Annotated in this window: 55 protein-coding genes, 1 tRNA gene and 1 riboswitch (2 of these 57 running past the window's edge); of the genes, 3 read left to right on the forward strand and 53 right to left on the reverse strand. The window is 53.9% G+C overall.

Annotated elements, in window-relative coordinates; translation table 11 throughout:
* Window positions 1-367 carry the final stretch of a cysteine--tRNA ligase gene (gene cysS, locus DPEP_RS11295; RefSeq protein ID WP_005662163.1) on the forward strand. The gene continues 1,043 nt to the left of window position 1, outside the view, so 367 of the gene's 1,410 nt are visible here — the last part of the coding sequence; its start codon lies beyond the left edge, outside the window; its stop codon occupies window positions 365-367.
* 112 nt (window positions 368-479) lie between these two features.
* Window positions 480-3,077, forward strand: coding sequence for an ATP-dependent chaperone ClpB (gene clpB / locus DPEP_RS11300; protein WP_005662164.1), 2,598 nt, complete (start codon window positions 480-482; stop codon window positions 3,075-3,077).
* Here the strand turns inward: clpB and ribB are convergent.
* From ribB to DPEP_RS11530, 47 genes are all read right to left on the reverse strand, one after another.
* Entirely contained in the window at window positions 3,074-3,712 is a 639-nt protein-coding gene (gene ribB / locus DPEP_RS11305; RefSeq protein WP_005662165.1) for a 3,4-dihydroxy-2-butanone-4-phosphate synthase, read from the reverse strand. The genes clpB and ribB overlap by 4 nt on opposite strands.
* A gap of 81 nt (window positions 3,713-3,793) precedes the next feature.
* Window positions 3,794-3,928: riboswitch (FMN riboswitch) on the reverse strand.
* A gap of 69 nt (window positions 3,929-3,997) precedes the next feature.
* Window positions 3,998-4,096: transfer RNA gene (locus tag DPEP_RS13335), tRNA-Sec, on the reverse strand.
* A 62-nt stretch (window positions 4,097-4,158) separates the two neighbouring features.
* On the reverse strand, window positions 4,159-4,563 hold the full coding sequence (locus tag DPEP_RS11310; protein WP_005662166.1) for a J domain-containing protein: 405 nt from the start codon (window positions 4,561-4,563) through the stop codon (window positions 4,159-4,161).
* A complete protein-coding gene (locus DPEP_RS11315) occupies window positions 4,564-5,874 on the reverse strand; it encodes a thymidine phosphorylase (protein WP_005662167.1) in 1,311 nt (436 codons plus the stop codon).
* A gap of 2 nt (window positions 5,875-5,876) precedes the next feature.
* A complete protein-coding gene (locus DPEP_RS11320) occupies window positions 5,877-6,695 on the reverse strand; it encodes a purine-nucleoside phosphorylase (protein ID WP_005662168.1) in 819 nt (272 codons plus the stop codon).
* 20 nt (window positions 6,696-6,715) lie between these two features.
* Window positions 6,716-7,609 carry a tyrosine-type recombinase/integrase gene (locus DPEP_RS11325; RefSeq protein ID WP_005662171.1) on the reverse strand — a complete coding sequence of 298 codons (894 nt, stop codon included), beginning with the start codon at window positions 7,607-7,609 and terminating at the stop codon, window positions 6,716-6,718.
* Between the two features lie 50 nt (window positions 7,610-7,659).
* On the reverse strand, window positions 7,660-8,202 hold the full coding sequence (locus DPEP_RS11330) for an NUDIX hydrolase (RefSeq protein WP_005662173.1): 543 nt from the start codon (window positions 8,200-8,202) through the stop codon (window positions 7,660-7,662).
* A 3-nt stretch (window positions 8,203-8,205) separates the two neighbouring features.
* The gene (locus tag DPEP_RS11335; protein ID WP_005662175.1) at window positions 8,206-8,772 is read right to left on the reverse strand and encodes a 2-oxoacid:acceptor oxidoreductase family protein; all 567 of its coding nucleotides are present in this window, start codon (window positions 8,770-8,772) and stop codon (window positions 8,206-8,208) included.
* A gap of 13 nt (window positions 8,773-8,785) precedes the next feature.
* A complete protein-coding gene (locus tag DPEP_RS11340) occupies window positions 8,786-9,532 on the reverse strand; it encodes a thiamine pyrophosphate-dependent enzyme (RefSeq protein ID WP_005662177.1) in 747 nt (248 codons plus the stop codon).
* A 12-nt stretch (window positions 9,533-9,544) separates the two neighbouring features.
* Window positions 9,545-10,603: a 3-methyl-2-oxobutanoate dehydrogenase subunit VorB gene (gene vorB, locus DPEP_RS11345; protein ID WP_005662179.1), complete on the reverse strand. Its 1,059-nt coding sequence runs from the start codon at window positions 10,601-10,603 to the stop codon at window positions 9,545-9,547.
* A gap of 11 nt (window positions 10,604-10,614) precedes the next feature.
* Entirely contained in the window at window positions 10,615-10,830 is a 216-nt protein-coding gene (locus tag DPEP_RS11350; protein WP_040383460.1) for a 4Fe-4S dicluster domain-containing protein, read from the reverse strand.
* A gap of 41 nt (window positions 10,831-10,871) precedes the next feature.
* Window positions 10,872-11,669 (reverse strand): DEAD/DEAH box helicase family protein, encoded by a 798-nt coding sequence (locus DPEP_RS11355; RefSeq protein ID WP_005662182.1) that lies wholly within the window; start codon window positions 11,667-11,669, stop codon window positions 10,872-10,874.
* Window positions 11,666-12,601 (reverse strand): methionyl-tRNA formyltransferase, encoded by a 936-nt coding sequence (gene fmt, locus DPEP_RS11360; protein ID WP_005662184.1) that lies wholly within the window; start codon window positions 12,599-12,601, stop codon window positions 11,666-11,668. Before fmt ends, DPEP_RS11355 begins: the two co-directional genes overlap by 4 nt.
* Entirely contained in the window at window positions 12,598-13,092 is a 495-nt protein-coding gene (gene def, locus DPEP_RS11365) for a peptide deformylase (RefSeq protein ID WP_005662186.1), read from the reverse strand. Before def ends, fmt begins: the two co-directional genes overlap by 4 nt.
* Before the next feature lie 80 nt (window positions 13,093-13,172).
* Entirely contained in the window at window positions 13,173-14,711 is a 1,539-nt protein-coding gene (locus DPEP_RS11370; RefSeq protein ID WP_005662188.1) for a S1 RNA-binding domain-containing protein, read from the reverse strand.
* 32 nt (window positions 14,712-14,743) lie between these two features.
* Window positions 14,744-15,571: a 4-hydroxy-3-methylbut-2-enyl diphosphate reductase gene (gene ispH / locus DPEP_RS11375; RefSeq protein WP_005662190.1), complete on the reverse strand. Its 828-nt coding sequence runs from the start codon at window positions 15,569-15,571 to the stop codon at window positions 14,744-14,746.
* Window positions 15,568-16,524: a tRNA (adenosine(37)-N6)-dimethylallyltransferase MiaA gene (gene miaA / locus DPEP_RS11380; protein WP_005662193.1), complete on the reverse strand. Its 957-nt coding sequence runs from the start codon at window positions 16,522-16,524 to the stop codon at window positions 15,568-15,570. The genes ispH and miaA overlap by 4 nt, the downstream gene beginning before the upstream one ends.
* A gap of 4 nt (window positions 16,525-16,528) precedes the next feature.
* Window positions 16,529-18,286, reverse strand: a complete 1,758-nt coding sequence (gene mutL / locus DPEP_RS13660; RefSeq protein ID WP_005662195.1) for a DNA mismatch repair endonuclease MutL — start codon at window positions 18,284-18,286, stop codon at window positions 16,529-16,531.
* Window positions 18,283-20,862: a DNA mismatch repair protein MutS gene (gene mutS / locus DPEP_RS11390; protein ID WP_005662197.1), complete on the reverse strand. Its 2,580-nt coding sequence runs from the start codon at window positions 20,860-20,862 to the stop codon at window positions 18,283-18,285. Before mutS ends, mutL begins: the two co-directional genes overlap by 4 nt.
* Window position 20,863: 1 nt before the next feature.
* Window positions 20,864-21,280, reverse strand: coding sequence for a Holliday junction resolvase RuvX (gene ruvX, locus DPEP_RS11395; protein ID WP_005662199.1), 417 nt, complete (start codon window positions 21,278-21,280; stop codon window positions 20,864-20,866).
* A complete protein-coding gene (alaS, locus tag DPEP_RS11400) occupies window positions 21,277-23,913 on the reverse strand; it encodes an alanine--tRNA ligase (protein WP_005662201.1) in 2,637 nt (878 codons plus the stop codon). The genes ruvX and alaS overlap by 4 nt, the downstream gene beginning before the upstream one ends.
* A gap of 15 nt (window positions 23,914-23,928) precedes the next feature.
* Window positions 23,929-25,203 carry an amidohydrolase gene (locus tag DPEP_RS11405; protein ID WP_005662203.1) on the reverse strand — a complete coding sequence of 425 codons (1,275 nt, stop codon included), beginning with the start codon at window positions 25,201-25,203 and terminating at the stop codon, window positions 23,929-23,931.
* A gap of 4 nt (window positions 25,204-25,207) precedes the next feature.
* Window positions 25,208-26,458, reverse strand: a complete 1,251-nt coding sequence (locus DPEP_RS11410; RefSeq protein WP_005662207.1) for an adenosylhomocysteinase — start codon at window positions 26,456-26,458, stop codon at window positions 25,208-25,210.
* A complete protein-coding gene (gene mtnA / locus DPEP_RS11415) occupies window positions 26,455-27,477 on the reverse strand; it encodes an S-methyl-5-thioribose-1-phosphate isomerase (RefSeq protein WP_005662211.1) in 1,023 nt (340 codons plus the stop codon). Before mtnA ends, DPEP_RS11410 begins: the two co-directional genes overlap by 4 nt.
* Window positions 27,478-27,481: 4 nt before the next feature.
* Window positions 27,482-28,708, reverse strand: a complete 1,227-nt coding sequence (gene xseA / locus DPEP_RS11420) for an exodeoxyribonuclease VII large subunit (protein ID WP_005662212.1) — start codon at window positions 28,706-28,708, stop codon at window positions 27,482-27,484.
* Window positions 28,701-29,132 carry a transcription antitermination factor NusB gene (nusB, locus tag DPEP_RS11425; protein ID WP_005662214.1) on the reverse strand — a complete coding sequence of 144 codons (432 nt, stop codon included), beginning with the start codon at window positions 29,130-29,132 and terminating at the stop codon, window positions 28,701-28,703. The genes xseA and nusB overlap by 8 nt, the downstream gene beginning before the upstream one ends.
* Complete coding sequence (locus tag DPEP_RS11430; RefSeq protein ID WP_005662216.1) at window positions 29,129-29,611, reverse strand: hypothetical protein; 483 nt, start codon at window positions 29,609-29,611, stop codon at window positions 29,129-29,131. The genes nusB and DPEP_RS11430 overlap by 4 nt, the downstream gene beginning before the upstream one ends.
* Before the next feature lie 52 nt (window positions 29,612-29,663).
* Window positions 29,664-30,215, reverse strand: coding sequence for an Asp23/Gls24 family envelope stress response protein (locus tag DPEP_RS11435; RefSeq protein ID WP_005662217.1), 552 nt, complete (start codon window positions 30,213-30,215; stop codon window positions 29,664-29,666).
* Between the two features lie 7 nt (window positions 30,216-30,222).
* Window positions 30,223-30,663: a CD1247 N-terminal domain-containing protein gene (locus tag DPEP_RS11440; protein ID WP_005662219.1), complete on the reverse strand. Its 441-nt coding sequence runs from the start codon at window positions 30,661-30,663 to the stop codon at window positions 30,223-30,225.
* Window positions 30,664-30,693: 30 nt separating this feature from the next.
* Window positions 30,694-31,266, reverse strand: coding sequence for an elongation factor P (gene efp / locus DPEP_RS11445; protein ID WP_005662220.1), 573 nt, complete (start codon window positions 31,264-31,266; stop codon window positions 30,694-30,696).
* A 96-nt stretch (window positions 31,267-31,362) separates the two neighbouring features.
* Window positions 31,363-33,075, reverse strand: coding sequence for a type II secretion system protein GspD (locus DPEP_RS11450; RefSeq protein WP_005662222.1), 1,713 nt, complete (start codon window positions 33,073-33,075; stop codon window positions 31,363-31,365).
* A 21-nt stretch (window positions 33,076-33,096) separates the two neighbouring features.
* Entirely contained in the window at window positions 33,097-33,696 is a 600-nt protein-coding gene (locus DPEP_RS11455) for a hypothetical protein (RefSeq protein ID WP_005662224.1), read from the reverse strand.
* 6 nt (window positions 33,697-33,702) lie between these two features.
* Entirely contained in the window at window positions 33,703-34,212 is a 510-nt protein-coding gene (locus DPEP_RS11460; RefSeq protein WP_005662226.1) for a hypothetical protein, read from the reverse strand.
* Entirely contained in the window at window positions 34,209-34,784 is a 576-nt protein-coding gene (locus DPEP_RS11465; protein WP_005662228.1) for a PilN domain-containing protein, read from the reverse strand. Before DPEP_RS11465 ends, DPEP_RS11460 begins: the two co-directional genes overlap by 4 nt.
* Window positions 34,781-35,725, reverse strand: a complete 945-nt coding sequence (gene pilM / locus DPEP_RS11470) for a type IV pilus biogenesis protein PilM (protein WP_005662229.1) — start codon at window positions 35,723-35,725, stop codon at window positions 34,781-34,783. Before pilM ends, DPEP_RS11465 begins: the two co-directional genes overlap by 4 nt.
* 77 nt (window positions 35,726-35,802) lie before the next feature.
* Window positions 35,803-38,976 (reverse strand): pilus assembly protein, encoded by a 3,174-nt coding sequence (locus tag DPEP_RS11475; RefSeq protein ID WP_005662230.1) that lies wholly within the window; start codon window positions 38,974-38,976, stop codon window positions 35,803-35,805.
* A complete protein-coding gene (locus DPEP_RS11480; protein WP_198003084.1) occupies window positions 38,973-39,536 on the reverse strand; it encodes a hypothetical protein in 564 nt (187 codons plus the stop codon). The genes DPEP_RS11475 and DPEP_RS11480 overlap by 4 nt, the downstream gene beginning before the upstream one ends.
* 23 nt (window positions 39,537-39,559) lie before the next feature.
* On the reverse strand, window positions 39,560-40,432 hold the full coding sequence (locus DPEP_RS11485) for a PilW family protein (protein WP_005662232.1): 873 nt from the start codon (window positions 40,430-40,432) through the stop codon (window positions 39,560-39,562).
* Window positions 40,429-40,806 carry a type IV pilus modification PilV family protein gene (locus DPEP_RS12910; protein ID WP_050771332.1) on the reverse strand — a complete coding sequence of 126 codons (378 nt, stop codon included), beginning with the start codon at window positions 40,804-40,806 and terminating at the stop codon, window positions 40,429-40,431. The genes DPEP_RS11485 and DPEP_RS12910 overlap by 4 nt, the downstream gene beginning before the upstream one ends.
* A 12-nt stretch (window positions 40,807-40,818) precedes the next feature.
* Entirely contained in the window at window positions 40,819-41,283 is a 465-nt protein-coding gene (locus tag DPEP_RS12915; protein WP_005662236.1) for a type II secretion system protein, read from the reverse strand.
* Between the two features lie 81 nt (window positions 41,284-41,364).
* Window positions 41,365-42,615 (reverse strand): type II secretion system F family protein, encoded by a 1,251-nt coding sequence (locus tag DPEP_RS11500; protein WP_040383477.1) that lies wholly within the window; start codon window positions 42,613-42,615, stop codon window positions 41,365-41,367.
* A 15-nt stretch (window positions 42,616-42,630) separates the two neighbouring features.
* Window positions 42,631-43,722, reverse strand: coding sequence for a type IV pilus twitching motility protein PilT (locus DPEP_RS11505; RefSeq protein ID WP_005662240.1), 1,092 nt, complete (start codon window positions 43,720-43,722; stop codon window positions 42,631-42,633).
* A gap of 11 nt (window positions 43,723-43,733) precedes the next feature.
* Entirely contained in the window at window positions 43,734-45,419 is a 1,686-nt protein-coding gene (locus DPEP_RS11510; RefSeq protein ID WP_005662242.1) for a GspE/PulE family protein, read from the reverse strand.
* A gap of 28 nt (window positions 45,420-45,447) precedes the next feature.
* Window positions 45,448-46,164 (reverse strand): endonuclease III domain-containing protein, encoded by a 717-nt coding sequence (locus DPEP_RS11515; protein WP_005662244.1) that lies wholly within the window; start codon window positions 46,162-46,164, stop codon window positions 45,448-45,450.
* On the reverse strand, window positions 46,161-48,623 hold the full coding sequence (locus DPEP_RS11520) for a Lon protease family protein (RefSeq protein WP_005662246.1): 2,463 nt from the start codon (window positions 48,621-48,623) through the stop codon (window positions 46,161-46,163). Before DPEP_RS11520 ends, DPEP_RS11515 begins: the two co-directional genes overlap by 4 nt.
* 13 nt (window positions 48,624-48,636) lie before the next feature.
* Window positions 48,637-49,686 (reverse strand): tRNA 2-thiouridine(34) synthase MnmA, encoded by a 1,050-nt coding sequence (gene mnmA / locus DPEP_RS11525; RefSeq protein WP_005662249.1) that lies wholly within the window; start codon window positions 49,684-49,686, stop codon window positions 48,637-48,639.
* Entirely contained in the window at window positions 49,670-50,191 is a 522-nt protein-coding gene (locus DPEP_RS11530; protein WP_005662251.1) for a cob(I)yrinic acid a,c-diamide adenosyltransferase, read from the reverse strand. Before DPEP_RS11530 ends, mnmA begins: the two co-directional genes overlap by 17 nt.
* Before the next feature lie 68 nt (window positions 50,192-50,259).
* Here DPEP_RS11530 and hypF point away from each other — a divergent pair, with 68 nt between their 5' ends.
* Window positions 50,260-52,521: a carbamoyltransferase HypF gene (hypF, locus tag DPEP_RS11535; protein WP_005662252.1), complete on the forward strand. Its 2,262-nt coding sequence runs from the start codon at window positions 50,260-50,262 to the stop codon at window positions 52,519-52,521.
* A 68-nt stretch (window positions 52,522-52,589) separates the two neighbouring features.
* On the opposite strand, the gene DPEP_RS11540 is transcribed toward hypF, so the two are convergent.
* The 6 genes from DPEP_RS11540 to DPEP_RS11565 form a co-directional block, all read right to left on the reverse strand.
* Complete coding sequence (locus tag DPEP_RS11540; RefSeq protein WP_005662254.1) at window positions 52,590-52,787, reverse strand: cold shock domain-containing protein; 198 nt, start codon at window positions 52,785-52,787, stop codon at window positions 52,590-52,592.
* A gap of 79 nt (window positions 52,788-52,866) precedes the next feature.
* On the reverse strand, window positions 52,867-53,880 hold the full coding sequence (glpX, locus tag DPEP_RS11545; protein ID WP_005662256.1) for a class II fructose-bisphosphatase: 1,014 nt from the start codon (window positions 53,878-53,880) through the stop codon (window positions 52,867-52,869).
* Between the two features lie 17 nt (window positions 53,881-53,897).
* Entirely contained in the window at window positions 53,898-55,199 is a 1,302-nt protein-coding gene (gene purB / locus DPEP_RS11550; RefSeq protein ID WP_005662258.1) for an adenylosuccinate lyase, read from the reverse strand.
* 5 nt (window positions 55,200-55,204) lie between these two features.
* Window positions 55,205-55,948: a hypothetical protein gene (locus DPEP_RS11555; protein ID WP_198003086.1), complete on the reverse strand. Its 744-nt coding sequence runs from the start codon at window positions 55,946-55,948 to the stop codon at window positions 55,205-55,207.
* Entirely contained in the window at window positions 55,945-56,880 is a 936-nt protein-coding gene (gene ftsY, locus DPEP_RS11560; protein WP_005662262.1) for a signal recognition particle-docking protein FtsY, read from the reverse strand. Before ftsY ends, DPEP_RS11555 begins: the two co-directional genes overlap by 4 nt.
* Window positions 56,880-57,671 carry the 3' portion of a PSP1 domain-containing protein gene (locus DPEP_RS11565; RefSeq protein ID WP_005662264.1) on the reverse strand. Its footprint extends 558 nt past the window's final position, so only the last 792 of its 1,350 coding nucleotides appear in the window; its start codon lies off the right edge, out of view; it ends in the stop codon at window positions 56,880-56,882. The genes ftsY and DPEP_RS11565 overlap by 1 nt, the downstream gene beginning before the upstream one ends.

The raw sequence follows: 57,671 nt of genomic DNA on the forward strand, positions 1-57,671 counted from the left end.
GCACAGGGACGACTTCGTGGCGGCCATGGACGACGACTTCAACACCGCCGGTGCCATAGGACATATATTCGAAGCAGTCTCCACAGTGAACGGCCACCTCAAGGGCAACGACTCTCTGTCCTCGGAGGGGATAAAGGCGATAGAGGACTTCTTCCGGGACGTCGACTCAATAATGGGCCTTATAGGCCTGGATTCGGACGGCCAAGACGACGACTCGGAAGAGATAGAGTCCCTGATCCGCAAGAGAGAGGAAGCCAGATCCGCCAAGGACTTCGCCACGTCCGACGCCATAAGAGATCAACTGGCGGCCAAAGGAGTCATACTCGAGGACACCCCACAGGGAACCAAGTGGAAGAAAAAGATATAGACCTAATAACGATCTAAAAGCGGCTTCGGCCGCTTTTTTTTTACCCCTTGACTGACCAAGACTGATCTTGTATCATACGTCAAGAAAGGTCAAACAAGAGGAGGTTTACCCCATGGACCTACAGAAAATGACTTTGAAATCCCAGGAGGCCCTCTCGGCCGCCAGGGACATCTCTATAAGAGAAGGACACCAGGAGGTCGACGTCGAGCACCTCCTATCGGCGTTGCTCTCTCAGGAGGACGGCCTGGTCCCATCCCTGTTTGACAGGATGGACGTCCCAATCGAGCCGGTGAGGACATCTCTACGAGACGCTCTGTCGAAGAAGCCCCGGATAAGCGGAGGCGGCTACGATCCAGAGAAGATCTACGTCTCCCAGAGGCTGTCGAGAATGCTGCTATCCGCCCAGGAAAGGGCGAAGGAGCTCAAGGACGAATACGTATCGGTGGAGCACATATTCGGTGCCATGGTGGACGGAGCCCCAGACCCGGTGGCGGAACTGCTCCGTTCCTCCGGCGTCGACAGAGATCGTTTCCTAAAGGCACTCACCTCCCTTCGAGGAAATCAGAGGGTCCAGAGCGCCACCCCCGAGACCACCTACGAGGCACTGAAGAAATACGGAGTAGACCTGGTCGAACAGGCCAAAAACGGTAAACTCGATCCCGTCATAGGACGAGACGAGGAGATCCTGAGGGTCATCCGTATACTGTCTAGAAAGACAAAGAACAACCCCGTCCTCATAGGCGAACCCGGTGTGGGCAAGACGGCGATAGTAGAAGGCCTGGCCCAGAGAATACTGAATGGAGATGTTCCGGACAGCATCAAGGGACACGGGGTCTTCGCGCTGGACATGGGCTCCCTGGTCGCCGGAGCGAAGTATCGAGGCGAGTTCGAGGAACGATTGAAGGCGGTCCTTAACGAGGTCAGAGAGAGCGACGGCCGGATTCTTCTCTTCATAGACGAGCTCCACACCATAGTCGGAGCCGGCAAGACCGAAGGATCCATGGACGCCGGCAACATGCTCAAGCCCATGCTCGCCAGAGGAGAGCTCCACTGCATAGGTGCCACCACTCTGGACGAATACAGGCGTTACATAGAGAAGGACGCCGCCCTGGAGAGGCGTTTCCAACCGGTCATTGTGGATCCTCCGTCTGTCGAGGACGCCATATCCATACTTAGAGGCCTCAGGGAACGCTTTCAGGTACACCATGGCGTCAGGATAACGGACAGCGCCGTGGTGGCGTCGGTGACGCTGTCGGACCGTTATATAACCGACCGTTTCCTTCCCGACAAGGCCATAGACCTCATAGACGAATCCTGTGCCATGCTCCGAACCGAGATAGACTCCATGCCCTCCGAGCTGGACGGGGTCTCCAGAAAGGTAATGAGACTGGAGATCGAGGAGGCCGCCCTAAAGAAGGAGGACGACCAGGCCAGCGCAGAGAGGCTCAAGGAACTCCAGAGGGAGCTCCAGGACCTCCGGGAGGAGGCCGCCTCCCTCAGATCCCGCTACGAGGCGGAAAAGGAACGAATCCAGTCGGTCCGTTCCGTTCGAGAGGAGATAGACCGAATCGGCCGAGAGATCGAGGAAGCCGAGAGAAACTACGACCTGAACCGGGCCGCCGAGCTCAAGCATGGAAGGCTTCCCGAACTCCGTAAAGAACTGGCCGAAAGGGAGAGGGCCATGGAGGAATCCGGAGGGACCAGGCTCCTCAGGGAAGAGGTCACTGAGGAGGAGGTCTCCGAGATCGTCAGCAAGTGGACCGGCATCCCCGTCTCACGACTGGTCGAGGGAGAGAGGGAAAAACTTCTCCGACTGGACGAGATCCTACACCGCAGGGTCATAGGTCAGGACGAGGCGGTGGACCTGGTAGTCAACGCCGTAATGAGAGCTAGAGCCGGCATAAAAGACCCCCGCCGTCCCATAGGTTCCTTCATATTCCTCGGGCCTACAGGAGTCGGCAAGACCGAGCTGGCCAAGGCCCTGGCCGAATCCCTCTTCGACACGGAGGAGAACATCGTAAGGATCGACATGAGCGAGTACATGGAACAACACTCGGTAGCCCGTCTAATAGGCTCTCCTCCGGGATACGTGGGTTACGAAGACGGAGGTCAGCTCACCGAGGCAGTCCGCAGAAAGCCCTACAGCGTGGTCCTCTTCGACGAAATAGAGAAGGCCCACAGGGAGGTATTCAACGTCCTCCTACAGATACTGGACGACGGCAGAATAACCGACAGCCACGGCAGGACGGTCGACTTCAAGAACACCGTGATAATAATGACCAGCAATATAGGCTCCGCTAGGTTGCTTCAGGGAATCATGCCTTCCGGGGAGATCCCTCAGGACATCAAGAACTCGGTTATGGGAGAGCTCAGAGGACATTTCCGCCCGGAGTTCTTGAACAGGGTCGACGACATCGTCCTGTTTACTCCTCTGAACCAGGAACAGATAGTCCTCATAGTGGACCTGCTCCTTGAGGACCTGCGCTCCCGCCTGAAGGACAGAAAAGTTATCCTGAAGGTGACCGACGAGGCGATGAGAAAGATAGGATCCGACGGATACGATCCGGTCTACGGCGCCAGACCTCTGAAGAGATTCATCAGCCATGTCCTGGAGAGCAAGATAGCCAGGGCTATTATCGCCGACCCGAGGGAGGCGATGGAGGTCTCCGTCTCCGTTGAAGACGGAGAGCTGGCGGTAAATATAGACTAGCCTCTCTCCCTGAGGAAGGAGACAATCTCCTCTACGGACAGTACGGGGTAACCATTGGCTGATCCGTATTCCTCTACTGCCTCGCCCTTGGCCATCTCTCCCGATCCGTCGGGGTCCATAAGCTCGCACAGGACCCCGACGGGTTCCAACCCCGCCAACCTCATGAGGTCGACCGTGGCCTCCGTATGTCCCCGTCGCTCCAGGAGACCTCCTGGGCGGGACACCAGAGGAAAGACATGGCCGGGGCGATGTATATCTGAAGGGGCCGCTCCCTCCGCCGACGCTGTCTTGACGGTGGTCAGTCTGTCCGAGGCGGACACGCCGGTGGTAATGCCCTCCGCCGCCTCTATAGAGACGGTGAAAGCCGTTCCGTAACGGCTGGTATTCTTCGATACCATCGGAGGAAGGTCCAGGCTTCTGGCTTTCTCCTCGGTCATGCAGAGACACACTATGCCACTGCAATCCCGGATAAGCCTGGTCATCTGTGGTTCGGTGAGGGATCGGGCGGAAAAAATCAAATCCGCCTCGTTCTCTCTGTCCCTGTCGTCGACGACAAGAACCCCATCTCCTCTTCTGAGGGATGAAAGGGCCTGTTCCACTGGGCAGCTGCATTTGGGCGTATACGTTAGTTCCATTTAAAGAGACCTCCCGAGAGAATAGAGATACCATGGCTCGGGAACTGGAATGATAAAAGGGGGGAATGTCCAATTGAGATGCGGCATCCTCTCTCTTCCGGACTATGACCGTCGGCTCTGGAGTCTCACCAGATCAACGCATTGAGCGCTCGCGGGCTTACCGGAAAAATCCGGATCACCGCCGGTGGGGAATTTCACCCCGCCCCGAGAATGGCTGTCGAAACTATAACATATATGAGACCATAAAAAAAGCCGCCCTTCCAGGCGGCTTTTCTGTCTTAATTTTGGCGGAAGCGTGTGAGAATCGAACTCACCGGAGACGGCCTATACCGCCTCCCGCGCGGGTTTGAAGCCCGGGGCGCCCACCAGGACACATTCGCTTCCGACGAAACGTGATGTATTGTACCCCATAAGGATCGATTTGAAAACCCCGAGGAAAGCCGTCGTCAGAAACCCCTCTCTTTTCTTATGGAGTCGTAGGCGGCCTGTATCTCCTGAAATTTCCTCGAAGCCAATTTCACGAAATCGTCATCCAGACTCATCCCAACGAATCTATCGGGATGATACTTGGCTATAAGCTCCCTGTATTTTTTCTTTATCTCATCGGTAGAACTGGATCTGGAACAACCCAGTACGATATAGGGATCGATCGTCGAACGGCCATCGTAGGAGAAACCCCCGCTTCCAGACCTCTCCCCGCCTGGATTTCCATAACCGGATCCGCTGGACCCACCGCCTCCCCGGCTTCTCTGATACATATAAACGGCGATGAAACTCCTCAATATCTTGCCGATCAGATAAAACAAAAACAGGGGAAGCAGAAGCCGCAACAACCGAAGGATAAGGGCCATCTACCTTCCTATCCTCTCCTGAACCAGCTTAGGCACCTCGGGAAGTTCCTCCCGAATGGAAAAAGCTTCCGTCACATAAGGGACACCTGAATCGGCCAGGGATCTATCGTTACAGTAAAGCCTCATCAAAGGCTGGCCTACCGTAACGGAATCTCCGATACCGGCCATTATCTCTATTGCAGCACCGGGATCCACCTGGTCTTCCCTGTTCATTCGTCCACCGCCTATCCTGCGGACCGCCTCTCCGACGGATTTGGTATCCACCGAGTGGATGAAGCCAGGCATTTCAGCTTTAACCTCGTGCACCATCGGGCCATGTTTAAGGTATCTTTCAGGGTGGGAGATAACCTCCTCCGTTCCACCCTGTTCTTTAACGAGATCGGCGAATTTTCTCAGTCCCGCTCCCGAATCGAGGGCATTTCGGGCCATGGCCCGACCGGAGTCGGGAGAATCGGACCGACCTCCCTGAAAGATCATCTCTCCTGCAAGATCCAGACACAGATCCACCGTATCCTCAGGTCCACCGCCTCTCAGGACCTCCATGGATTCGAAAACCTCCATGGAGTTTCCTACCCATCTTCCTAGTGGCTGTTCCATAGAGGTTATGAGGGCAGAGCTTGGAAAACCCAGTTTATCGGATACGTCCACCAGGGATTTCGCCAAAACCTCCGCGTCCTGAATACTCTCCATCAACGCCCCGGAACCGTATTTTACGTCGAAGACGAAGCCGGAGGCTCCCCCGGCGATCTTCTTGCTCACGATGCTCGAACAGATGAGAGGGACGGATTGAACGGTGGAGGTCACGTCTCTGAGCTCGTAGAAAAGGGCCTCCGCTGGCGCCAGATCGTGAGAATGACCGGCGATGGCACAACCGATCCTCTCAACCTGATCGCTAAAATCTGCCAGAGACATATCGACCCTGAACCCCGGGATCGATTCGAGCTTGTCAACAGTACCTCCGGTAAAGCCAAGCCCTCTCCCCGAGAGCTTGGCTACCGGGACGCCGCAGGAGGCCACCAAGGGGACCAGAACCATGGATGTCTTGTCTCCCACACCGCCGGTACTGTGCTTATCGATGCAGTTCAACCCTTTAGGGAAGGAAACCCTCTTTCCCGATTCGGCGAGAGCGGAGGTAAAGCTCAGGAGCTCGTCCTCCTCCATCCCGTTAAGGTAGACCGCCATCAGCCAGGCAGCGACGTGATATTCCCTCACCTGTCCGGTCAGAGCATCGGTCACGAAGGCTTCGATATCTCCTTTATCGTGTTTCCTTCGGTCCCTTTTGGTCTCTATGAACCTCAAGACGTCGAACATGACTACATTTCCAGCTTCTCTATTACCCCGCCGACAAGGGCGGTAAGCTTTCCCGCTGCCTTGCCCATCTCGTCGAGGACCTCCTGCTCGGAAAGTGCCGAGGCGGTCATACCTGCCGCATAATTGGCCACGCAGGAGACGGCGAAGACCTTCATTCCGGCCTGTCTGGCCACTATGACCTCCGGCACGGTGGACATGCCGACCACATCGGCCCCAAGGGTACGAGCCATGCGTATCTCCGCCGGGGTCTCGTAGGAAGGCCCGGTGAAGGCCACGTATACCCCCCTCCTGGTGGTTATGCCCTTGTCCCGCGACACTTCCTCGGCGATATCCAGAAGATCCCTGTCGTAGGCATAGGACATATCGGGGAACCTCTCTCCTAACTCCGAGAGGTTGGGACCTATAAGAGGGTTGGTGCCCATGAGGTTTATATGGTCGTGTATCAAGACCATATCCCCTGGCACCAGACCGTAGCCTATCCCACCGCTGGCGTTGGAGGCCACGAAATAGGGTATTCCCCATCTTCCGAATACCCTCACCGGGAAGACGACCTGATCCATTTGATAGCCCTCGTAGAAATGCAGTCTTCCCTGCATGGCTACGACGGATTTACCGCAGAAAGACCCTGCCACCAGCCTACCGGCATGGCCTGGAGCCGTCGACATAGGCCAATGGGGGATCTCCTCGTAGGGAATCACTATGGGATTCTCTATGGCATCGGCCAAGGCTCCTAGCCCGGAACCCAGTACCACCGCGATATCCGGGGTAAAGCCGACCCTGTCCTTTATGGTCCTCAACGCCTCGTCTATCTTTTTGATCATACGACCTACCTCCTGGGTATCTATGCTCTAGGATGACTACGGTCGTAGACATCCCGTAGTTCCTGATCGAAATGAAGATACTTTTCCGTAGTACCGATGGACTCGTGCCCCAGAAACTCCTGCAAGGTCCGAAGATCCATGCCTCTTCGAAGAAGATGGCTGGCCACGGTGTGTCTTATCACGTGAGGATGAAGACGACTCTGAGATATACCTGCTCTGGAGCCTCTTTTTCTTATCATCTTCCAAAGCGATTCTCGCCTCATTGGACGTCCGTTCCTGGACAGAAAAACCTGGTCGACACCTTCTTTTGCCACCGACGGCCTAGCCTCGTCTATAAAACGCTCTATCCACCGTCTAGCGCTTCCCACCAAGGGGACCATTCTCTCTTTATTACCCTTACCAAATATTATCATACTGGCCCTCTCGAATTGAAGATCCCTCAACTTGAGAGAACATAATTCGGAGGCCCTCAGACCACACCCGTAAAGGGTCTCCAATATGGCTCTATCCCTAAAGTCCAGATACCCCATTGGATCGCCGTCACAGGCCCCTAAAAGCCTGGAGACCTCCCCTTCGGTCAAAAGCTGAGGCAGTCTTTTAGGCCTATCCGGCAAGGGCGGCATAGGAACATCGTCCGAGACATAGCCCTCGACGACCAAGAAGTTAATCCATGTCCTGACCGCGGCGCACTTCCTCTGAATCGTAGCCGGAGCAAGGTCGATCGATCTCATATAGTGGACGTATTTTCCGTAAAGGTCCGAGTCGGAAGCGACGGGATCCCTGCCCGATCGGGAACAGAAATCGTTCCATTGACTTATATCGACACGGTAAGCTTTGCAGGTGTTCTGGCTCTCCCCCAGCTCAAGAGAGAGATAGCTTAAAAATTGCCCTAGGATGGAAGAAAAGGACGTCATAGACTCAGCTCCTGACGAAGGATAACGAAAAGGGAGGCACAAGGCCTCCCTTAATGATATGCTATTTTCCCCTCTAAAGCCAGTCGGGAAAGGATCGCGACGGTCTTGCCGTCTCGGATCGTCCCGTCTCGGATCATATCCCAAACCTCAGGTATAGGCACCTTGCGGACCACGATCGATTCATCGTCGTCGGCGGGAAGTTTGGAAGGGGAGAGTCCATCGGCCCAGAAGAATATCAATTCCTCCTCGCTGAACCCCGGAGAGGTGTAGAGTCTCCCGATCTCCTCCATCCGGTCGGCTCGATAGCCTATCTCCTCCTGTATCTCCCTGCAAGCGGTCTCAACGGGGGATTCCCCCTTTTCGACTATGCCTGCCGGGATCTCCAGGAGGGAGGTTCTCACCGCATATCTGAACTGTTCCACCAAAAACAGACATCCGTCCTGAACAGCCACGATTCCGACCGCGGGAGAGTGTTCAACGACCTCTCTCTTGGTCTCTCTCCCGTTGGGCATGATCACGTCGTCCACACGAAGGTTCAGTATAGCCCCTTCATAGACCGACCTGGAGGCTATCAACCTCTCCCTTTGATCCATAACCTATTTTTTATTCATCAGCTCTTCGGCTACGGACATGCCCTTGTCGAAGGCCTCGAGGTTCATCGGAAGGAACTTGGGCTTCTTGGCTCCAAGCTTCTCCTTTATGGTTTCAAGAGCGTCATTCTCGGACACCATGCCGGACGCCTTGACGATAACCCCGAGCATTATTATGTTGGCGACCCTGTCGCTTCCGAGATCGTGGGCCATAGTCTGAGCCGGAACGGGAAGGACCGTCACGTCCGTCCTGGGAGAGGAATACTCAACGAGATCACTGTTGTAGATAAGATATCCACCGGGCTTGACCCTGGGAGCGAATTTCTCCAGCGAAGGCTGGTTCATCACAACCACGACGTCGGCGGATTCCACGACGGGAGATCCGATCTCCTCGCTGCTCACAACGCAGGAACAGTTCGCGGTGCCCCCGCGCATTTCGGGACCGTAGGCGGGGATCCAGGTCACGTGACGCCCCTGGTGTATTCCCGAATAGGCTACCAACTGTCCCAACATCATTATTCCCTGTCCGCCGAAGCCGGCGGCTAGAAGATCCATGTAGAACTTATCGGACATATCACCGGCCCCCTTACTCGAAATCCTTGAAGACGCCCAGAGGATAGTAGGGGATCATCTTCTCTATCTGCCACTCGAAGGCCTCTGCCGGGTTCATACCCCAGTTGGTGGGACAGGTGGAGAGGACCTCTATGAAGCAGAACCCTCTGCCTTCCTTCTGGTAGTTGAAAGCTTTCTGGAAGGCCTTCTTGGCCTGCATTATATACTTCGGCTTAGCCAAAGAGACCCGTTCTATATAGGCGGGGGTCTCCAGTGTGGCAAGCATCTCGCACATTCTCATGGGAAATCCGGCAAGCTCGGGATCCCTTCCCTGAGGACAGGTGGTGGCCTTCTGACCTATAAGGGTCGTAGGTGCCATCTGTCCACCGGTCATGCCGTATATGGCATTGTTGATGAAGAAGGTACAGAACTTCTCCCCCCTGTTGGCGGCGTGGACGATCTCTGCCATGCCGATGGAGGCCAGGTCTCCGTCTCCCTGATAGGTAAAGACGAACTTGTCCGGAAGGACCCTTTTGATACCGGTGGCGGTTGCCGGAGCTCTGCCGTGAGCCGCCTCGACGTAATCTATGTCGATATAGTCGTACATCATAGCAGCACATCCTACCGGGGACATGCTGACGGTCTCTTCCTGTATGCCCATCTCGTCGATGACCTCGCAGATCATCCTGTGGGCTATTCCATGACCGCAACCGGGACAATAATGGGTGTGTATGCCTTTTGTCCAGGTCTCAGGACGAGAATAAACTTTGGTTTCAGCCATTATTAGGACCCCCTATCCCAGAATTTGCTTGCACTGATTCTCGATCTCTTCGACCGAGGGGGCTACTCCACCGCAACGACCGTAGAAGCTGACGGGGAAACGGCTCTTCGTAGCGATTTTGACGTCGTCTATCATCTGCCCCATGTTCATCTCGAGATCAAGGATATGCTTAACCCTGTCGGTGAGCTTCTCGAAGGGCTCGTAGGGGAAGGGGAACAGGGTTATGGGACGGATCATTCCAACCTTGTATCCCTGGTCTCTCAGGTGACTTATGGCGGACTTGGCGATACGGGCGGTAGTTCCGTAGGAGGCTATGACCAACTCGGCGTCCTCTACGTGAAGCTCCTCCCACTTGACGTCCTCTTTCTGCATTCTGTCGTACTTTTCCTGAAGCTTGCTGTTGTGGGCCTCAAGAAGCTCGGCGGTGAGGTACATGCTCTTGATAAGAGATCTCTTTTTGCCCTCTCTGGTTCCCTTGTTTCCCAGTCCCCAGCTTTTCCAGTCCCCTCTCTCCGTCTCGTGAGGGGTTATCTCCACCGGCTCCATCATCTGTCCCATGAAACCGTCGGCCAGAATCATGACCGGGTTTCTGTACTTGAAGGCATAGTCCCAGGCGGACTGTACGACCTCCACCGTCTCCTGAAGGGTGCTGGGAGCGAATACCATCAGATGATAGTCTCCGTTTCCGCCACCTTTAGTAGCCTGAAGATAGTCCGCCTGCGAAGGAAGGATACCTCCTAGACCGGGGCCTCCTCTCATGACGTTGACCACGACAGCCGGAAGCTCCGATCCGGCGATATAGCTGAGCCCCTCGGACATGAGCGATATTCCAGGACTGGAGGACGTGGTCATGACCTGGTATCCCGTGGCAGCGGCACCCAATATCATGTTGACCGAAGCAACCTCGCTCTCTCCCTGAATGTAGATCCCTCCGTGCTCGGGAAGGTGAGCAGACATGTACTCGGGGATCTCGTTCTGCGGTGTGATGGGATATCCGAAGAAATACCTGCAACCGGCCTGGATGGCAGCCTCAGCTATCGCCTCGGTTCCTTTCATTAGTACCTTAGCCATATCGATCCCCCCTACTCCGTTTCCTTGTAGACCTCGATGACCGCATCGGGACAGGAGATGGCGCACATCCCGCAACCGATACAACCTTCCTTGTACTGCTCCACTGGACGGTGACCCTTCGAGTTAAGATGATCCGAGATACGAAGCACCTTGACCGGGCAGGCGGCCACGCACAGGCCACAGCTCTTGCAGTACTCTTCGGCGACTTCTATTCGCCCTTTTGCCATGAGCAACAACACCCCTCTCGCGTTTTTTGCTGCACTTTACTTTAGCCCTTGTCAGCCTCCTGACGGAGGATTCGAGCTCCTTGGTTTTTGGAGGGTACCCCTGTAGACCACATGGCACCCTTTTCCCATGGAAGCAACATATATCGTGAAACGGGCCACGGGAACGCCTCTCTGCCGGCGAATCTCCTTACAGCCTCGTCGTCAAGTTGAGGTGGTACTCCGGTATAGAGGACAGGAAGATCCATCTCTTTTCCGGCAGCCTCCACCAGTCTCAGGCCTTCTTCTACGACATCTACGGTAGTCTCCGCCATAAGATGAGAGTTGCAGATCAGCGCTCCTACTTCAAGCTCGCCGATCTCTTCCATACGTCTTCTCATCTTGGAGATCCCCTCTACTGTCGAGGTCATTGGACGGTAGGCGTTTACCACGAGGATAAGCAGATATCCGGCGGACATCATCCTATCCTTGTATTTTTTTAACGCCAGCGCTCCTTCCGCATCTCCCCCTACGTCCATGAGCAATCTGCCGTTAGGTTCGGAAAGTGCCCAATCTACCTGAGCCGTCACCAGGGGCATGTCGGCCCATTTGGCGCTGTCCGGAGCTGTAAGTACCTTGAATCCACTATCCTCCAAGGTCTCACTGACCTGCCGGATGCAGAAATAGGGGTTTATTATGTCCACGTCCGCGATGGTCACGTCCTCACCGACGGAGCTAAACCCCAACGCCAGGTTAAGGACCCATTCGGTTTTGCCGGAACCTAAAGCTCCGGTCACAGCGATCGCCTTGGGCCAGGAATGTCTGTTTATGAGATCTACGAATCTGTTTCGGCTCTGGGTCATAGCAGAAGATCTCCTTCCGAAAGGTGAGAACCCTTGAACCAATCCTTCCCATCGATGGCCCTCCTGCCCTCAGGCTGGACTTCCATCAATTTTACGGAACCGGAAGAACAACGCACTACGGGAAAGCCTTCCTCGTCTATTCTTACCGCACCGACGACATCGTCTAGGTCTTTCTCCGTTAGAGCGGTTCTCCATATCTTGAGCCTTTTATCACGGAAAAACGTGAAGGCTCCCGGGGTGGGATTGAGGGCTCGGGTGGTGTTGTGAAAAGCAACAGCCGACATCTCCCAAGAGAGAAGAGCCTCGGCCTTGTCTATCTTGTGGGCATAGGTAGCTTTAAGGTGATCTTGATCCTGAAGGGAAATTCCCTTCTCTTTCAATAAGTGTACCCCTCTATTCAAAAGATCGCCACCTATGTATGCAAGTCGAAAGAGTAACTCTCCGCCGGTCTCTTCCGAATCTATCTCGGTAGACTGAGAAATCAGGATCGGCCCGGCGTCCATCTTTTCGACCAGACGAAAGACAGTCACGCCGGTTTCCTTGGCTCCGTCCATTATGGCCCTCTGAACCGGAGCGGCTCCTCTGTAAAGAGGCAATGCAGAAGGATGGACGTTCAGGCATCCGTATTCCGGGGTGGAGAGAAAGGGCTCTCCTACTTTCTGGCCGAAATCGATCACTAATATAACCGAGGGACCGTTCGACTCCATACGATCCAGCAGAGCTCGGTCGGAATTTACGTCTATCGATCTGTGGACGTTCAAGCTACGCTCCGTAGCCAGGACGTCCACAGGGGTAGGGGTTTCAGCCAACCCTCTTCGACCGCCTCTCCTGGGAGGCATGGTCACTACCAATTCCGGAATGAGGTTCAAGTCCACGATGCGGCTCAGGCAGAGGGAGGCGAACCTCCCGGTTCCCATGAACCAACAGCTCATAGATCCTCCTTCTTTCTCTTTTGGAGTTTCTTCTTGACCATCTCCCTTTTCATAGGAGATAGATGATCTATCATGAGTTTGCCGTTCAGGTGATCGATCTCATGACACATCGCTCTGGCGAGAAAGCCTTCCGCCTCGATTGAATAGGGCTCTCCGTTTTCGTCCTGGGCTTCCACCACTACCGAAGCTGGCCTGGCTACATCTTCGAAGATCCCAGGAAAACTGAGACAGCCTTCCTGGTCTACCTGTCGACCGTCGTAGTCGACTATCCTGGGGTTGATCAGGACGTGAAGCTTACCCTCGTAGGCGATAACCGCCACCTTGAGGGACTCCCCCACCTGAGGGGCAGCCAGCCCCACTCCGTCGTACTCGTACATAAGAGACTCCATTTCCTCGAGGAAAGACTTGAAGTTATCGTCGAACCGTTCTATCTCCTTGGTAGGCTCTCTGAGAACTGGATCGGGATATATCCTTATAGTCCTATCTGACAAGATAAAAACCTCCTGATTAACGCTAAAACGCCATCCCCTTTTCAGGAGGATGGCGTAAGCGGCAACGTACTCTGTCTAGGCTAGTCTTTGTCGAACAGGTTACCCAGAGCCTCGCCGAAGGCGTCACCTAGGGTTATGGGACCTTCCTCGGACTGGAAGTTGGTCATCGGACGGTTGCTGCCGTCGGATTTCTTCTTCCTAGCTCCGCCCTGAGGAGCCCTCTGTCTCCTGTCGCCCTCTTCGAGAGCGCTTATGCTGAGACGAATTCTACGATCGTCGGGGTTTACCTCGATCACCCGTGCTGTGACCTCCTGCCCCTCGGATAGGACGTCCCCGGGCTTCTCCACCCTTCTGGTGCTGAGCTGGGATATGTGGATCAGGCCCTCCACGCCCTTCTCGAGCTCCACGAAAGCTCCGAAGTCGGCGAGACGGACGACCTTGACGGGAATATCCTGTCCTCTGGAGTATCTGTCCTCTATGCCATCCCACGGATCGTTGAGCTGCTTGTATCCGAGGCTGAGGCGCTTCTTGACCGGATCCACGTTGAGGACGACGGTCTCGACCTCCTGGCCTTTTTTGATGACCTCTTTAGGATGCTTGATCCTGGTCCAGCTCAGATCTCCTATGTGGATAAGGCCCTCTATTCCAGGCTCGACCTCCACGAAGGCACCGAAATCGGTTACGTTCGTGACCGTTCCGGTCGCGGTATCGCCGTCCTTCCACCTCTCGGTGATGGTCTCCCACGGATCGCTCTGGGTCTGTTTAACGCTGAGAGAGATCCTGTTGTGCTCCTGATCTATGCCTATAACCTTGACCTTGACCGTGTCGCCCTTCTTGGCGATGTCCTTGGGCTTGGCGTTTCTCTGCCAGGAAAGCTCGCTGATATGGACGAGACCGTCTATAGGACCGAGGTTAACGAAAACTCCGAAGGAAGTGAGGCTGCTGACCGTCCCTTCCAGAACGGTTCCCTCCGTCACGTCCCTGTAGAAGTTTTCCCTCTGTTCCTTGAGTTCTTCGTCCAGTATGGTCCTGCGGGACAACACGAGACGACGCTTACGACGATCCTTCTCGAGAAGCTTTACGTCGAAGACCTCGTCGATGAACTTGCCTGGGTTTACCCCTCTTCCCTCCTCGGCGAGATGGGAAATCGGGATGAATCCCTCCAGCGAACAGCAGTCCACCATAAGTCCGCCCTTGACCTTGCGAAGTCCTCTGACGGAGAAAGTCTCCTGCCCGGAGATCTTCTCCTCCAGTTCCTGCCACCTGCGATCGAACTCACAGCGCCAACGGCTGACGATAAGCTGAGATTCCTCGCCCTGACGGATGTTGACCACCTGGACCTGAAGCTCCTGTCCAAGCTCGGGCTCCTCGTTGTCGTCGACCAATATATGATGGCTCCACTCTCTGGTAGGCAGGAAACCCTCGCACTTGTAGCCCACGTCCACGAGCCATCCACCGTCGACCTGGTCCACTACCTTGCCGGAAACCACCTTGCCTCTGTGGATCTCCTCAAGCCCACCGGTGCTCTCGAGAAGCTCTTCCATAGTCATAGGTGCGGACTCATCCATGGTCTCGGTCGTGTTTTCCTCGTTTGTGTAGTTCTGCATATCTTCACTCATTATCTTGACATCCCCCTGACGTCCTGCGATGGCTAAAGCATCGCTTGTTGTAATTGTTTGATAAGCCAATCCGGCGTACTTGCACCGGCGGCGATACCTATCGTACCCTTTCCCGACAACCACCTCCCGTCGAGCTGATCCGCTTGCTCAACCCAGAGCGCAGGGGTGCCGGACTCCTGCGCAATGCGGAAAAGTTTCCCCGTATTGGCACTGTTATGGCCACCTATTATCACTATACCGTCGACCTTATAGGCCAAACGGCGAACGGCCTCCTGACGCTCCACGGTCGCTCTGCATATGGTGTTGGAGACCTTTATCTCTCTGGCCGACCCGACCGCCTCGGACACCAGCTCCTTGAGGGTCGATTCCTGCTGGGTCGTCTGAGATATAATACCAATTTTATCGATTTTATCAATAGCTCGGAGATCTTTTTTCCCTGAAACCACCAGATAGGGTCCTTCCACGTAGCCGAGGATACCCTTAATCTCCGGATGGTTCTCATCGCCGAGGACCACGAGGTAATATCCCTCTCTCGATAGCCTGCCAGCCATCTCCTGAGCTTTCCTAACGAAAGGGCATGTTCCGTCTATTATACGGGCGCCTTTATCCTGAAGCCGCTGGTGCACGTCCGGAGATATTCCGTGAGCCCTAACGAAAACGGGCTCGTCAGGAGGGATCCGATCGTCGTCTTCCACTACGACCAGCCCCTTGTCCACCAATCGCTGGACCTCCTGAGGGTTGTGGATAGGACTGCCTATACAGAAGACCCTTCCCTTCTCCTCCAAGGCTTCCTCCATCGTACGGATGGCCCTCTTAACTCCGAAACAAAGCCCCGTGGGCTCTGCCACAACTACTTTCACAGGACGACACCCCAGGCTCTAAGATGGCGCACCGCCTCATCGATCATCGATGACAACACTTTATTATACTCTTTTTCCGAGATATCGTACCATATGGCAGGAGAAAATTTTTTAAACCAGGTCATCTGTCTTTTGGAAAACCGTCTGGTAGCCACGGTGTCGGACTCGATTCCCTCCTCCAGAGACATCTTACCCATGTGGTAGAGCACCAGCTCTCTGTAACCAAATCCCTTCATGGACGGGAGTTCGGGAGAAAAACCGTTGTCCAGAAGCCAGCGAACTTCTTCGGGATAGCCACCGTGAAATTGTTGATGAACCCTCTTGGCTATCGTTCGATGAAGTTCTTCTCTTGGCCTGGTCAGACCGAAATACAACGGAGCGAACCGGCTGCTCTCCTTCTTGGGACGATCGCGCCACCAGGAAGAGGGCTTGCCTGAGAGCCTGAATATCTCAATGGCCCTTATCACCCTCACTATATCGTTGACGTGAAGCCTCGAGGCGCTATCTGGGTCTACCTCCTCCAAGATGGCATGTAGCTTCGCAGGGCCGTTCTTCTCGTCTCCTACGGCTTCCAGATCCCTTCGGATCTCCGGATCTGAGGGAACGTCGATCGTAAGGACCTCGTCCAACATGGCCCTGTAGTAAAACGGCGTTCCTCCCACCAGGATGGGAACCCTACCTCTCTCCCTTATTCTATCTACGGCAGCGGATGCCTGTTCGGCGAAATCCGCAGCATTGAAGGTCTCATCGGGATCGACTACGTCTATGAGATGGTGCAGTATCTCTCTCCTGGTCGTATGATCCACTTTATCGGTGCCTACATCCATATAGCGATAGACCTGTCTGGAGTCCACCGATATAACCTCTCCGTTCAGTGCCTTGGCGAAATCCAGGCTCAAAGAGGTCTTTCCCACGGCGGTAGGGCCTATGACGGCCAATATCGGTATAGCCAAAGATTCAACTCCTCTCGAAATGGGAGGCCATCTTGTCCGAGGAAAGTCTCAACACAGCGGGCCTCCCGTGAGGACAGGCGGAAGGGGTTTCGCAACGGGTGAGATCTCTCCAGAGAGCGACGGCTTCCTCCCGAGACAGCTTCCAGGTAAGTTTCACCGAGGCCTTGCACGCCAAGGTAGCCCACTTCAGCCACATTATCTCGCCTGTATCGGTGTTTTCCGACAGTGCGGCAATGGTAGTCCTGAGCATATCGACGGGAGAGACGGAAGAACAACCGGGAACGTCGGGAATTCCCTCCAGCAGGGTTTCCCCATCGCCGACGGAAAAAACGAAACCGACTGAAGCCAGCCTTTCCTCCATGTGATCGACCTCGGAGGCCATAGTAGGCGGCAGGTGAACGGGAGTGGCCAAGTGTTGAGTTCCGTACTCGGAAGAACAGCGCTTCTTTATCCTCTCGAAGTTTATCCTCTCGTGTGCCGCATGGGGATCCATCAAGACCATGTCACCACCGTCGTCGAAAACGAGGTATCCCGAATCCAGTTGTCCCAGATATGAGATATGAGGCCCCTCGTCCACCTCCACAGGGTCGCTGATCTGCTCCCTGACTGGAAGGGGTGAGGATTCCGCTGCAGGGGCAGAGGGAATTTTAAAGGACCTGAGGCGAGTCTCGCCGCCGGATCCAGAAGATGAAGGAAAAGGATCCACCCCTCTGAAGAGAGATTCCCCTTTCGGAGCGTATTTCGGAACATAGGTCCCGGCAGGAGATCCTGTCCTCAGTAACTGACGGCTTTCCCAATCCGGCAACGACCGACCTTTCATGGAGGTCGCTCCGTCCCTGACTGCCGCGAAGAGATCGCCTCCATGTCTGAAGAGGACCTCCGTCTTAGCCGGATGTACGTTCACGTCCACCTCGTCGGGGGGGGTCTCTACCCATACGGCCCAATTCCCTCCCGGATGGGTCTCGCCGGAGGAAATCGCCGCCCTGATCGTTCCGTCCTCCACCCTCCTGCCGTTGACGAAAGCCATGACGGAGACTCGGGAAACCTTGGAGATCCTCTGCCACCACAGAGTGACCGAGTAAGGACCTCTAGCCCCCGACGAGGTCAGTATCTCCGGTTCGTCCCCCCAAAGGCTCTTCAGGACATCCACCCTGTCCCTGCCCCCCTGTGTCTCGTAGATCTTTTTACCGTCGCTGCTCAATATAAAGGCAACCGAGGGATAGGCGACGCTGAACTCCTGGACTACCTTGGTTATTCTTCTGAGCTCCGCTCTGGCACTTTTAAGAAACTTGCGCCTCGCCGGAAGATTGAAGAAAAGATCGTCCACCTGTACCCTGGTCCCTATGCGACAGTTCTGCTCGTCCACTTTGGGCGGTCCCCCGCCCTCCATCCTGAGCCAGACGCCACTATCCTCTTGATTCGTCCTGCTCCTTATGTCCAGGCGGCTCACCGCTGCTACGCTGGCAAGAGCCTCTCCTCTGTAACCCAAGGTCGCAATAGCCTCAAGATCCTCTATAGAGGATATCTTGCTGGTGGCGTGTCTTTCCACCGCCAGGGGCAGGTCCTCTCGGGGAATGCCACAGCCATCGTCCTCGACCACGATGGAAAGGCGACCGCCTTGGATCACAGATACGGAGATCCTGGAGGACCCCGCGTCGAGACTGTTCTCCATCAGCTCTTTGACGACAGAGATAGGTCTTTCTACGACCTCTCCCGCCGCTATTCTCATGGCCACTGTTTGGGGCAGTCTATGGATCGTCAAGGTTTCACCGCCTTTCGGGCTTCCTCGTGCAGTTCGTAGACCTTTTCCAGAGCCTGAATAGGAGTCAGTTCGTCCGGGGATAGAGAGGCTAGTTCCTGTATTATGGCGTCTCCCTTCAGGTCGAAAAACTCCATCTGAACGGAGGGCTCCGGAACCGACGCCCCATCGTCCGATCTTTTCTCGAAACGTTCCAAAAGCTCCTGAGCCCGACACAGAACCACCCGGGGCAATCCTGCCAGCCGAGCCACCTCGACTCCGTAGGATCTATCGGCTTGACCGGGGATCACCCTATGAAGAAAAGTCACCCCGTCCGGACGCTCCTCCACCTCCACCCTCAGGTTGAAGACGTGGGGCATCCGCCTCTCCAGAGCGGTAAGTTCGTGATAGTGGGTGGCGAAAAGAACCTTGGGACAGCGGCCACAGGCGCCCTGAAGGTACTCCAGGACGGCCCAGGCTATACTCATGCCGTCGTAGGTGGACGTTCCTCGTCCCACCTCGTCTAAAATAACCAGGCTTCTGTCCGTGACGTTGTGCAGTATGTTGGCGGTCTCGACCATCTCGACCATGAAGGTACTGTTTCCGAAGGCCAGTTCATCCCTGGCTCCCAGTCTGGTGAAAACCCTGTCGCAGAGCCCCAGCTCTGCCGATTCCGCCGGTATATAGGTCCCCATTTGAGCCATTATGACGAGAAGGGCGGTCATCCTGAGATAGGTGGACTTGCCCGCCATGTTGGGCCCGGTAACTATGGCCAACCTGTTTCCGTCCATCTTCATATCCACGTCGTTCGGGACAAAGGGGATCTCTTTCTGTACGGCCTCGACCACGGGATGGCGACCTCCTCTTATCGAGATGTCTCCACCATCGTTGAAATCAGGTCTGATATATCCTCTCTCTCTGGAGACCTCCGCAAGGGAGACCAGGACATCCAGATTACCCAACGCCCTGCCTAGAGACTGAAGCTTTTCGGTCTTCTCTAGAGTTTTCTCCAAGAGCATACCGTACAGTTCGGTCTCTCTCTTTCGAACCTCCTCTTCCGATCTCGACATTCTTTCCTCGAAATCGCGGAGCTCCGACGTGGTGTAGCGCTCCGCCGAAACCAGGGTCTGCCGCCTCCTGTAATCCTCGGGAAGCTCGAGATCGTCTCTCATAGATCCCTTCCCTATCTCCAAGTAATAACCGAAGACCCTGGAATATCCCGTCTTTAGCCTGGGGATGGAGAGCCGATCCCTCTCCCTCTGGGTAAAATCGTTCAGCCATTCCTGACCTCTCTCGGCAAAGCCCCTCCATTCGTCCAGTTTATCGTCGAAACCGTCTCTCACTATTTTCCCGTTTCCCAGAACCCTGGACGGACTATCCTCAATTCCCCTGGCTAGAAGATCCGATACGTCACGAAAATCGTCGCTACAGGGAAGAAGATGGGACAACCCCGCACCTTTCAGAGCTATCTCTATGGAGGGAAGAGCGGATAATGTATCCCTAATCGCCGCCAGGTCCCTGGGGTTTCCCGATCTCATATGCAGCCTAGCCAGAGATCTCTCTATATCCTTGCAATGCACGAGTCCCTTCTGCAGATCGTTCAATTCATCCGAGAAATTAAGTAGGGTTTCCTGAACGTCTAGACGGCGGGATATTTCCCCTGGGTCCATCAAGGGCCTCGTTATCCACTCTCTCAGACGCCTTCTTCCGCAGGCCGTCTTGCATCGGTTCAGTATGTCGTAGAGGGACGGTCCGTCACCGTCGAAAAGCTCGAGATTCCTTTGAGTGGTCACATCGAGATGTAGATATCGGGAGGAAAGCACCGGGGCTATTCCCGAGACGTGCCTGGCAGCTCCGAACTGAGTCTCCTCCAGATAACGAAGCAGCGCGGCAGCCACCCCTATTTCCGGGGCACCGTCCTGAAAACCGAAACCCTGAAGGGAGGCCAGGCCCCATCTATGTTGAAGCCATCTGGCCCCTCCGGCTGGATCGAAATCCTCTACAGGCAGCTCGACGACAGGAGAACTCTCGATAAGGGAAGCTATCTCCTCCGGGATCTTCCCCTTGGGGCGAAGTATCTCCGATCCACTGTAGGCGGACAGGAAAGCTCGAACCTCGTCCAAGGGCATCGCCCCAGCCTCCAAAAAACCGGTTCCCGGTTCTAACGATCCTACCGCCCATCTGTACCGATCCAGCTTACGAACCGCGACCAACCGTCCGTCGTTTCCGGCCTCTTCCGGGAGATAGGTCCCGGGAGTTACCAGCCTTATAACCTGACGATCCACCAGAGAACGGCCATTCGGCTCGGTCATCTGTTCGCAGATGGCCACGTGATAGCCTTTTTTTATCAATTTTCCAAGATAACTCTCCGACGCATGGTGAGGGATCCCGGCCATGGGGATCTTTTTGCCCTGGTCTCTGGCGGTCAAGGCTATATCGAGAACCTCCGATGCCACCTTGGCGTCGTCGAAAAAAAGCTCATAGAAATCTCCCATGCGAAAGAAAAGAAGAGCTTCGGGGTACTCGTTTTTCCACCGGACAAATTGCTCCAACATAGGAGTCATCTTTACTCCGTCCGGCAAGGTGAAGCTTTTCAACATATTACCTCCTCAGGGAATCCAGATATCCCTGCAATATCACCGTGGCGGCTACCTTGTCCACCTGACCCTTTCTTTTTTTTCTGGACACGTCTCCCTCGATCAACACCCTGTTGGCTATGGTGGAGGTGTATCTCTCGTCCCACATGACTATCTCCAAATCGGGAAAGGCCTCTCTTACCGCCTCGGTCTTGGCCTCCACGTTCTCGGCAGAAGGCCCCTTAGTTCCGTTCTCTCTTATGGGGAGCCCCACCACCACGGTGGATACGTCTCGAGAGGTGACGAGGTCCCTCAAATCGGAGAGCCAGTCTCCTTCGGCGTCCCATACCGCGACCCCCTGGGCGAAAGATCCCAGGGGGTCGCTCATGGCGACCCCTATTCGGACGGTCCCCATATCCAAAGCCACGATTCTTCTCGTCACTTTACGTACCCTTTCACTATGGCAACTGCCTTATCGAGGATATCCTTCATATCGTCGATTTTAGGGCCGCCAGCCTGGGCCATGGTGGGCCTACCGCCGCCTTTTCCACCGAACAATGCGGCCACTTCCTTGACTATCTTCCCTCCGTGCAGCCCCTTCTCCACGGCATCGCCACCGACCATACAGACCATCTGGGTACGATCTCCGTCGCTGGACATCAACAGGGTCACCGATCCGGTATCCTTATCCTTTATGCTGTCTCCGACCTCCCGAAGTTGATCGGGGGTAACTCCTTCTATAGAGGCCACGTAAAGGGATACTCCCTGCCCTATATCGGTCTTGACCACGCTCTCCCTGAGATCGTCCATAGCCGAACGGATTGTGTAACGCTGGAGTTTTTTCTGAAGCTCCCTGTTTTCCTCGTCCATGGACTTTATCTTCTCTATCAGCCTGGCTGGTCGGACCCCCAGATTTGAGGAAAGCTCTTTCAGGGTTCCGGTTATATTCTGGTAATTTCTGAAAGCATTCATCCCGGTCATGGCGGTAATACGCCTGATGCCCGATCCGATACTCTCGTCGTTGATGATCTTGAACAGACCTATCTCTCCGGTGGCGCAGACATGGACACCTCCGCAGAGCTCGGAGGAAAACTCAGAGATGGAGACCACTCTGACCTTGTCTCCGTACTTCTCCTCGAAAAGAGCCTTCGCCCCCAGGTTCTTGGCGGTTGCGAGATCGGTCTCGTCTACCTTGATAGTTTTGTTGTTCTGTATCTCCTGGTTCACCATGAGCTCCACCTCGTCCAGTTCGCCGGAGCTCAGAGGTTCGAAATGAGTGTAGTCGAAACGGAGGAATCGGTCGGATACCAAAGAACCGTTCTGTCTGACGTGCCCGCCAAGGACCCTTATCAAAGATTCATGGAGAAGATGGGTGGCGGTGTGGTTTTTTGTTATGGCCTCCCGTCTGTCCTTGTCCACCATGGCCCTAACCTCGCAGCCAGATTTTACGGTTCCGCTGGTGACTATTCCTCTGTGAACTATGAGATCTCCCGCCGGGTGAATTGTGTCCTCTACCTCTACAATGAAGCCGTCGCCCTTGACGAAGCCTTGGTCTCCCACCTGACCGCCTCTCTCGGCGTAGAAGGGAGTTCGTGACAACAGAAATTCAACAGAATCTCCCGTCGAGGCGCTGTCGACGACCTTCCCTTCCTTCATCAGAACTGTCAGATCTGCCTCCAGCTCGAGGGAATCGTACCCCAAGAAGGGAGTGGGTCCATGTTCAGAAAGCAACTCGGCGTAGAGATCTCCGGTCATCACGGAGTTGGCCTGTTTGCTGGAGGATCGAGCCCTCTCCCTTTGAACCTCCATCTCCCTTCGGAAGCCGTCCTCGTCGACGGAGAGCCCCTTTTCCTCGCAGATCTCCCTGGTCAGCTCCAGAGGATAACCGTAAGTATCGTAAAGCTCGAAGGCCACATCTCCGGGAAGTATGCTTCCATCTCCGGCAAATACCGAGGATATCTCCTGATGAAGGAGGTCACTGCCCTGCTCCAGGGTCCGGCCGAAACGTTTTTCCTCCACTGCCACCACCTGCTCTATGGTGAGACGGTTGTCCAGAAGCTCCCTGTAGGGATCGGCCATTATATCCATGACGTTCGGTATGAGGTCGGTCAGGAAGGCCTTCTTGAGCCCTATCAGCCTGCCGTAACGAGCGGCTCTTCTGAGCAGACGGCGCAGAACATAGCCCTGTCCGTCGTTAGAGGGAAGTATGCCGTCGGCTATCATGAAGGAGACCGCCCTTATGTGGTCCGAGATCACCTTAGCCGCCATATCCCCCTGGAGACCGTCGCCATATCCTATACCGGCCATGTCGCACACGTGGTCCATTATGGGACGGAACAGATCGGTCTCGAAATCGTTGCTGACCCCCTGGACAAGGGAAGTGAGTCTCTCCAGTCCCATTCCCGTATCGATGTTCTTCCTCGGCAGAGGAAGCAGAGAGCCATCCTCCTGGCGATCGTACTGAGTGAACACGTGATTCCATATCTCCAGATACCTGTCGCACTCGCAACCGGGTTTGCAGTCCGGCCCACAGGAAAAGGCCGGTCCCTGGTCGTAGAGGATCTCCGAGTCGGGGCCGCAGGGCCCCTGAGGTCCCATAAACCAGAAGTTCTCGTCCTCGCCGAAACGAAGTATACGGCTGTCGGGAAGTCCGACGTCCTTGTTCCAGACGTCGAAGGCCTCCTCGTCGTCCTTGTATATGGTGGCGTACATACGATCGGGATCTAGACCGATGACCTCGGTGAGAAACTCCCACCCCCATGTTATGGACTCTTTCTTGAAGTACCCTCCCCAGCTGAAGTTGCCGAGCATCTCAAAAAAGGTATGATGCCTGGCGGTACGTCCCACGTTGTCTATATCATTAGTGCGGACACACTTCTGAGAGGTTACCGCACTGTCCACATCCGGCTCGGCTATGCCGAGATAATACTTCTTGAAGGGGACCATACCTGCTATGGTGAACAACAGAGTAGGATCCTCGGGAACCAGGGAGAAGCTATCGTAGTGTTTGGCACCTTTGGAGACCCAGAAATCGACGAACAGTCGACGGATCTCCTTACCGCTTTTCCATTCCATTATTATCGGTCACCCCTAACGGCGTATCAGTTCAGCCCGTGCCTTACGGGCGTTGGAGAGGACTTCTTCCTCGTCCTGTCCGGGAAATTCCCCGTTTATGTAGATCCAGCTACCGTCCACCATGGTTCCCGCCACGTCGGAGGAGGAACCGGCATATACCAGGAATACCCCCAGGTTATCCTCGTTCACCCCTATATAGTTGGGGCCATCCAGATCGACCAGGACCAAGTCGGCTTTCCAGCCCTCTCTGATCAGTCCGGCTTTCTCGAACCCCAGAGCTCGATAGCCCTTGTAGGTGGCCCCGTCCAGTATCTCCTTAGCGGTCACGATGGACGGATCTCTCAAGACCCCCTTATGGATCAACGTCGCGGTTCTCAGCTCGCCCCACATATCGAGACGGTTGTTGCTGGCGGCTCCGTCGGTGCCCAAGGCCACCGAAACACCTTTGGAGAGCATAGAGCTGACTGGAGCCACCCCGCTGCCGAGCTTCAGATTGCTGCCAGGATTGTGTACCACCGTGGCCGGTACCCTCGAAAGATCGGAGAGCCCGTCCTCTGGAAACCAGACACAGTGAGCCAGTATGAGTCCAGAAACGTCGCACAGTCCGGTCTTCTCCAGATATTCCATGGCACCTGTTCCAAACTCGTCCTTCAGGTATCCCAGCTCCCATTCCGCCTCGAGATAGTGAAGGTGTACGGACATACCATTATCCTTGGCGGAGGAGGCTATCTTCTTCATGGCGTCTAATGGTACCGTATAGGGAGCATGGGGGCCCATCTGCACCGTTACCATGGGATCATCTTTATATCTATCGGCCAGAGCAAGCGATTCCTCTATTTTGGATTCGTCGTCTCCGACTATGCCGCGGCAGATCCCTGCCCTCATACCGCATGCCTTGGCGGCTTCTGCCACTTTGTCCATTTCGAAGTACATATCGCCGAAACAGGTGGTACCGGAAGAGGCCATCTCCATGAGGGCGGATCGGGTTCCCCAGTATATTCTCTCCGGGTTGAGGTTAGCCTCGACCGGCCAGATTTGTTCTTCCAGCCACTCTTTTAGAGGCCTCTCCTCTCCCAACCCCCTCAGAAGGCTCATGGCGGCATGGGTATGACAGTTCACGAAACCGGGTAGCACCGCCATCCGTCCCTTGCCGTCCACCACATCGTCTCCGATCAGGCTTCCTGCCTTCTCGACCGATGATATTTTTCCGTCCTCGATCAGGATATCGCCGGACCTCGCAGAATCCATCGATCCGTCGAGAAACATCACGTCCTTCAGAAGCATCGTCATGAACTCACTCCCTCCAGTCCACCATATAGGCCTTCTGAGACTCTGAAAGCTCGTCCAAAGAGACTCCCAGGGACTCCAGCTTGGTGGATACGACCAGACGGTCGATGTCCTCCGGAACCGGATAAAGTCTGGACTCCATGTCCCCGTGGCTCCTTTGAATATGGAGGGCGGACAGAAGCTGCAAGGCGAAGCTGAGATCCATTATCTCTATGGGATGTCCGTCTCCCGCCGCCAGGTTAACCAGGCGTCCCTCCCCCAGGAGGTAGATATTCCGGCCATCCTTCGTCCTATAGCAGGTAACGTTGGGTCTGACCTCGGAGACACTGGAGGCTATCGAGGTCAGATCGGACTTTGATATCTCCACATCGAAATGTCCTGCGTTGCCCAGTATGACTCCATCTTTCATCTTATCCATGTGCCTGGCGTTTATGACGTCCAGGTTGCCGGTCAAGGTGAGGAAGATATCTCCCAGGGGAGCGGCGGAATCCATGGTCATTACCTCGTGGCCGTCCATAAGGGCCTCGAACGCCCTGTGAGGGTTTATCTCGGTCACGACCACCCTGGCACCCAGGGCCTTTGCCCTCATGGCGACCCCTCTGCCACACCATCCGTAGCCTGCGACCACCACGACCTTGCCGGCTATGAGGCTGTTGGTGGTCCTCATCACCCCGTCCCACACGGACTGACCGGTGCCGTAGCGGTTGTCGAAAAGGTACTTGCTGTCCGCATCGTTGACGGAGATCATCGGAAAGGGGAGAATTCCCTGTCTCTCCATAGCCTTGAGCCTCTTGACCCCCGAGGTGGTCTCCTCCGAACCGCCTTTGACCTTTCCGATAAGGTCCTTCCTCTCGTCCAACAAGGTCGCCACTAGGTCGGCTCCGTCGTCGACTATTATCTCCGGATCGCTGCTCAACACGTCTCTCAGATAACCGAAGTAGCTGTCGTGATCCATGCCTCTGTGGCTAAACACGTGCACCCCCTCGGAGACCAGGGCGGCGCAGACATCGTCCTGAGTGGAAAGGGGGTTGCTGCCAGCGGCGAAGATCTCTGCTCCCAAACGAGCGAAGGTCCTCAACAGACAGGCGGTTTTAGCCTCTAGATGAAGACAGGCGGCCAATCGCACACCGTCGAAGGGTCTCTCGCCGGAGTAACGCCTCTCCAACGACGAAAGGACCGGCATATATTGCCAGGCCCAATCCAGTTTCTGCTTGCCTTTAGGGGCCATATCCATGTCGGCCACGGAAAAATCCCTCATCTATCAGCACATCCTCTCTCGTCTTTTGGACGGCGGTCAATCGCCTCCGCTATGGATTCGATGTAGGGAGGTCTGAGAACCCCCATCTCCGTAACTATGGCGGTCACGTTCTCGCATGGAGTGACGTCGAACCCTGGGTTCCATACCGGAACATCATCCGGTATGAGTTTCGAACTATAAGGAGATCTTATCTCCGAACCGTCTCGCTCCTCTATAGGTATGCCATCTCCGTCGGAAAGACCTTCGTCGAAGGTACTCATAGGGGCAGCTACGTAAAAAGGCACCCCGTGGGCCTTCGCGACAATGGAAAGTCCGTAGGTACCTATCTTGTTGGCGGTATCGCCGTTCATCGCTATCCGATCCGCTCCGACCAGGACGGCGCCTATTTTCTCTCTTTTCATCAGCCAGGCCGCCATTCCATCGGTCATGACCGTGACGTCTATCCCGTCCTCCCTAAGCTCCCAGGCGGTAAGACGTCCTCCCTGAAGCCTAGGACGGGTCTCGTCGGCGTATACCCGAATTCTCTTGCCGGAACGCACGCAAGATCTGAGAACGCCGAGAGCGGTTCCCCAGCCTGCTGTAGCGATGGCTCCGGCGTTGCAGTGGGTGACGACATTAGCCCCGTCCGGTATGAGGTTGGCTCCGTTTTCCCCGATGGCCTTGTTTATATTTAGATCTTCCCTGTGTATCGCCACTGCCTCATCGACGACAGCAACAGGAGAGGCTCCGACTACCCTGTCCATTCTCTCTAGGGCCCAGCGAAGGTTTACCGCCGTGGGGCGAGTTGACATCAAAAGAAATCTGGCCTCCAGCATGTCCTCTCCGGCCAGACGGGCCAAAGCCATGCCGTAGGCTGCCGCTACCCCGATGGCAGGAGCACCTCGCACTACCATGGACTTTATGGCGGAGGCGACCTCTTCGCAGGTTTTACAACGGACAAAGGAAACCTCCCAGGGAAGTTTCGTCTGGTCCAAAAGGGAGAGCTCCCCTTCGTTCCATTTCAACGTATCGGGGACCATCCAATCAGCTCCTTTTCAAAACACACGACGACTCCACTCGACAGTAGGCTCTCCCGTCCAGAAAGTCGAGGGATATCTTTTTACCGGGAGCCATGGACTTTACCGAAGAGACGGGAGTACCGGTTTCGTCTCGACAGGAAACGTAACCTTTTCCCAGAATCCTCAGGGGGGAGGCCCCGTCCAAAGCCGCCGAAAGCCCTGCAAGCCTCCCGATCTCGCTAACGACCGTCTTTTCCGTCGCGGACACGGCTCTACGAGACAGGCCATCGACGTCCTTTTTAAGACGATCGATATCTCCCGCCACCAGTCGAGTCAGGAGGGTCTCCCTGTCGACCACACGGGTGGCGAGTCTATCGATCTCCCTCTCCATCGCCTTTTTAAGACGGTTTTTGCCGTTGGAAAGAAGGCTGTAGAGATAGGTCCTGTCGGGGACGACCGCCTCTGCGGCCTCCGAGGGAGTGGCACAACGCATGTCCGCCGCCATGTCGGACAGTGTGAAGTCGACCTGATGCCCTACTCCCACTACGACCGGAACGGGACAAGAGGAGATGGACCTCACCACCGTCTCGTCGTCGAAAGGATTGAGGTCTCCTCTGCTCCCTCCACCTCTGACGAGCAACACGGCATCGGCAGGCAAAAAAGACGGCACCTTCGCAAAGGCCTCGGCGATCTCGTCCGGACCGTCGACTCCCTGTACGGTAGCGGGAATGAGGACCAATTCCACCGACGGATTTCTGGTCCCCATAACCTTTACCACGTCCCTGAAGGCCGCTCCGGTGGCGGAGGTTATACACAGTACCCTCTCCGGGTAGGGAGGGATAGGCCTTTTCCTCTCAGGAGCGAAAATCCCTTCCTTGGAGAGCTTCGCCCTGAGCTCTTCCTTCGCCCTCGAGATGGCCCCTTTACCCAAGGGGAAAAGCCTCCTGGCGTACAACTGGTATATTCCTCTCTGAGGATAGGAGGACACCCGCCCACCGACGACGACCTCGTCACCGGGACGAGGCCATTTGACGACCCCGGCGGCGTCGGACCTGAAGAGGACCCCGGCTATACGGCTCTCTCGCCCGGAGAGGGTGAAGTAGCAATGACCGCTGCTGTGTCGTTTCAAGTCTACGATCTCGCCATGGACCGCTATTTTACCCATTCCCGGGTAACTCTCTATCGCCTCTTTTATCCTAAAGGACAGGTCGTCTACCGAGAGGATCCCCTTGTTGGATACGGCCTCACTCATCGTCTTCCGGCATGGCGCGGACTATCCTGGCCAGGGCTCCGTTCACGAACCTGCCGGATTCGTCGGTACCGAAGACCTTGACCAGCTCAACTGCCTCGGATATGGCTACCGGGACAGGGACGACACGGGCTATCAGGCCTTCGTATACGGCCAACCGTATGGCCGCGCGGTCTACTGCGACCATACGGTCCCCTCTCCACCCCACGACGTTGACGTTTATGAGGTTGTCTATCTCTCCCAGATGATCCATGACCCCCAAGACGAGGGCTCTGACGCCCGTTTCGACATCGATCTCGTCCTCGAAGGAAAAATCGTTCAACGCTTTCTCGGCATCGTGTTTTTTGGTCACGTCCATGGAATAAAGAAGCTGAAGAGCCACCTCCCGGGCCCGATGTTTTTTATAATGACCTCGTCCGACCTTCAATCCATCATCTCCTTGAAAAACCTGGCGATCCGAGAGGTCCAATGCTGCCCCTTATCGGAACGAAAGAAAAAAACAAATCCGTAAAAAACGGCGCCTGCCAGAAGACATTCCAGGGTTCCCTTAAGTCCAAGCTTCAAAAGGGCCGCCATAACGGCGCCAATTATGCCCCAGAAGTAAGGCCGTTCCGTCAACCCCGGACCGTTCTCGCCCTCCACGTCGGAGACGTGCTTCCACGAGACAACTGCATCGAGCCCGAGAGCCTCGAGACGTTCCGTCAGCTCCTCCGACGTCGACAGCTTATCCAGATACAACGTGGTATCGCTCAAGACCAGGGAGAGAAAAATCTGATTTTTCTCTCCTAAAAACTCAATATCTCTACAGCTGACGCCTTCGGGAAGATAGCTCTCCACGAAAGCCTTCAACCCTAACGTAGAAAGCCAGATTCTACCTCGACCGTTGTCCATCCACTTTACGTACACGGTGGCCTCCTAAATCAAAAAAGGCCGACTCGAACTCGAGCCGACCCTCAAGCTATTCCTGGTCCTTTGATTGCGTCTCGGAACGCTCGTCTATCGCCTCGTTATCATCTCGGGGTTCCTCTTCCGTAGACTCGGTCGGTTCGACGACTTCCCCTGAGGACTCGTCGACCTTCGGTTCGTCGAAGTACACTCCTTGAACGTATATGTTGACGTAGTTGACGGCGTAACCAGTCATCCCTTCCAACTCGTTTTTCACTGTCTCCTGGACATCCCAGGCCAAGTCGGGAATTCGAAGACCGTATTTCACCATGAGAAAAGCGTCGACCGAGATGGACGGATTCTCTCCCTCGTCAACGTAGACCTTTACTCCCTCGGTCACCTTTCGTCCCAGTCCGAGCTTCGAAGCGATTCCGGAGCTTGCCGGTTGAATGCCGTTAACCTTCTGAAGAGCCTGTCTGGCAAGCTCCGTTATGACATCCTCGGATATATGGACCTTCCCGGCCACGTCTCCCGAAAGCTCGCTCTCCGCCTCGGCGACGGCGCTCTCTACATCGACGATCTCAGTTTTTTCCGTCTCGACCACAGTGTGATTCATATCATCCATGGGTCAATCATTCCTCCTCGAGCTCGACCTCGGAAGGCGCAAAGGTCCTCCTGCAGTTGGGACATTGGGCTGTATCGTTTTCATCGCATAGGTCCGGTCTGTAGTAGAACATGGTGGAACAATAGGGACAAAGTATCGGCCGATAGAGGTCGACCCCCTCCGGTTCGTCTCCCTCCGCGATGAGGACGTCCTCTTGGTCCAAGACCCGCTCGCCCAACCATCCTTCCTCGATGGCGTCCAGATCCTCACCCAGCCCATCGCAGTAATCGGAAAGATCCATCAGTTCTTCCGTTAAGGCCACCAAGGATTCATCCTGCCGATCCATGTCGTCCACTACGGCGTCGAGGGCCTCGACGATAGCACCGTACAGGGCCATTTCAAAATCGTCCCTCGGCGTTCCCGCATCGAGCAATCCCTTAATATAGGCTATCTTCTCCCTCGCACTCATCCCGAACCTCCTCAGACAACGATAGAGGACCTACTTCTTGGCGCGTTCCAGATAAGCCCCCGTCCTGGTATCTACCACTATATCCTCTCCGACCTCCACGAACATCGGCACAGTCACGGTAAGCCCCGTCTCGGTGGTCGCGGGCTTTCCTCCGCCGGAGGCGGTATCTCCCTTGAAGTTAGGAGACGTCTCTATGATCTTCAGGGTCACGCTGTTAGGCAGCTCTATTCCCATGATCCTCTCTCCGTACATCTCCAGGGTAACCTCGATATTGTCCGTCAGGTATTTGATGGCCTTGCCCAGCACCTCGGTGGAAAGATAGATCTGATCGTAGCTTACCATGTCCATAAAGACATAGCTATCTCCGTCCTGGTATAGAAACTGAGCGGGCTTCTCCTCGAAGACGATCCTGTCGAATTTCTCTCCGGAGCGGAAAGCATTCTCTATGATGGATCCGGTATCGAGGTTTCTCAACTTGGTCTTTACGACCGCTCCGCCTCTTCCCATCTTGTGGTGCTGAAACTCTACGACCTCCCACATTCCTTCCTGCCACACTATCTTGATGCCGGGGTAAAACTTGCTTGTATCCACTACCTGTGCCATCTATGAACCTCCTAGTTCGTGTCGCGTCTCGAATAGCACAATAATACGGACTTATGACCGTACCTGTCAACGTCGATTATCCCTATGGCGAAGGGATCAAAGGTCCCATCGCTCTATAGGGCCGTCTGTTACGTTCAATATATAGGGAATCACCACCATGACGACCTCAGTTCTGTCGTCCGTCTTGCTCTTGGACTTGAAGAACTCTCCCAACAGAGGGATATCCCCCAGTATAGGGATCTTGGTGGTGTTTTCCGTGTGTCTCTCGTTGAATAACCCTCCGACCACGAAAGGCTCCCCGTCCCTCACCCTTATGGAGGTAACCACCTCTCTCTCGCTGGTCTGGGGAAATTCTTCTCCCTGGTTGCCTTCCTTCCAGGCTATGACCTCTCCCGTAGCGATGGAAAGCTCCACCGAGATGACACCGTCCCTTCCGACCAGCGGAGTAAACTCCAGCTTTGGACCTACCTCCTCGTCGCTGTAGGTGGGGTTCCCGGCATCGTCTCTAGCGGATATGTACTTCAGGTTTTCGACCAACTTTATAGACGCCTTCTGACCGCTGACCGTTATGACCGAAGGGTTGGCCAACACCTTGCCCTTGTTGGCCGTGACCAGAGCCTTAAGGCCCGTGTCGAGAAGGCGAATACCCCCCGTTCCTATATCGGGTATCTCTATGCCGGGAAACTCTATGCCACCAGGTCGATCTTCTCCGGTAGGAGGATTGTAGGAGTCGGGGTCCTTCACGTAGGAATAGCCGCCCTCGGCTCCGGAGGAACTGGTGCTCAGCCACCAATGCTTGTAGACGGCGTTGAGCATCGTCTCCAGCTCGTCGGAGGCCTCGTCTTTTATCTCTATTATCCTGGCACGAAGCATGACCTGCTTGCCCGGATCGTCCACGGTCTGAAGCACCCTCTCGAAATCGGAGAGCTGATTTTCAGACCCCTTGACGAAAAGCCTTCCCAACCTCTCGTCCACCGTGATCTTTTCCTTAGGTATGGTTGTGAGCCCTCCCAGCATATCCGGAAGAGTTTTTACATCCGAATAGGCCACGTCGTAGACCCTGGTCTTCTCCTCTCCCATTACCTTGGATATACCCTCTGGGGAGCCTATCACCAAGGTTTTTCCCACCTTGGCGTAGCTGAGGCCGTAAAGCCTCATGAGATAGCCGAAGACCTCTCTAAGGGGAGCCTCGTCGAATCTCATGGTGAGAGGGGGGATCTCCGCCACCGATGGATCCAGAACGATGTTCACCTTCATCATGTCCGCCAGCATTCTGAACACGTCCTGTATATCCACGGAACGGAAATCGACGGAGATTCTCCTATTGGTCTGAAACGGATCGCTGCCGTCGACGGGTATCCTACGGGGCTCCTTCAGCTTTTTGGCACTCTCATCCCTCTTCAAAGACGAGACCGTCCTGAAATCCAACAAGATCCTGTTACATGGCGGATCTCCCTTTACGGAGTGAAGAGCTATCTTTTCTCCTGTGACGAACCTGACCCTTAGGCCGCCCTCTACGTGGTCCATCTCCACCTTGGAGAGGATAGGAAAATTGTAGAGCCTCTCCCATCGGGACGAGGGCACAGTGGTCCCCTTAAAGATCAGGTCTACAAACCCTCCGTCCTGGTTCATCACCTCTGGACGAGGAAGATTCATTCCCTGAATCGTCACGGTCATCCTGTCTGCCCCTACCTGCTGAGGCATTATTCCGGAAAGAACCGACGGCGGAAGAGGCTCCGAAAAAAGAGGTCCCGGCGCAAAGATAAAGGCGAATAGGACAACGAAAAATGCGATAGTTTTATTTCTCACGTCGACGGCCCTCCCATGTGACTAAAGATTAACCGGAACCGATACGTTAGTTCCGTTCCAACGAAAGATCAGCTTATCGGTCCCTACGGAGAGGAAACGGCCTTTTTTATCGGAGAAGGTAGTACCCTTTCTGACCACCATGCCATTACCTATCCCGTCTATATCCACCACGGCGGAGGCATCCTTTCCCATCACCATGACGGCGCGAACTATGACCAGAGGAGGCAGGTCGACCAGGTCCTCCACGGACGGCTCGGTAGAGGCCACCGGTACGTTTTTAGGAGCCTCCATACGAACCATCGGATTTCTCCCTATCCGTATGATATCGTTGGCTAGACGAAGGCTATCCTTTCTCTCTGCCTGAATTGAATTGTAGCTAAAAACCAAAGCCTCCAGGCTCTGCCTTTCCTTTGAAAGATCCATAGGAGAAAGGTATTTTTCCGCTTGCTCCTGGTTAGCCTCCTGCCAAAGCTGAACGAAACAGACACCGCTCCATCCCAGGGCCAAAAGGGTCAAGGAGAGCCATATCCAACGGCCTACGACATAAAACCTCTCCTTGCCGTCCAGAAGATCGTCGAACCATCCTTTGGCTCCGTCCAACCACATGCCTTTAACTGCCATAGGACATCACTTCCCAACCACCGTCTCCAAGACTATATCGCCTCGGACAAGCTGCTCTTTAAACCCAGCCAACGTTATATCCTTGACCCTTAACGCCACGTCGAGTCTTCTCCAGTCCGCCAGGGTTTTTATGAAAGAGGGATAGGGGCCTTCGAAGCTTATCTTTACCCCTTGATCTCCCGGACCGTCCTTTCGATACGCCTCGTCTATAACCCTGGAGAGCATTCCGTTGGCGGTAAGCTGTCTCTGGACCAACGAGAACAGATCTACCTTGTTTTGAGGTCCGTTTATGGCAGAGGCATCGGCTATTGGGCCAAGTATATCCTTGTACATGGAAATACGCCTTTCCGCCGATAAAGCCTGCCTTTGCAGAATACGGAGGTCCTGTTGAGCCGAAGTCAATCTCCCTTGGAGCTTCTCAACATGAGAGGTCATTCCCAGAACGAGCGACAAAAAGGCGATGGGCAGAACAAAAGTCGCTGCGGCAAAGATCTTTCTCCAACGGTCTTCCCTCATGGCGACACCTCTTTATCGGGGATATTTTTTGAGATAGAACAAAGCAGACGAAATTCGACCAAGCTCGTGCCCTCTCGAGAGACCCTCCTGGTATTGGGGAACCCTACCTGCTCTATCACAGGAGAATCTATCAACCCAGTTGCGAACAGGACCACATCGTTTTCGTTGTAGGAAAAACCATTTAAATGAAGACTTCCGGCCTCGGCCTTTACGGAGGAAAGCCATACCCCGTCGGGCAGAGAAAGCTCTATCTGTCTGAAGATCTCTAGCAAGGGAACATCTCCGTGCAGAAGGCTCAAGGTAGCAGACATAAGAGCCTCTCTGTCCTTCAGCCGTTTCAGCTCGGATATGAGGTTGGTCGACTGGATCGAGAGCACCTCTTTTCTGCTCTCCACCTCATCCAGTTTGACCCTCAATGTATGGGATCGCATAGTACCGCTGACCAACACACCGCCGCAGACGAGTACTACCGCTGCGGAAAAAGATGCGGCCAGAATCCTCATAAAATCTACCCTGTTGGACTTATCCACCGGGCGCAATTCCGCAGGAAGCAGGTTCAATCTAACTGTCATATCAGATTCCTCGCTGCCAAACCCACCACCACATCGGCCTCTCCAGCTTCGTCGGGAGCACCGGTTATGCCCCATCTCAACCAGGGATCGACTATATCCACGGAAAAGTCGAACTCTGTCTTGAGTCTGTCTACGATATGTTCTCTGACGGAAACGTCTCCCGCCAAAAGAACGGTACTAAGATTAATACCTCTAAAAAGAGTCCTTACGTAGTTCCCCGTAGCCTGTATCTCGCTTACCACTCGGTTGGACAGCTCTTCCATGGACATCACCGAATCGGAGGGAAAGGGAACCGAGCGAAAAAGCAGGCTGCTCTCTCTGTAGCCTATCATCATCTGTAACGATTCCGCCGCGATTATCAAGACGATATAACCGTGATCGTAGATAGACATTCCCCTACTGATGGCCCTGAAGGCCGCTACGTTGTTGGGCTCCATCGACGACAGAGGCACTCCGTCGCCTCGAAGTCTTTCCAGAAAACCCTGAATCTTGAATCTCCGCACCGCCGCCACGACCAGGTGAACTCTATCCTGTTTTCCTCCGTCAGGAAGCTCTATCACATCGGCATCGTAAAGAGCTTCAGAGGCATCGTACGGAAAGTTTTTGTCGAAATTCCAGTGCAACGCATCCTTGGCCATTTCCAGGTCCATGTCAGGAAACTCCACGTTTTTTATCATGACGTCCCTGGATGGGATCCCAAGGGCTACGTCGAAACCGAAACCTCCGATCCTGTCGGAAAGCTCACCTATTGCCCTGACGGCTTCCTCCTGATCGACGAGAGAATCCTGTTTGACCGCACCGTGAGAGTAGCTGACGAATTCATATCTGTTGACGGCAAGGTCCGTATCGGAACGAAGCAGCTCAAGGTAGTATATACCGTTGGACATTATGGCCAAACCGGCAAAACCGTCTTTGCTCTTCTTCCTATTCCATAGAGCCATAAAAAACCTCCATAGCTAGCCTCTTTAAAGAATTCCACCCACAAAAGCCTACTTTTCGTGTTCACATAACCTCAAGACTACCAAACTCTTCTCCAATAGCCAGAACGCATAATTCCATCGTCGGCAGGAGTTCCTCCTGCTCCTTCCGGTATATCCATCGAAATGACCGCACCTTCAGGATCCATCCTAGCTTTTAGATCTTCAGGAAAACCGAGATCCTCTACTTTTTTTCCCATAGGATTTAAAATCCCCATAACTACCTTGTCATTTTTTACAACCATCCCCGTTATTTTAATCCCAGGCAAGGATATATACCTAAAATCATCAGAAAAAGCTCCCAGACCGTTAAAAGCACCAAACACGTAAAGCCTAGAAATACCCTGTTCGCAGGGATTCTCGTTTGAAGAGACATACGTACTACCGAAGAAATTTCCCTTGTAGATAACAGGAGGAGTCGTTGAATACTCTCCTTCACTTAGGTTGACTATCCATCCTTCATAATCCTCTGCCTCGTCTAAACAATCCTCTTTCAATACTAGTTTTTTTAAATCCTCCCTGGTAACCTTACTATCTTTGGGCTCTTTAAACCCTAAAAGACAATTGTGAGTTGAGCTCATGCTCGTCCTAGGAATAAGATCATAAGGATCGCCCGTAGATGCAAAAATCCACCTCTGATCCCCTTTCATGGACAAATCAAGCCTATGAACTAAAGGAGGAAGAACCTCATCGCCAGAAAAATCTCCTATAGCATCTAGAGTCCAGCTATCAGGATATACTCCTTCCCAGTTAAGCCTCCAAACCTGCCCGTAGCTATCGCCAACATAAGAGCGGGATATCCGCAGATAATTGGGCCTGCCGTCGCCTTTGGCCACAGCGATATCAGCTACAATTTGCCCCATTTTTTCGTCCGTAACGGATTTAAATACCGAACCGTCGGAAACATCTAACGCATAGATAGCCCTGCCTCCAAAATCTCCATCGTGCTGAAAAGAGACGGACCCGTCAGAGGCTTTCACGGTTTTTCCGGCTCCACCACCAAATATTGCCAGCCATTTTCGATCCCATCCATCGTCTATCCATCCGATAAAGGGACGTCCTATTACCCGTCTCAGACGAGGCGCCGCCTTATCCCCTGAAGTAAAAGAGGATCCGTCAACGGAGTAACCCCAAAGAAGACCGTTATTTTCCGATACAAACAGATTGTCCGAATAAACGACGCTGTCTCTAGCCCAAAGAAAAAGAGGCTTTTCAGGATCCGTAACGTCTAAAGCATAAATGCCTGTGCCACCATATCCAAGAGCTCCTAACAATATAGTTCGATATCTTTCATCGTAGCTTCCATAAGGCGTCTTGATTTTAACGTCCTCAATCACAAGAGGTCCAGCCAATAGATATTTGGAACTGCCCATCTCCGGTTCTACGGAGTTGTCTATTAATCCGGCTATACGTGCTTTATGAAGGACATTGGGGGGGATAAACCCCAAGATCTCATCCCCCGTTTTATCGTCAAAAACCTGAAGAAGACCTCCGTTACCTTGAGAGAAAACTACTTTGTCCCTTAATCTATTATCATAGGAAAAAGATCTGAAATCAGGATCGGATCTGACTCCCGGTGGCTTTCCCATAACTAAAATATCTCCTCTGTACAGATCCAACATCGGGTTGACCCTATTGCCGGAACCTCCCCAGAGTCCCCCTCTTATCCACCGGACGAAATTATCAGACAAAGATCGTGTCACTCCGGAATGAAGGGCTACGGTCGAAGCAAGGGCTCCACTGGTGGGAAAACCTCTAAGATTGCTTCCTCTCAGGTATGGCCCGGAAAAATCGTACCACGGAGCATGATAGATATCTCTTCTGTCCCATCCATCAATTCTATCGGAACCTTCCCAAAGAGTTTTATACCCACCAGAAGAGGTGAGTTTTTTCTTATATATGTATCCGGGCCATGCTCCATCGGACTTTGGGATAAAAGAGGCAGCATATATGATGTTCCCCTCTTCGCTAAGGTTCTTCTCTATTTTCGGAGGAGCGGAGGAAGACCGGTTTTTCTGTATGGTTCTAAAGATAGTTCTAAAAGCCTCTAAAAGAGACTCAGTATCTGTAGCGTAGTAGGCGGTCTTCTTTATGCTCTCGTCCACCTCCCAGGCCCGTCCCTCGTCAGCCATCGCGTCTAGTGTATCAGACTGGGAATCGACCAAACCGATCACGAAGGTCCTGACTGGCTGAGCTTTTTTCCCATATGGTTTCGGCCAGGTGTCATCTAGGTTGGCCTCATAGAGTTTTTTGACCGCAGCAGGGGGATCAGCATCAGAGCTAGAGTCCTCACCGTCGGTGAGGACTATTAGCCAGTTATCCTGACAGGGATAGTCTATCTCCTCCTTGATGAACTCGTAAGCACAATCCCTAGCACCTTTGGAATAAATGGATTTCTCTAGAGGAGTAGCACCGACAGCCCTCAACTCGTCGTTTTTGGAGGTCTCCACTCCGTCTATCAGAGCTAAAAGATCGTACCAGTGGCTCGTCCCCAGTTTATCGTCCGGCACACCACCGGAAAAGCTCGAAGGGGCATAGAAGAAAGGATCTATTACATCCAAGCTCAGTCTCTTAACTGCCTTGTTTTCACCTGTAGGCTGCCAGGAGAGCTTTTGTCTTTTCCAGTACCACCCCAACCAGGCGTAAGAGGGGAACTCATAGGAAACATATCCACTTCCCGGAACACCATATTTCTCTCTTTGATGATAGGTACATAAACCTATCTTCAAGCCCTCCACCATGGAGGGGTCTGTGAAGATGGACCAGAGGACCTTTTTCAATATGTACATCCTGCTGTCGTTAGGATGTAGGTAGCGATGCCCCTTTCGTCCCATAAGGCCAAGAAGGGTGTCATATCGAAGATCGGACACCTCTTCGTCGGACAGATAGGTTACGGGAGGATAATAGGATAGAGAGCCATCGTCGGGATCGTTGTTACTGGAGTCGGTGTCATCTCCGTAGTAAGCTTGATTTTTAAAGGGTTTGCTTCCGTCACCATGAGTGGTATCCCCCTCGAGATCGAACAGCATTGAACCGCTTGTATCTATGAGCAAAAGAACGTTAGGAGGGACGGGGGTGGAATATTCCTCCGGAACGGGCTTGAAGACGCTGGGAAGGTCGTTCGCCATAGCTATGGTACATGAAAAAAGCGCAATAAGTAAAAGAACCAGATATAAAGCCGGATATTTACATTTGAAAGTTTTTTTCTTGATCATTCGGAACCTCCATCTACCTTCCGTTCCACCGTCTGTTCCAATGTTATGGAGCCACCCTGATCGTCCTTTACCGTGGTTCTGACGAGATAAATCAACAATTCTTCCCCACTCTGGCCGTAGTTCTCCTCTCTCTCCGACATCCCCTCCGAAGATGAATCCAACTTACTCGAACGTCGAGAGGGTAGACCGTTTTGATACCCGAGACCGTTATTTTTATACACAAGATCGTAAACTATCGTTCTGGCATTCAATCCATTTGCAGATCTATCACGAACCATTGCAGAACCACCGACCCTTGCGATGAGGACATCGAAAGGCATTTCGTCGTCGGGATCCTCGTCCCAGGAAGCAAAGTACACGCCGTGATACTTCATCAAAGGGAAAGGAGACTCTTCAAGCTCAGTCTCTAACCAAGCCTTCATACTCTCCATTTCGGAGACGGCCATACTATATAACTTCATCCTTCTGATCGACATCGAAGAATTCATGTGAAAATTCTCCACTAAATAAAAAGCGGTAAAGACAAAGGCCGAACCTACGGTTAGGACTATCAATACCAAAACAAGAGAAAATCCAGCTCGCCTCATCTATTTCTCACCCTCCAAAGAGAGGACGACAGTGCCAGTCTGTATCTGTAATCGTCCGAAGTAGGCATATCATTGGAATCTGGCCAAGAAATATTGTTCTGTGAAATAGGAGAAGCTCCCTTAACATCTCCTCTTGTCAGGACACTCACTTTAATCACATCGCCTGGAAGTTCTTCGAAATAAACCTTGAGAACTCCCTTCACAGCCGGCAGAGTAGAACCGTTATTATCTTTTATGTAAAAGACTCCTCCTGAAACATATGCAACCATAGTCCTTATCAGAAGAAGAGGATCGTATTGAGCAGATGTAACAGCCTTTTTTCCCTTAAACTCCACTGATAGAGGAGACGTCGTCGAGTTCGTAACGGAAGGACTCCCCACAGACAAAAAAGATATCCATTTTTTACCATCAAGGCCTGAATAGGCGTTCTCCATACCTATATCAGAAGTACTGCCAGTCAAGGGAACCGATATGGAAGCACCGGGAGAAAAATCCGTCATATCAGCCGTTACAGCATTCAGAACTACAGAATAAATCAACCTTATCTTACTGCCTTCATCAACGATCGATACAGGCTCTCCCCAAGCTTTCAAAAGTCCCCCGTCTTCTACACAATGAGAAAAATCGTCAGGATTCGACGGTAACCCCAATCCGGCGGAGAGGATTACCGGTTCAAGATAGGCCATTACAAGCTGACCTCGCTGAAGGGCCATAGTGTACTCCGAAGACTCTTCGTAATTTCTCAAAAAGGTATATAGAAGTGTTACCGAAGCACCCATGATAAGCGACGTTATAACCAAAGCGATCAAGACCTCCACTAAAGTGAAGGCCCGTCTATTTTGCGATGCTGTTTCAGCAGAGCAAATCATCTTTTACCTCTTCTGGCAGAAAAAGGCCCGTAATCCCTGGACAGGGATAGAGTTCCATTCCCGGATACTCCGGACCAGTCCACCTTTACCGTCACCGTCCAGAGATCCGATCCGGAGGTGGAGACGGTTCGAGTCCAGTCAAAATCACGATCTGTACCGGAGGATCTAACCCAGCCGGGAGCGGAGGAGTCCAGAGGAACCCCCTCCACCTCCTCCAGCTTGGTCATCGCTACGGAAATCGCCCTCTCCCTCTCCACTCCATGCACCATCAGCCTAGTGGTGGCGACGGGAACCGCCGCCAAACCCACCAAGGCGATGGAGAGTATGAGCATGGCTATAAGTGTCTCTACGAGGGAGAAAGCGCTACGGGACATATAGAGTTAAGGTTAACGTATGATCATCCAAACGCCACCTTCACCCCCAGTATACTTAACCTTTGGGATAGTAGGCTTATCATCTTCTCCGGCATACAATCCAGAGTCTTCCGCTACAGCAGCCAACTTACCCTTGACATCTCCTTCATCCAGCAACGTACCTTTATACCCTATCCAATCACCAGAGGTAGTAAAAACTACAAAACTATCACTACTGATCTCTCTGTCTATATAGCTAGAATAATCGTCCACATCGTTTGGCCAACCGTTGTTATCCGCATAATACATCAAAGCGGCGGATTTCAACGTCCTCAGGTCGCTGACTATCTTGGTGGCGTTGGCCTTGTCTGTTCCTCCACCGGCTACCAGCAACATACCACCGGCCAATATACCTATGATTATGATAACTATCAGCAGCTCGACCAGGGTGAATCCTCTTGACTTTCTCATTTTCTTAAGCCTTGTGTTAACGTTCATATTTTCATACCTCCCATTTATTTTATCCTTTCGACTATAAACCGAATATAACACGACAAGAACACATGACGCCATTCATCGCTACAACATTTCCTGAATGGCCGTAACTATGGGCGAGAATATGGCGAGAGCCACCAAAGCGACTATTCCTCCTACGAACACTATCAAAAGAGGTTCCAATATGGACGTCAGCCTTTTTATCTTCTCGTCCAGCTCGAGCTCGAACCAGTCGGCCACCTTGTTGAGCATCTCGTCCACCTGGCCGGTCTCCTCACCCACCCGTAGCATATGGGCCACCATCGGAGGGAATAGTTTGACGTTTCTCGCACTGTCGCCAAGCCCGGCTCCCTTTCTGGCCGCCTGTTCCAGATATTTGAAAGCCCTCTCGAACACCACGTTTCCGGCAATCCGAGATGTCATGTCCAGAGCCTGAAGTATCGGTATTCCCGAGTGGGTCAAGGACGCCAGAGTCCTGGTGGATCTGGCCATCCCCGCCCTGAAGACCAGATCTCCGAAGATAGGCAGTTTGAGCTTCAGTCTGTCCATAAAGGGCTTGGTTGAACGCCACCTCGCCATAAAGATTATAGCCGAGACAAACAGAACCACCGACACCATGAAGATCACCCAGTTGGACGCCATCCAGAGACCGAAGGAGAACATCGTCCTGGTTGCCCAGGGCAGCTCTATATTGAGGTTCGAGAATACCGTGGCGAACTTGGGCATCACCACCGTAATCAACAGGTAGAGAACGAAAAGGGAAAAGGCCATGACTACAGCAGGATAGGTGACGGCCGAGACTATCTTCTTCTTCAGGGCATCCTGGCGCTCCATGAAGTCCGCCACCCTCTCCAGGCTGACGTCCAGCGAGCCGCCTTCCTCTCCCGCCTGTATTATGGATATGGACATAGGGGGAAAGACCGACTGCCTGCCCATGGATTGACTCAGAGAGTTTCCTCCGTCGACCATCTTCTTTACTCTTACTATACCGTTTCCCAGAATTTTATTCTTAGTCTGTTCCGATAGTATGTCCAGAGAGGCACCGAGACTTACGCCGGCCTTAACCATTGTCGCAAGCTGCCGGAAAAACACGGCCTTATCCTTCACCGGAACGGTCCCGATCCTCCGCAGACGAGCTATGATTCCCTCGGACGAACCGGATCGAGTCGTCCCCTCTCCGGGCCGTTCCTTTTTAGCCTTCCTGTCCTCCTCTATAGATATGGGAAGCATGTCCATCTTGCGCAGCTGGGCAACCACCGCACGGGTCTCCTGAGCTTCCAGAACCCCTTCCTCTATCTTACCTTTAGAGGTCCTCGCCTTATAGCGATATTTCACGGCCAATCACCTGCCTTATCCAAGATCGTCGGCCTCGAATACGAGGCGCTCAAAATCCTTGCGGTCGTAGGCGTAGGTTCCGGCCTGCTCGAAGGTCAACATGCCCTTTAACACCAACCGAGACAGATCCTGCTCCATGGAATGCATTCCCACCTCCGAGCCGGTCTGCATTATGGTCTTGATCTGCCCCGTCTTTCCCTCTCTGATGCAGTTTCTCACCGCCGGGTTGACCCTGAGCAGTTCGGTGGCCACCACTCGACCGCCCCCCGGCATGGGTATAAGCTGCTGAGAACAGATCCCTATCAGGGAGGAAGCAAGCTGAAGCCTTATCTGCTGCTGTTGATGAGGAGGGAAAACATCTATGATTCTGTCGATGGACTGAGAGGCATCCCTGGTATGGAGGGTGGCGAAGACAAGATGGCCCGTCTCGGCTGCCGTTATGGCCGCCCCTATGGTCTCGAGATCCCGCATCTCCCCTATGAGGATGACGTCGGGGTCCTGTCTGAGGGCTCTTTTGAGAGCCTCGGCAAAAGACCCTGTGTCGGAACCGACCTCTCTTTGGTGGACGACGGAGTTTTCCGACCTGTACAGATATTCTACAGGATCCTCTATGGTTATGATATGCTCCTTTCGGGTCAAGTTTATGTGCTGGATGCAAGCCGCCAGTGTGGTGCTTTTCCCGTGTCCAGTGGGCCCTGTGACCAACATCAATCCTCTTTTTTGCTCACATAGCGACACGAGAGCTTGAGGCAACAGGAGTTGATCCAATGTCCTTATGTCCGTAGGGATAAGCCTGAGAGCCATAGCGGGATTGCCCAGCTCGTAGAAACAGTTACCCCTGAATCGGGCCTCTATATCTCCACGTCGGAAGGAAAATCCGAAGTCTATCTCTTTTTTTTCCAGAAAACTCTCTCGTTGCTTCTCGGAAAGAATGTCAGTCAATACCGTCTCCATATCTCCGTCGTCTATTACACCTACATTGGAGATTCTTACCAGACATCCGTCTATTCTCATGATAGGGCTGTTTCCCACACTGAGATGTAAATCGCTGGACCTCTTCTTTACAACCTCTCCCAGCAGGTTATGGACCCTCACGGACAAAGACATGACTAATCCTCCTAGATGGTGACGTTCATGATCTCTTCCATGCTGGTAACGCCATCCAACATCTTGGAGATACCGGCCCTACGAAGGGTTCTCATGCCGTTATCCACCACGTAGGCCCTTATGGCCGAAGCGGTCTCCTTCTCTATGATCATGTCCTTAATCGAATCGTCCAGTTCCATTATCTCGAACAGAGATGTCCTGCCGGAATATCCGGTACCTCGACAGGCGTCACATCCCTGAGGGCGGTAGATCTCCGATCCTTGCGGGATGCCGAGCTCTGAGCAGAGCACGTCCGGAACGACATATTTTTCCTTGCAGTGCTCGCAAAGACGCCGGACCAGTCTTTGAGCTATTACCGCCGTCAGAGATGAAGCCACCAGAAAAGGGGGAACCCCCATATCCTCCAGACGAATGGGAGCACTTGTGGCATCGTTGGTGTGCAAGGTAGACAGAACCAGATGGCCCGTCAAGGCAGCCCTTATGGCTAGGTTCGCCGTCTCTCCGTCCCTTATCTCTCCGACCATTATCTTGTCCGGGTCCTGCCTCAGGATGGCCCTTAGGACGGAGCTGAAGGTTCGCCCTGCCTTCTCGCTGACCTGGACCTGGCTTATGCCGTTTATGGAGTATTCCACAGGGTCTTCGACAGTCACTATGTTTACGTCCGGGTTGTTTATCCTCTCCAAAAAGGAGTACAGGGTGGTGGACTTCCCGCTTCCGGTGGGGCCGGTCACCAAGATTATCCCGTAGGGGACCTTGAGAAGCCGGTCCAGCCTGTCTCGATCCTCCTGGTCGAAACCGAGTTTTTCCAGGCCAACCATGGCGTTGCTCTGGTCCAGTACCCTTATGACCGTTTTCTCCCCGTAGATAGTGGGCAAGGTGGAGACTCGGAGATCCACCTTTCTGTCCAGCACCCTTATCAATATCCTTCCATCCTGAGGTTTTCTCTTCTCCGATATATCGATATTGCTCATTATCTTTATCCTGGAGGTCACCGCCGGATGAAGTCCTCTGGAGAAGTCCAGGGCATTGAAAAGCTGTCCGTCGACGCGGAAACGAACCTGGGTGCTCTTTTCCATCGGCTCTATATGTATATCCGAGGCTCCCTCTCTTACGCCCTGTTCCAGTATGTTGTTGACGATTTTTATGACAGGGGCGTCGTCGGCCGCCGCACCGCTCTTTATCGACAGTCCGAGGTCCAGCTCGCCGCCTTCGCTAGAGGTATCCACAACCTCGATTTCGGCGTCGTCCAGTGTTTCCTGTATCGAGTATATCCTGTTCAGATCCCTCAATATCTGGGAGACAGGACAGAGCCCGAAGGATATCTCCTTGCCTGATATCATCCTGAGCTCGTCGGCCGCCACCAGGTCCAAGGGGTCGGCTGTGGCAATCATGAGTTTTCCGTCGTCGGTTATCGTAAGAGGAATGACACGAAGCCTCTCCGCTGCGTTCTGAGGTATCAGCCGAAGGGCCTCCGGCATAGGACGATATCTAGAGGTGGACACCATCGGAAGGTGGAGCTGCTTCGACAGGGCCTCCACCAGCTGAAATTCCGACAATCTGCCGTTTTTCAGGAGGATCTCTCCCAACCTCATGCCGGTCTGCTTCTGCTCCTCCAGAGCGGACTCGAGCTGTTTTTCCGTGAGGACGTTGGACTTTATCAGGAGATCCCCGAGCTTGACGTTTTTAAACGATTCCAACCCATTCACTCCTTTTCGAGAAAGGACGTCATTTCGTTTCCGAGGACGGACAGAGGTCAATCAGAGGACACCTCTGACAAATCGGTTTTCTCGCTTTACATATGGATTTACCGTGACTGATGATGTTGAGGTGAGCCCCTTTCTTTCGCTCATCCGGGACTATTTTCTCCATGTATTCCTGTATCCTCACCGGGGTGGCCGAGCGAGGAACCCACTCCATACGGCGGCAGAACCTGGCAACGTGGGTATCCACGGGGAAGGCGGGGATGTCCATATCGAAGACCAGGACGCAGGCAGCGGTCTTAGGCCCGACGCCTGGAAGCCCTTCAAGAAAGGCCCTTACACCGTCATGATCCCGATATTTCAGCCCCGTAAGACCGTATTCGCCAAGCTCGTCATGGATTATCTTCAACACGTCCAACATCCGTCCGGCCTTGACGTTGGCGATCCCTGCGACCCTTATGGCGTCGGCCAACTCGTCGGGGGTGACCGACGCGACGTCTTCCCAAAGGGGGTACAGGGTCTTCAATTTATCGAAGGCTCTGTCTCTGTTGTTATCGTTCGTGTTCTGAGACAGAATAGTCAACATCAGACCATCCAGGGGATCGTCGAAGGCGGAGACCATGGGGTTCTTTTCCTGACCCCACAGTTCCTCCAGCACATCAAGAACCGATAGAAGATTCCTTTCTAAAGGAGAGGTCGAACTAAATTTCCCGTCCTTCGCCTCGGATAGAAGGCGACTCACCGAAGCTGCTCCTCCACCTTGTTCTTCTTGGTCTTTCCAGTTTTGTCCGCCGTTCCGGACATTTCCTTGTGTATCCTGGCGGCGTCTTTCATCCACTTTTTGAGTTTGGCCTTGACCTTGCCGTGTATGGAGTTTTTGGGATAATTACCCCTCTTGTTGGGCTTTCCTGCCGGTATTCCCGTAAGAATCTCTATCCCCTCGTCCACCGAGTGCACCTTCCAGACGTGGAACAGGCCTTCCTCTATGGCCTCTACGACCTCCTCGTTCAACATGAGGTGCCGTTCGTTCTGATGGGGTATTATCACTCCCTGAGAGCCGGTGAGCCCTCTCTCCTTGCAATAGGCGAAGAATCCCTCTACTTTCTCGTTTACCCCTCCGATTGGCTGGATGTTGCCGAACTGGTCGACCGACCCGGTGACGGCTATGGACTGATCTATGGGGACCTCAGCCAAAGAGGATAAAAGACTGTAGAGCTCGGTGGAAGAGGCGCTATCTCCCTCTATTCCTCCGTAATTCTGCTCGAAGGATATACTGGCCGACAGGGTCAAGGGCATATCCTGGGCGTATTTCATGCCAAGGTAGCTGTTCAGAGTGAGGTGCCCCTTGTTGTGAATGGGACCAGCCATGGCGGTCTCTCTCTCGATGTTGACCACACCCTCCTTGCCCATGTATGTATTGGCGGTTATCCTGGCGGGATGTCCGAAAGCGTAGTCGCCCAAGTCTATGACGGCCAGTCCGTTTATCTGTCCGACGGCCTCCCCTTCGGTGTCTATCCTTATGACCCCGTCCACGAAGGCACGACGAATTCTCTCCTCCACCAAACTGGCTCGATAGCGAGTCTCCTCTATCGCCTTTCTTACGTGGCCCCTGGAGACCAGCTCCGCCTTGTCCAGCTTGGCCCATGTTATGGCCTCCACTATGACCTCTATTATCCGGTTGAACTGTATGGATAGGCGGTCTTTATCCCCGGACAGGCGAGCCGACCAATCTATGACCTGTGCGACCGCCTCGGCGGTGAAATGAGGCCCCTTCTCCCTTTTGACGACCGTGGTGATGAATTGAGCCATCTGGTGCTCGGAGCAAGAGGTCCTCTCCATGTCGGAGGTGAACTCCGCCCGGAGTTTGAACATCTTGCGGAACTCGGGGTCGTAGTACTGAAGCAGATGGTACAGATAGTGGGTGCCTACCAAAACGACCTTGACCGATATGTCCACTCCCTCCGGGCGAAGGGACGACATGGGAACGGCGCCGTACTGCTCGCCCAGGTTCTCTATGTGGAGGGTGCCTGTCCTCAAAACCCTCTTGATCCCCTCGTAGGACATGAAGTTTCTCAAAAGCAAGTCCACATCCAAAACGAGAAATCCTCCGTTGGCCTTCAGTATGGCTCCGGCCACTATTTTGTTGAAGTCGGTGTAGAGGTATCCCTGGCGGCTTTCGTACTCGACTTTCCCCATGAGGTTATAGTAGGTCGGATTGGTCTCCCATATGACGGGAGCCCCGTCTTCCGGGTCGTTGGACACTATGGGGTTTACCTGGTAGACGCTGAAATCGACCTCGGTATTGTCGTCCCTGGCCGATGCCACGAACACACCGAAGTTATCTATGACACTGGAGGTATAGGCGTCTATCCAACCAAGGACTTTTTCGTTAACGCCGAAACGCTCTCTGACGTCGTCTATAGCGGGCTGTATAGCGTTTCTGCATATCTCCGACTCCAGCTCGCTTATCTTCTTCTTGAGGTCTTTCTCCTTGTCTCTGATATCCCTGAGAACTCCAAGGGTCTTCTGGGATATCTCCTCCGATTCCTTCTGGAGCTCCTTTTGTCTGTCCTCGCTAAGGGCCTCAAACTCCTCAGGCTGTATTTCTCTCCTAATGGAGTTGCCCTCTTCGTCCACGTCGTCGGTCAGGGGGATGTTCACGAAGCCCTGAGGGGTTCTCTTGACGGAGAAGCCTCTTTCCCAAGCCCAGGCCTTGACCTCCTCCATCTTCTCGTTTACCTCTTCCTGGAAGGCCTTGACCTCCTGAGCCTTGGTGTCTTCGTAATGCCCCTTTTCGAAGGCTTTGTTTATGACACTCTTCAGCTCGTCTATAAGGTTTTCGAAAGCGGTCTCCATCGCCTTCCCCTGTCCGGCGGGAAGAAACAAGGCCACGGGCTCTCCGGGATTGTCGAAATTATAGGCATATACCAGATCGTCCGGTACATCCATCTCCTTCGCCTTTTTTCTGAGGCTGTCCAGGGCATAGGTCGTCCTGCCACTGCCGGAGTTACCGACTACGAAGATGTTGTATCCCTTGCTGTTGACAGAGAGACCGAACTCCATGGAACGGACCGCCCTCTCCTGACCTATGAAACCGGTAAGGCAATCGACCTCCTCGGTCGAAGAACAGTCCAGCGAGGAGGGGTCGGTAGTCCTTCTGACCGCCTCGGGATCTAGACGCAACAATTCCTTTAAAGACATAAAAACTCCTCCTTTATCGGCTATATAGCCTATCTATTACTCCACCACCCAGAAGACAGGGACCATCGTAAAGAACCAAGGATTGACCCAGAGCAACACCTCTCGCCGATTTTTCCAACAGGACCTCCGCAGAGCCCTGATTTAACCTAGAGACAACAGCCGGGATAGGTGCGGATCGATAACGATGCTGAGCCAGGTAAACCGACCCTTCATTTACTTTATGTTGCCATTTTAGCATAGAGAATCCTATTCTGACAACGGAGGTATCCGTCTCTCTTCCCAGTATCAGGGCGTTTTCGGATCTGTCCTTCCTCACGACGAACCATGGACCTCCTCCGAGCCCCAGCCCTTTTCTCTGTCCCTCGGTATAACGACACAATCCTCTGTGACGGCCCAGCACGTCTCCGTCGAGCGAGATCATCGGCCCCGGGCCAGCCTCCTCTCTCAAATTCTCGTCCAGGAAGGAGTCCAGCGATCCTGGAATGAAACAGATGTCCTGGCTGTCACCGGATTTTAACTCTTCGTCGTCGAACTCGCGGAAGACCAGATCCCTGACCTCCGGTTTGGACAAGTTCTCGAGAGGAAAGATCAGACGATCGAGCCACTCTGAAGGAAGTCGATAGAGCATATAGCTCTGATCCTTCCCCCCTATCTCGGCCCTGCTTATGGCCGAACCGCCGCGATAGGGGGTTGTCCCGGCGTAATGTCCCGTTCCGACCGTGTGGATTCCTCTCCGATCGGCTTCTTCGAAGAGAAGCCTGAACTTGACCCTCTCGTTGCAGAGCACACAGGGATTGGGAGTGATACTCCTCTCATAGGCCTCCAGAAAGGGCTCCACCACGGAGGATCGAAAAGCTTTCCTACCGTCTATCTCCACCACCGGTATTCCCAGCGAGTTCAGCCCCTTCAACCTGGCCTCGTCCAGCCGATCCTCCTTTTCCTTGAGGATCAGCCGGACACCAATAGGTTCGTATCCGGACCTTCTGAGCAACAGAGCGGCGGCGCAGCTGTCGACGCCGCCGCTGACACCCAAAAGGACCCGGCGATCAGTGGTCGATGCCATTTCTGGACAAAACTCCTCTGTCGTAGGGATGACGACGAGAGACTATCTCAGACAGGTAGTCTCCTCTCTTCAGTATAGCCTCCGAGGGATACCGACCGGTGACCACCAATTCCACCGATTCCGGACGGTTGTCGATAAGTTCCAGCAGGTCGTCCTCCTTCAGAAGACCGTAATCCAAGGCAACCGAGACCTCGTCCAGTATGACCAGATCTCGAACTTCCTTGTAGACGAACCGTCTGGCGGCCTCCATTCCTCTGGCGGCCTCTCTTAGATCCTCGTCGGTCTCCTCTCCCTTGTAGACGTAATCGGGGCGGCCGGTCTGAACCAGTTCCAGGCCATTTAGCTTCTTCAACAGTGCGACCTCCGAGTAGGGGTACCCCTTCATGAACTGCACCATCCCGACGGAAAAGCCAGCACCCAAGGCCCTTATAGCCAATCCCATAGCAGCTGTGGTCTTCCCCTTTCCTGTACCGTAGTATACGTGCATCAATCCTCTGTCTCTCATGGCTGAATCTCCTTCCACACCACTGTTTCACAGAAAGTAGTAAAATGCCACTGAACGGAGGGATCAAGTTGACGGAAAAAGAAATTCTCGTCACCGGCGTCGTTCAGGGCGTCGGTTTTCGTCCTTTTTGCGCGAAGTTGGCCTCTTCTCTGGGCCTCGGAGGCTCGGTGATAAACAGCTCCGACGGAGTGGTTATCGTCCTCAGAGGAACGGAGAGGTCCATAGACAACTATATCAAAAATCTTAAAGACACCAAGCCCGATCCGGCGGACATCCATTCCATAACGATAATCTCCGAGAGAAAGACGGATGGAGACCTTCCCGGAGCTTTCGTCATAGGGAAAAGCCGGAGAACCGAGAGACAGAGGGTTTTGATCCCTCCCGACATAGGCACCTGCGACAGATGTCTAGCAGAGATGAGGGATCCATCGGACAGGAGATACCGTTACCCCTTCATAAACTGCACCGACTGCGGGCCACGGTTCTCCATAGTGTCCGGACTCCCCTACGACAGGCCCAAGACTACCATGTCGATATTCCCCATGTGCGACAGATGCAATGGCGAGTACACCGATCAGGAAAACAGAAGATATCATGCTCAGCCCAACGCCTGCGCCGACTGTGGCCCCTCAGTATGGTTTCAAACCGAACTGGGAGAACCCTATCTCAGGGAAGACGGAATCGGTCGATGCAGGGAATACCTGAAAGCTGGAAAGGTAGTAGCGATAAAGGGTCTCGGCGGTTTCCATCTGGCCTGCGACCCCTTCGAGGACACCCCGGTATCGACCCTCAGGCATAGAAAGGGGCGCCCAGACAAGCCTCTTGCGATAATGGCGGAGAGCCTGGAGTCTGCCAGAGAGATAGCCCTGATATCGGAGGAAGAAGCCAGGCTCCTGAAATCATCCAGGCGCCCTATAGTTCTGTGCGAGAAAAAAACCGGCTCCGTGGCGGAATCGGTGGCTCCGGGCCAAAACAGCGTCGGGATAATGCTACCCTACACACCGCTTCACCATCTGATACTGGAGGGGATGAGGGCTCTCGTGATGACCAGCGCGAACCCCACCGATTCACCTCTCATCTCGGATAACGAGGAGGCACTATCCCGACTCGCCCACGTGGCCGACGGGTTTCTGATGCATAACAGGGATATATGCATGAAGGTGGACGACTCCCTCGTCGCCCTTTCGGGAGACAGAACCGTGATGCTCAGAAGGGGCAGAGGCTATGTTCCCAACCCGATCGACCTATCCATTTCGATGCCTCACATACTAGCAGCAGGAGCGGAGATGAAGAGCACCTTCTCCCTCACCCAGGAGGGGTTGATATTCCCGAGTCAATACCTCGGAGACGCCAAACAGATGGATACCCTGGGATACTATCGCCAGACCCTGGACCATTTCACCGAGCTCTACAACATACGCCCCAAGGCGTTGGCATACGACGCCCATCCTCTGTATCTATCGACTCAGACCGCCTTGAAGGCGCTGGGCGAGGTGGAGAGATCCATGGCGGTCCAGCATCATCACGCCCATCTGGCCGCCTGTCTAGCGGAATACGACATAAACGAGCCGACGATAGGTGTCATCATGGACGGAACGGGATATGGATCGGACGGCACGATCTGGGGAGGGGAATTTCTACTAGGAGACTGGTCCGGTTACAGAAGATTGGGCCATTTTAAGACGGCCGGGCTTCCGGGAGGAGACCGTTCTGTGTTGGAGCCCTGGCGCTACTCCCTGTCTTTACTGACAGAGGCCCTAGGGGAAGAAGAGGCCATAAAGGAAGCCAGTCGTATATGGCAGGAAAGATCCGAGAAAGCAAAGATCATCGTGAAGACCATGAACTCCTCTCCCTTAACGTCCTCCTGCGGCAGGCTTTTTGACGGGGTATCGGCGATTCTAGGCGGTAGAGACAGAGTAAGCTACGACGGACAGGCCGCCATGGAGCTAGAGGCCCGGTCCTCCTATACAGACGAGATTCCTGTCGATATGGGCATATGGAACGACGAAGACGGGATAATCCTGGACTGGCGTCCATTCATAAGGTGGCTCGTTGAGGAGAAACCCACCTTAGATCAGGGCGGATCTGCATTCCACGCTTCTTTGGCCAAGTCAATATCGGAGATATGCACGAATATAGCGAAGGATACCGGCGTAAAGAAAGTCGCCCTGTCCGGCGGGGTATGGCAAAATCGGATGCTCTTGAGACAGACCGTGGTCAGACTTGAGGGCCGAGGATTTTCCGTACTGACCCACCGAAGGCTTTCACCTAACGACGAGTCCGTATCGGTAGGACAGGCGGCGATAGCTGGATGGCGATGGCGGATTTGAGAACTAAAAAACGGAGGGCGGCCCAAGGCGCCGTCCTCCGTTGTGGTTTTCAGGGCTGTAAAGACCCGTTACGCTCTGGTAACGTTCGACGCCTGGGGGCCCTTCTCACCGTTGGTGATCTCAAACTCGACCACATCATTCTCTTCAAGGGTTTTGTACCCATCCATCTGAATCGCGCTGAAGTGGACGAACACATCGTTCCCCTCTTCGGTGGTGATAAAACCGTACCCCTTGGTGCCGTTGAACCATTTGACTGTGCCTTTCATTACTTGTGCCTCCTAAAATGGGTGTACACCTGCGACGAACGTTGCAAGTTCCTCAGGAGCGACTACTATTCGTCGTCCCCTACCTACAACCTTTATAATCGATACCGCTGATAGCGTCAAGTTTTTTAGGACGATGAATTGCCTCTACGTATCTTACCGTTCCGCTCTTGGACCTCATGACGAGAGAGCTGGTCTTGATCCTCTCGCTTTCGTAACGGACGCCGGTCAAGAAATCCCCGTCGGTGATGCCGGTAGCGGAGAAAAAGACGTCGTCGCTGGAGACTAGGTCGTCCAGGGTTAGGACCTTGGAGAAATCCAGACCCTGACCTATGGCACAGTTTTTCTCGTCCTCCGTTCGAGTCCAAAGCTTACCCTGCATGCCTCCACCAAGTGCCTTAACGGCACAGGCTGTTATGACCGCCTCGGGAGTTCCTCCGATGCCCATCAGCATATCGGCCCCACGTTCGCTCTTGCAGGTCAGGAGAGCTCCCCCGATATCTCCATCGGGAATGAGTTTTATCCTCGCGCCAGCCTCTCTTATCTCCGCGATGAGATCCGTGTGTCTAGGGCGATCCAAGACTACTACTGTCACGTCGCATACGTTTTTTTTCTTGGCTTTCGCCACCCTATTTATGTTCTCCGCCACAGGGGCCTCTATGTCCACCATATCCTTGGCTTCAGGACCGACCACCAGTTTATCCATGTAGAAGACACACTTGGGATCGAACATCGTACCTCTGGGGGCTACAGCCACCACGCTGATGGCGCCGCTCAATCCCAATGCGGTGAGCCTTGTGCCGTCTATAGGATCGACGGCAATGTCCACCTGAGGGCCGTCACCGGTACCAAGTTTCTCTCCATTGAACAGCATGGGAGCCTCGTCCTTTTCCCCCTCACCGATAACCACTATCCCGTCCATGTGGATTGTGTTAAGCATATACCTCATGGCGTTGACGGCGGCACCGTCGGCAGAGTTTTTATCTCCCCGTCCCATCCAGCGCCCCGCCGCCATTGAGGCGGCTTCGGTACCACGGCAGAACTCAAGAGCCATGTTGCGGTCAGGGGTTTTATCGCAGCGAGAATCGACAACCATATGTAAGACCTCCCGAATTATCCCCTATTGGGGAATCTATCGAACACCGAATCTACGTGACGGAAATAATATTCCTCGGAGAAAAGCTCCTCCAGTTCCTCTCTTTCGAGAGCTCCGTTGATCCTCTCGTCTTCCCAGAGAAGATCGATGAAGGCACCCTCTCCGTCCCAGCACCTCATGGCGTTGGACTGGACCACCGAGTAAGCGTCCTCCCGGCTCAGACCGAAACGCTCGACCAACTGCAGCAACACCCTCTGACTGAAGACGAGCCCCTTGGTCAGGTCGAGGTTGCGCCTCATGTTATCGGCCTTCACCGTGAGCCCTACGACGACCCTTTGAAGAAGTTTTTCCATGTAGTGGACAAGATGGAACGAGTCGGGCCAGGCGATGCGCTCCACCGAAGAATGGCTTATGTCCCTCTCGTGCCACAGAGCCACGTTCTCGAGGGCGGCAAGATGATAGGATCTTAGGAGTCGGGACATACCGGTTATCCTCTCGCAGAGTATGGGGTTCTTTTTGTGAGGCATGGCGGAGGAGCCTTTCTGTTTGCTGCCGAAGGGCTCCAGCACCTCCAGCACCTCGGTCCTCTGAAGATGACGTATCTCGGTGGAGATTCTCTCCATAGCGCAGCCCAAACTCGACAGGGCGTAGGATACCTGAGCATGCCTGTCTCTCTGGACTACCTGGGTCGACACAGGATCGGCCTTCAGATCGAGGGAAGCGCAGACCTTCTCCTCGAACTCAGGGGAACTATGGGCAAAGGTTCCCACCGCTCCGGAAAGCTTCCCGTAGCCGATGTTATCCCTGGCGGAGAGAAGCCTTTCTCTATCCCTCGTAAGCTCCGAATACCAGTTCAAGACCTTGAGGCCAAAGGTCGTAGGCTCGGCATGGATCCCGTGGGACCTTCCTACACAGGGGGTATGTCGATGCCCGTCGGCCAGTTTCCACACGGCATCGCAAAGAGAGTCCAGCTGCTTCAAAACTACGTCCAAGGCCTGTCTAAGTCTCAGTGCGCTGGCGGTATCGAGCACATCACTGCTGGTTAGCCCCAGATGTATGTACCTTCCGCTAGGCCCTACCTGTGAGGCCATATCCGTCACAAAGGCTATGACGTCGTGATGGACCTCCGCCTCTATAGCGGCGATCCTGTCCACGTCGAAATCGCTTTTCGTCTCGATTTCCTTCAGTGCGTCTTTCGGAATGACTCCCAGATCGCACCAGGCCTTACAGACCGCCAGCTCCACCTCCATCCAGCTTCTGTACTGGTTTTCTAAAGACCATATTCCGCGCATCTCCTCAGTCTCATAACGACCGATCATAACAGTTATTCATCTCCCGTCGACGGGGAACCGGCGGTTCCTCCGTCCTTTATCTCCAGATATCCTAACAGATCGTTTTCCCACCGACAGGGCAACAGTTCGTTATCGGCCCCCGCTTGGCTCATTCGATCCCTTCTGACCAAATCCTTGCCCTCACGACGAAGCCTATCCGCCAGAGCTCGACCTACGGCGGCCCACCATCCGATATCCTCCGCCATGGAGACCTCGCCGCTGACGTCCTCGACCAGATAGTAAGGCCCCTCTATTTCGGAAAGGTATACTCGCTTCTTTCCCTTGGACAGAAGAGCCTCCCCCTTTTCTCCGAGAGATTTTATCTCTTTCGCGGTGAGGGACAGCCGACCGAAGAGGGCCGCCGCCTTTTCGTTCAGCTCGGTACCACCGTCTATCTTCACTATTGGTAGTGGAACGGACCACCAGGAAGGTGTGACAGGGGCATCCGGAGATTCCCGATCGAAACCCTCTATTCTACCGCCCTTATCGTCAAGGAAAAGAACCTTTTCTCCCTGGGGTATGTCCTCGAATGAAGAGAATCGTTTACCCTTCAATACCTCTTCTACAGGCGAGTCACCCAGCCCCATACCCATGAAGGAGATGAGACGTTCCTTGTGGAGGACGACCTTTTTTTTCTTTTTCTCTATGACGACCCAGTCTATCCTCAAGCTGTAAAGTTTTCTGAGAAGCTCGTCCACCGGGACGCCGTAGCTATATTCGATAGACACCTCCATCATTCCTCTCCGGATCTATCGGAGGATCTGAGAAGGGCGTCGACGAACTCGGACGGGACGAAAGGAGCCAGGTCCTCTATCGCCTCGCCAAGACCGACATATCTGATGGGAAGCTTAAGCTTGTCCGCTATGGCCAAGACGATTCCGCCCTTGGCGGTGTTGTCGTATTTTGCCAGTACCACTCCGGTAAGAGGGGTTACCTCGTTGAACACCTCGGCCTGACGAAAAGCGTTTTGTCCCATGACGGCGTCCAACACCAAGAGGGACTCGATTCTTTCTGCCGGGACCTCCTTAGTTATGACCCGATAGACCTTCCTTAGCTCCTCCATGAGGTTGTGTTTCGCCTGCAGCCTTCCGGCGGTATCGACTATGACCACATCGGCACCGGACGCTTTGGCGGCGTTTATGGCGTCGTATGCCACGGCTCCGGCGTCGCTGCCCTGATGCTGGGAGATCACCCTTATGCCTATACGCTCACCCCAGACGTGAAGCTGCTCCGAGGCAGCCGCCCTGAAGGTGTCCGCAGCTGCGAGCACCACTTTATTACCCTGAGACACCAACTGCTGAGCCAGTTTCCCCGTGGTGGTAGTCTTGCCGCTGCCGTTAACCCCTACCATGACCACGATTGAGAGTCCCGATCCGGGAGAAAGAGGCTTTCCCATCATAGGGACCGATTCCAGACGGGAGGAAAGTATCTCCTTGAAACGAATCAGAAGAGCTTCCGGTTCTCTGATCCCCTCTCGACGAGAGGTCTCTTTCAGTTCCTCGGCCAACTCTTCGGAGAGCTCTACACCTACGTCTCCGGCGATAAGACGATCCGTAAGCTCCTCCCAGAACTCGTCGTCCAGCTTGCCGGAAAAGAGGGAGGCTACTCCCTCGCTCCATTTCTCCCTGACGTTGGCCAACTTGGAAGCAATACCCTTGAAAAAAGCCATCAGTCCGCGGTACCTCCCTTGGAGACGTCGTTGCCGTCCTTTTTGACGTTTTTATCAGTCTTTTTATTGTTGCCGGGTTTCTTTCTTCTCCTGCGACGCTTGGGCTTGGAGTCTCCCTTCTCCGGAGGACTCTGTTCCTTTCCTCCGCTCTTGGCTTTGGGAGTTCCCTGTTTGACCTTATCCTTAGGGGGCTTTTGACCTTGAGACTGGTCGGTCGTCTTTTCACCGGATGTGGTCGCAGGCTTTTTTTTCTTTCTCCTTCTTCTCCTGCTGGAGCTTTTGGGCTTATCCGAGGAACTGTCTTTCCCTGGCGCCCCTTTCCTCGACGATTTCTCTGATGAACCGGAGCGCTCTTCCTTTTTAGAAGGCTCGTCCTTGTCCTCCCGAACAGGCCTGGTGGTGGAGGTAGGCATAGCAAATACCGGTTCGATCGGAGGTCTCTCTTCCTCCTGGTCCGAAACCGCCACGAAGGGCTGCCAGTCCTCTCCTACCATCACCGCTTCCTTGAAATCGGCAAAACGTTCCACCGATACGGGAACGTGGGCTCCATCGGGGGTCCTCACGAGGGCATTTTCTCCGTCTATGTCGACTCCTACCAGTATAAAGGTGCCTCTGGGACTCCGTATTTTGCTGCCAGGATTCGGAAGTTTCTTCCAAAGCTCCCTGTAGACGTGATGTTCGTAGCTCATACAGCACATAAGCCTTCCGCAAAGCCCGGATATCTTGGTGGGATTCAACGCGAGGTTTTGTTCTTTGACCATTTTGATACCGATGGGAAGGAAGCTGTGAAG

It is taken from the genome of Dethiosulfovibrio peptidovorans DSM 11002, from assembly GCF_000172975.1.
Classification (GTDB): domain Bacteria; phylum Synergistota; class Synergistia; order Synergistales; family Dethiosulfovibrionaceae; genus Dethiosulfovibrio; species Dethiosulfovibrio peptidovorans.

What these genes read in the sequence shown, in the direction of transcription:
- DPEP_RS11540 (WP_005662254.1), bottom strand. Translation starts at nt 52,787, where the DNA reads ATGAAAGGCACAGTCAAATGGTTCAACGGCACCAAGGGGTACGGTTTT.
- xseA (WP_005662212.1), bottom strand. Translation starts at nt 28,708, where the DNA reads ATGAGTGAGGCCGTATCCAACAAGGGGATCCTCTCGGTAGACGACCTG.
- DPEP_RS11530 (WP_005662251.1), bottom strand. Translation starts at nt 50,191, where the DNA reads ATGAGAGACAGAGGATTGATGCACGTATACTACGGTACAGGAAAGGGG.
- DPEP_RS11455 (WP_005662224.1), bottom strand. Translation starts at nt 33,696, where the DNA reads ATGGCAGTTAAAGGCATGTGGTTGGACGGAGCCAAAGGATGGTTCGAC.
- DPEP_RS11370 (WP_005662188.1), bottom strand. Translation starts at nt 14,711, where the DNA reads ATGAGTGAAGATATGCAGAACTACACAAACGAGGAAAACACGACCGAG.
- mtnA (WP_005662211.1), bottom strand. Translation starts at nt 27,477, where the DNA reads ATGGTCCCCGATACGTTGAAATGGAACGAAGGGGAGCTCTCCCTTTTG.
- fmt (WP_005662184.1), bottom strand. Translation starts at nt 12,601, where the DNA reads ATGAGCTGTTGGTTCATGGGAACCGGGAGGTTCGCCTCCCTCTGCCTG.
- DPEP_RS11465 (WP_005662228.1), bottom strand. Translation starts at nt 34,784, where the DNA reads ATGACAGTTAGATTGAACCTGCTTCCTGCGGAATTGCGCCCGGTGGAT.
- DPEP_RS11325 (WP_005662171.1), bottom strand. Translation starts at nt 7,609, where the DNA reads ATGACGTCCTTTTCTTCCATCCTAGGGCAATTTTTAAGCTATCTCTCT.
- ftsY (WP_005662262.1), bottom strand. Translation starts at nt 56,880, where the DNA reads ATGGCTTTTTTCAAGGGTATTGCTTCCAAGTTGGCCAACGTCAGGGAG.
- DPEP_RS11405 (WP_005662203.1), bottom strand. Translation starts at nt 25,203, where the DNA reads ATGACGATGCTTCTGAAGGACGTGATGTTTCTCGACGGATCGATGGAT.
- glpX (WP_005662256.1), bottom strand. Translation starts at nt 53,880, where the DNA reads ATGGTTGTCGATTCTCGCTGCGATAAAACCCCTGACCGCAACATGGCT.
- purB (WP_005662258.1), bottom strand. Translation starts at nt 55,199, where the DNA reads ATGATCGGTCGTTATGAGACTGAGGAGATGCGCGGAATATGGTCTTTA.
- DPEP_RS11505 (WP_005662240.1), bottom strand. Translation starts at nt 43,722, where the DNA reads ATGTCTTTGTCCGTGAGGGTCCATAACCTGCTGGGAGAGGTTGTAAAG.
- DPEP_RS11355 (WP_005662182.1), bottom strand. Translation starts at nt 11,669, where the DNA reads ATGACCCAGAGCCGAAACAGATTCGTAGATCTCATAAACAGACATTCC.
- DPEP_RS11555 (WP_198003086.1), bottom strand. Translation starts at nt 55,948, where the DNA reads ATGATGGAGGTGTCTATCGAATATAGCTACGGCGTCCCGGTGGACGAG.
- DPEP_RS11410 (WP_005662207.1), bottom strand. Translation starts at nt 26,458, where the DNA reads ATGAGGGATTTTTCCGTGGCCGACATGGATATGGCCCCTAAAGGCAAG.
- DPEP_RS11320 (WP_005662168.1), bottom strand. Translation starts at nt 6,695, where the DNA reads ATGATCAAAAAGATAGACGAGGCGTTGAGGACCATAAAGGACAGGGTC.
- DPEP_RS11330 (WP_005662173.1), bottom strand. Translation starts at nt 8,202, where the DNA reads ATGGATCAAAGGGAGAGGTTGATAGCCTCCAGGTCGGTCTATGAAGGG.
- mutS (WP_005662197.1), bottom strand. Translation starts at nt 20,862, where the DNA reads ATGTTGAAAAGCTTCACCTTGCCGGACGGAGTAAAGATGACTCCTATG.
- DPEP_RS11310 (WP_005662166.1), bottom strand. Translation starts at nt 4,563, where the DNA reads ATGGCCCTTATCCTTCGGTTGTTGCGGCTTCTGCTTCCCCTGTTTTTG.
- DPEP_RS11475 (WP_005662230.1), bottom strand. Translation starts at nt 38,976, where the DNA reads ATGATCAAGAAAAAAACTTTCAAATGTAAATATCCGGCTTTATATCTG.
- clpB (WP_005662164.1), top strand. Translation starts at nt 480, where the DNA reads ATGGACCTACAGAAAATGACTTTGAAATCCCAGGAGGCCCTCTCGGCC.
- DPEP_RS11440 (WP_005662219.1), bottom strand. Translation starts at nt 30,663, where the DNA reads ATGAGTGCGAGGGAGAAGATAGCCTATATTAAGGGATTGCTCGATGCG.
- DPEP_RS11340 (WP_005662177.1), bottom strand. Translation starts at nt 9,532, where the DNA reads ATGGCTGAAACCAAAGTTTATTCTCGTCCTGAGACCTGGACAAAAGGC.
- DPEP_RS12910 (WP_050771332.1), bottom strand. Translation starts at nt 40,806, where the DNA reads ATGTCCCGTAGCGCTTTCTCCCTCGTAGAGACACTTATAGCCATGCTC.
- DPEP_RS11485 (WP_005662232.1), bottom strand. Translation starts at nt 40,432, where the DNA reads ATGATTTGCTCTGCTGAAACAGCATCGCAAAATAGACGGGCCTTCACT.
- alaS (WP_005662201.1), bottom strand. Translation starts at nt 23,913, where the DNA reads ATGGAATGGAAAAGCGGTAAGGAGATCCGTCGACTGTTCGTCGATTTC.
- DPEP_RS11460 (WP_005662226.1), bottom strand. Translation starts at nt 34,212, where the DNA reads ATGAGGGAAGACCGTTGGAGAAAGATCTTTGCCGCAGCGACTTTTGTT.
- DPEP_RS11335 (WP_005662175.1), bottom strand. Translation starts at nt 8,772, where the DNA reads ATGTCCGATAAGTTCTACATGGATCTTCTAGCCGCCGGCTTCGGCGGA.
- DPEP_RS11350 (WP_040383460.1), bottom strand. Translation starts at nt 10,830, where the DNA reads ATGGCAAAAGGGCGAATAGAAGTCGCCGAAGAGTACTGCAAGAGCTGT.
- efp (WP_005662220.1), bottom strand. Translation starts at nt 31,266, where the DNA reads ATGGCACAGGTAGTGGATACAAGCAAGTTTTACCCCGGCATCAAGATA.
- DPEP_RS11520 (WP_005662246.1), bottom strand. Translation starts at nt 48,623, where the DNA reads ATGTCTTTAAAGGAATTGTTGCGTCTAGATCCCGAGGCGGTCAGAAGG.
- vorB (WP_005662179.1), bottom strand. Translation starts at nt 10,603, where the DNA reads ATGGCTAAGGTACTAATGAAAGGAACCGAGGCGATAGCTGAGGCTGCC.
- ribB (WP_005662165.1), bottom strand. Translation starts at nt 3,712, where the DNA reads ATGGAACTAACGTATACGCCCAAATGCAGCTGCCCAGTGGAACAGGCC.
- mnmA (WP_005662249.1), bottom strand. Translation starts at nt 49,686, where the DNA reads ATGGCATCGACCACTGATCGCCGGGTCCTTTTGGGTGTCAGCGGCGGC.
- DPEP_RS12915 (WP_005662236.1), bottom strand. Translation starts at nt 41,283, where the DNA reads ATGAACGTTAACACAAGGCTTAAGAAAATGAGAAAGTCAAGAGGATTC.
- DPEP_RS11315 (WP_005662167.1), bottom strand. Translation starts at nt 5,874, where the DNA reads ATGTTCGACGTCTTGAGGTTCATAGAGACCAAAAGGGACCGAAGGAAA.
- DPEP_RS11435 (WP_005662217.1), bottom strand. Translation starts at nt 30,215, where the DNA reads ATGGATGATATGAATCACACTGTGGTCGAGACGGAAAAAACTGAGATC.
- pilM (WP_005662229.1), bottom strand. Translation starts at nt 35,725, where the DNA reads ATGGCTCTATGGAATAGGAAGAAGAGCAAAGACGGTTTTGCCGGTTTG.